This is a genomic window from Jiangella asiatica (genome assembly GCF_004349065.1).
Taxonomy (GTDB): domain Bacteria; phylum Actinomycetota; class Actinomycetes; order Jiangellales; family Jiangellaceae; genus Jiangella; species Jiangella asiatica.
Window position 1 is genome coordinate 114,143 of the sequence record NZ_SMKZ01000005.1, and the last position, 57,273, is coordinate 171,415.

Consider the following 57,273-nt stretch of genomic DNA (forward strand, 5'->3'; position numbering starts at 1 on the left):
CGCGACCGACGCGGAGTTCCTGTTGCGCTGGTCGTTCTACGGGAGCCTCCCGCGCGAGTTCCTGTACTGGAACACTCCCGAGCGCGACCGTGTCGAGCAGTTGCTGGATCTGGCGCTGACCACGGCCGACGCCGCCGAGCGGTCAACGGCACTGGCGGAGGCGCAGAACATCCTGCAGACGCAGGCGCCACTGGGCCGGCTGCACCGCGCCGACTACCTCACCGGCTGGTCCAGCACGCTGCAGGGCTTCCGGCCCCTGCCGACCTCCGGCGTCGAGCTGGACGGGGTCACCGGATGACCCGCAACCACCAGGTGAGGGAGCGCATCGAGCAAGGACCGGTCCGCGATGGTCACTAGCACCGCGACCGATCTCGGACTGCCCGCGCCCTCGAGCCCTCGGTCCCGGCCAGGCGGGCGCCGCCGCTACGCCCGCCTGGTGGGCCGTCGCCTGCTCCTGGCACCGCTCATCCTGCTCGGGGTCTCTTTCACGGTCTTCGTGGTCATCGACCTGTCGCCGAACGACCCGGCCCGCGCCGCGCTGGGCGTGTTCGCCGACGCCGAGCAGCGTGAGCGGTTCGCCGCGGAGAACGGCCTGGACGACCCACTGCCGGTCCGGTACGCGCGGTTCCTCGCCGACCTGGTCCAGCTGCGGCTCGGCGAGTCCGTCATCCGTCCGGAGTCGGTGAACGACCTGATCGGCATGGCGCTGCCGATCACGGTGCAGCTGATGGTGATGGCCACCGTCATCGCCGTGGCGAGCTCGCTGGTCCTCGGGATCGTGGCAGCCTGGTTCGAAGGCCGCCCGGTGGACCGCGTCGTCAGCGTGGTCGCGGCGTTCTTCCAGGCCGCACCGCAGTTCTGGATCGGGCTGATGTTCGTGCAGCTGTTCGCCGTCGGTCTCGGCGTCCTGCCCGCCGGCGGGTACTCCCCGCTGTCGACCGGGTTCAGCTACTGGTTCTCCTCGCTCATCGGGCCGGCGATCGTGCTGGCGCTGCCGTTCGCCGCCGCGATGACCCGCGTCATCCGCGCGTCCGTCGCCGACGAGCTGGCCAAGGACTACGTGCGCACCGCCATCGGCGCCGGGCTGTCCACAGGCACCGTGCTCGTCGGCAGCGTGCTGCGCAACGCCCTGATCACGCCGATCACCGTCGTCGGCGTCTACATCGGGGCGATGATGTCCGGCGCCATCCTGGTCGAAACCGTGTTCAACATCCCCGGCATGGGGACGCTGCTGGTCACCGGCGTGCGCCAGGGCGACCTGGGCATCGTGCGCGGGGTGGCCATCGTCGGCGCGGTCTCGTTCGTCGTCGTGAACGTGATCGTCGACCTGCTCTACCTGGTGCTCAACCCGCGTGGGGCGGAGGTGACGCGGTCATGAGCCGGTACACGACGTCGCTGCGCACCGATTCGCTGACCCGGTGGCTGACCGGAACGGGCGTCGTCCTCGTGGTCGTTCTCGTCGTACTACCGCTGGTCGTCACCGCCTCGCCGACCGGCATCGACGCGTCCAGGGCGCTGGAGGGTCCCTCCGCCGACCACCTGTTCGGAACCGATCAGCTCGGCCGTGACGTGCTGAGCCGCGTGGTGCACGGCGCCCGGCTGAGTGTGCTGGTCGCCGTCTGCGCCGCGGGGGCCGCACTCGTCGGTGGCGGCATCCTCGGCGCGGTCGCCGCCAGCAGCCGCGGCTGGGTCGGCGAGCTCATCATGCGGGTCATGGACGTCGGGCTGGCCTTCCCCGGCATCCTGCTGGCCATCGTGCTGGCCGCCGCCATCGGCCCGAGCCTGTGGACCACCGTCATCGTGCTGGGCATCGTGTACACGCCGCCGATGGCCCGAGTGGTCCGGGCGGCCGTGTTCGCCGAGAACGGCGAGGACTACGTCACCGCCGCCACCCTGTTCGGCACCCGCAAGATCCGGCTGGTCGGTTACCACATCGGGCTCAACGCCGCGCTGCCGGTCATGGTCTACACGACCCTGGTGATGGCCGATGCCGTGGTCACCGAGGCCGCCCTCTCCTTCCTCGGCGCCGGCATCAAGCCGCCCGCGCCGTCGTGGGGCAACATCATCAGCGACGGCCAGGTCGTCATCGGCGCCGGCGCCTGGTGGGTCTCGCTCTTCCCCGGCCTGGCCATCGTGGTCGCCGTCCTCGCGCTGAACCGGTTCGCCGAAGCCCTCGGAACACGATTGAGGTCCCGATGACGCCGACGACGACAACGACCGTACCCGCCGGCTCGCCAGGGCCCGGCGCCGCGGAGGCACCGCTCCTGGAGGTCCGCGACCTGCGGGTGGGTTTCCCCAAGCGCTACGGCGACGTGGCCGTGCTCGACGGCGTCGACCTCACCATCGGCGTCGGCGAGGCCGTCGCCGTCGTCGGGGAGTCCGGCTGTGGGAAGTCGCTGCTCGGCATGGCCGCGGCCCACCTGCTGCCGCCGACGGCGCACGTGTCCGGCACCGTCGCCTTTCGCGGCCGCGACGTGCGCGCCATGTCCCGCCGCGAGCTGCGCCGAATCCGCGGCGCCGGCATCGCCGTCATCTTCCAGGACGCTATGACCAGCCTGAACCCGGGAATGACCGTCGGCGCCCAGCTGCGGCAGGTCTGCCGCCTCGGCTCCTCGACGTCGCCGGAGGAGCTGCTGGCAGCGGTGGGCCTGGAGCAGTCCGAGCGGATCCTGCGGGCCAAGCCGTACCAGCTCTCCGGTGGCCAGCGGCAGCGCGTGCTGATCTCGATCGCGCTGGCCCGCGACCCCGCCCTGGTGATCGCGGACGAGCCCACGACGGCGTTGGACGTCACCGTCCAGCGCCAAGTGGTGGAGCTGCTCCAGGGCCTGCAGGCCAGCCGCGGCTTCGCGCTGATGTTCGTCAGTCACGACCTGGGGCTGGTCTCGGAGGTCGCGTCCCACACCACCGTGATGTATGCCGGCCAGGTCGTCGAGTCCGGACCCACCGCTGAGATCCTGGGCCGGCCCCGCCATCCCTACACCGCCGGGCTGCTGAACGCCAGCCTCAGCCTCGAGGAGCGATGGCCGCTGCTGGCGCCCATCTCCGGGCACGTGCGCCCGCCGACGGGGTTCGTCTCCGGCTGCCGGTTCCGCGACCGGTGCGCCCGGGCCGACGACACGTGCGCCACCCGTCCGGACCTGGTGCATGCCGACGGGCGGCGGCTGGCCTGCTTCCACCCGTTGGCGGCGACGGACGCCCTGGCGACGCGGCCGGTGGTCGTCGCCGAGCCCGATCCGCCGAGCGCCGGTGTGCAGGTCGACGACGCCGGGCGCAACGTCGTCGTCGAGGCCCGCGACGTCGTCGTCGACTACCACGGCCACGGGACCACCACACGAGCGCTGGCCGGGGTGACGCTGGCCGTCCATGCCGGTGAGTCCGTCGGTCTGATCGGCGAGTCCGGGTCCGGTAAGACGACGCTGGCCCGGTCGCTGCTCGGCCTGGTGGAGCCGAGCTCGGGCGAGGTCCGCCACCGCGACACCGACATCTACCGGCTCCCCCGGATGGCCCGGTTCCGCACCCTTGCCCGCGACGCCGCCATGGTGTTCCAGGACCCGCGCAGCTCGCTCAACTCCCGGCTGTCGGTCGGCGCCGTCGTCCGCGACCCGCTCGTCGTGCTGGGCATCGGCGACCGCCGCTCCCGCGACGCCACGGTCCGCGAGGTGCTGGAGAGTGTGGGGCTGCCCGCGACCATGGCCGAACGGCCGGTCCGGGCGCTGTCCGGCGGCCAGCTCCAGCGAGTCGCCCTCGCCCGCGCGCTCGCCGTCGAGCCCAGCCTCATCGTCGCCGACGAGCCCACGTCCGCGCTCGACGTGTCGGTGCAGGCGCAGATCCTCAACCTGCTGCAAGGGATCCGCGCGCAGCGGCACCTCGCCCTGCTGGTCGTGTCGCACGACATGCGCGTGATCCGGTTCGCCACGGACCACACCGTGGTGATGCTGAACGGCGAGATCGTCGAGCAGGGACCGACCGAGCGGATCTACGAGGACCCCCAGCACCCGTACACCCAGGCTCTGCTGGCCGCCGCGCCGTCGCTGCACGCGGCCGGCGATGACCAATGACCGCTGTGCCAGAGAGGGGAACCACCATGCGCCACCTCGACCCCGACCGGCCGTTCAGTGCGGTCTGGTCCGATCCGCTGTCCCGGCGCGAGCTCCTGCGCACGGCCGGTGCCGGCGTCGGCCTGCTCGCGATCGCCGGCGTCGCGGGAGCGTGCACCTCCTCCGCTCCACCGTCGGAGTCGGGGGACGGCTCGTCCCAGGGCGGCGCGGGCGGCGGCGAGTTCGCCGGCGCGCTGAGCCACGTGTTCGGCGCCCTGGACCCGATCACCCAGACCTGGTTCGGAACCGTCGTCGTGACCGACTTCATCCATGAGGTCCTGTACCGGATCGATCCCTTCCCGCCGCGCGAGAACGTCACCCCGGAGCTGGCCACCGAACTGCCCAGGCAGCTGGACGAGACGACGTACCGGGTTCCGCTGCGCCAAGGCGTCACCTTCCACGACGGCACGCCGCTCACCGCGGACGATGTCGTCTTCACGATCGGGCGGATCAAGGACCCCGCGACGGCCTCGTTGTTCATGGGCTTCTTCGAGATCGTCGCGGAGGCGCGCTCGGTCGGGGACCATGAGGTCGAGCTCAGCCTCACGTCGCCGACGACGCTGCTCGCGCCCCTCCTGTCCCTGGCGAAGATCCAGTCCCGCTCCGCTGTCGAGGCGTCCGCCGAAGCGTTGGAGCTCAAGCCCATCGGGACCGGCCCCTACCGGGTCGACACGGCGGTCTCGGGCAACGCGGTGACACTTCGCCGGTTCGACCAGTACTCCGGCCCGCGCTCATTCGCCTTCGACGAGGTCGCGTTGGACGTCGTCGCCGATGCCAACGCACGCACCGCCGGCTTGCGCAGCAGCCAGTGGCAGGCCATCGAGCAGGTGCAGGCGGGCTCGTTGGACAGTCTCGCCGGCACCGACGGCCTGGAAGCCGAGAGCGTCACCAGCTATCACCAGGTGGACCTGCTGTTCAACTGCGGGAAGCCGCCGTTCGACGACCCACGGGTACGGCGAGCCGCGCTGTACGCGATCGACCGTGACACGATCACGGCGACGAGCTACTTCGGGCAGGCAACGCCGGCTTGGGGCGGGCACCTCTCCCCGGACCATCCCAGCTATACCGAACCGCGGACGGTCTACCGCTTCGATTCGGCCTACGCCCGTTCCCTGCTGGCCGAGGCGGGCTACGGAAACGAGCCCCTCGACATCGTCATGCTCGCTGCCACGAATATCGAGGAGATCAACTCACAGACGCCGCTCGTGGAGCAGAACCTCATCGACGCCGGCTTCCGGCCGGACATCGTCTCCGGCGAGCAGGAGTCGTTGTACTCACGTGTCAGCGAAGGGAGCTTCGATGTCTACCTGGCCTCGCGCGACGCGTCCGCCTTGGGCGTCACCGACGCCGTGCTGCTGCTGCGGCTGATGTACACCGGTTCGTTCCCGCGGACGCTGTTGTTCTGGGACGGCGAGCCGCTGCAGCGGTTGGAGGAGCTGAGCGGGCGGGCGTTGGCGGCGCCGGACCCCGCCAGCCGCGACTCGCTCGTCGCCGAGATGACCGACCTGCTGGCCGAGGAGGTGCCGTTGGCTCCGTTGCACTTCAAGAAGCAGATCACCGCGTGGTCATCCCAACTGAGCGACTTCCGGCCACTGCCGACGGTCGGTCTGGCACTCGACGGGGTGAATGCCTGACATGACCAGCGACTCCGGCGCCGAGCTGCGGATCGGGATCATCGGCACCGACAACACCCACGCCTATCCGTTCACGGCCTTCCTCAACGGATGGGCGCTCGATGCGCCGATCCCTGCCGTGCTCCCTGACGGCACGCCCGTGGCGGACATGTACCTGTGGGGCACCTATCTGCGGCAGCAGACCGAGGCCGGTGCCACGGACGTGCCCATCAGCGGCGCCCGGGTGACCTCGTTGTGGAGTGCGGACCCGCGCGAGGCGGCCCTGCTCGGCCGCGCCTGCGGGATCGAGAACCTGTGTGAGACGGCGGAGTCGGTCTGCGCCGCCGTCGACGCGGTCATGGTCCTCAGCGAACGGCCCGAGACGCACGCTGCTTACGCGGCGATGGCGCTGGAGCGTGGATTGCCGACGTTCGTGGACAAGCCGCTGGCCGACTCGCTCGACGCCGGCCGGGAGATCTTCGAGCTGGCCGAACGCCATGGGGTGCCCTGTTACACCGGGTCCGCGCTGCGGTGGGCGCCCGACCTGATCGCGGCTCGCGAGTACGTGCGGACCCGGCTGGGGGCGGTGCGCGCCGTTCACGTGCCCTGCCCCCTGGAGCTGGAGCTGTACGGCATCCACGCCGTAGAGATGGTGAATCTCTTCATGGGCTGCGACGTGGCGACGGTGCGTGCCATCGGCGGGACCGAACGGCAGGTGGTCCTCCTGGAGTACGCCGATGGGCGCACCGCCGTCTTCGAGCATCTCGGTTTCGTCACCTGGCCGGCCTACAGCGCCTGCGTGTACGGCGACCGCTGGGAGCACCGCGTCGTCCTCGACGGCGTCGGCCCGGCGATGGCGGCCACCGTGCGCGCGTTCGTCGAAGTCGCCCGCGGGGCGACGGTACCGGTCTGCCCCCCGGAGTCGCTGCGGCTCAACGAGATCGTGTTCGCTGCACGGGAGTCCCTGCGGTCCGGGAAGGTCGTGTCCCTTGCCTGAACGCACCGCCATCGTCACCGGCGCCGGCACCGGCCTGGGCCGGGCGATCGCCGCGCGGCTCCTACGCGACGGCTTCCGGGTCACGCTGACCGGCCCGGACGGCGTCCAGCTGACGGAGACGGCTCGTCTCGCGCCCGACCACGGAGAGCTCGCCACCATCGTCGTCGGCGACCTCCGGCAGCCCGACGTCCGCCGGGAAGTGATCGCTCGCGCCACGGCCGGACCAGGCATTCTCTTCGGGCTGGTCAACAACGCCGGTCTCAGCGCGGTGGAACCGCTGCTGGACGAGTCGGTGGCGACCTGGCGCGCGATCTTCGAGGTCAACCTCGACGCGGCGTTCTTCCTCAGCCAGGCGGCGATCGAGCACATGCGCCCGCACGGCACCGGCCGCATCGTCAACATCGGCTCCATCTACGGCGTGGTCGGCTTCAACAACCACGGCTACGGCGCCCGCGCACCGATGAGCACGCCAGGTGATCGCGGCCCGGTGCGACAGTCGGCGTACGACGCGAGCAAAGGCGCCCTGATCCAGCTCACCAGAACTCTCGCCACGGCCGTCGGGCCGTGGGGCATCACCGTCAACACGGTGAGCCCCGGCCACATCCCGTGGGCCAACGAAGCAGCCGGCACCACGCCCGTCGCGTCCGCCGCGTCCGGCGGCGCGAAACCCGCCGCCCTCGGTCAGCGGGTCGATCCAGCGATCCTCACCGCGCTCGCCGAGCAGGTCCCGCTGCGGCGGACCGGCCGGGCCGCCGAGGTGGCCGGACCGGTCAGCTTCCTGCTCTCCGAGGACGCCGCGTACATCACTGGACAGAACATCATCGTCGACGGCGGAGCCACGGTCTGGTGAGCGCCGCGAATCCCATGGAGGAGGCAGCCATGCCCGCCAGCCTGGCCGGCGAACATGTGATCGTCGTCGGGCTGGGCGGCATGGGCCTGCCGCTGGCGCGGTCGCTCGTGGCCGAGGGCGCGGTCGTGTCGGTCTGCGACCTGGACAGCGGGCGCATCGAGGCCTCCGGCCTGACCGGCGCCGTCCTCGATGTCACCGACGAGGACGCGGCCGAGCGAGTGATCGGAGCGCTGGTGGAGGCCTCCGGGCCGCCGTGGGCGCTCTGCGTCACCGCGGCGCTGGTCGGCCGGCCCGCCGACGCGCTGACCACCAGCAGCGCCGACCTGCGTGTGCTGATGGAGGTGAACTACCTCGGCACGGTCAACGTCGACCGCGCCGCGGCCCGCCACATGGTCGCTGCCGGCCGCGGCGGCCGGATCGTCAACTGGTCCTCGGTGAACGCCGTCGGCGGTACCCGTGGCGGTTGCGCCTACGCACCCAGCAAGGCAGCGGTCGAGAGCTTCAGCCAGTGCCTGGCTCTGGAGCTCGCCGAGTACGCCGTCACGGTCAACGTCGTCCGTCCTGGCAGTGTCGACACCCCGATGATCAATGATCTGCCGGAGGAGGCGAAGGCGCGCGACCGCGCCCGAATCCCGCTGGGCCGATGGGGACGCGGACCCGAGATCGCGCACGTGGTCCGGATGCTGCTCGACCCGGCCGCGGCCTGGGTCACCGGCTCGATCGTCACCGTGGACGGGGGGATGCTCGCGGCGGCCGGCCGGCCGTCAGGGACCTCCGCGCGAGACCTTCCGAACCTGCCGACCGAGCCACGCTCGGTCTCGACGAGGGGAGAACGTTCGTGAACAGCACACGGAAGTCAGCGCTGCGAGACCGGCTCGCGTGGCGCGGCCGCCGTGCCCGGCACGGCGCGGGGGCCGTCGCGCTCACGACGGCGCTGGTGTTGGCCGGCTGCGGCGACGACGGCGGCCAGCTGGCCGGCTCCGGCGGAGGCGATGGCGGCGGCGGATCGGGCGAGCAGTCCACGTCGCTGCGCGTGGCGTTCCCTCAGGAGCCGCCGGACTGGAACTACCTGCAGAACGCCGCGACGGCCATCAAGGCGCTCGTCGTGCACAACGTCGTCGAGCCGCTGCTCGAGAAGACCGAGGACGGGAGCTTCGAGCCACTACTGGCGGAGTCCTACGAGGTCAGCCCGGACGGGCTCCAGTACACGTTCACCATCCGCGAGGCCACGTTCCACGACGGAAGCGAGCTGACCGCCGACGACGTCGTGTACTCCCTCACGACGAGCCAGGCCTCGCCGCAGGGCGAGATCTCCGGCCCGTTCGCGGCGGTGTCGGCCATCGACAAGACCGCCGAGAACGTCGTCACCGTCAGCCTCGACCGGCCCAGCCAGAACTTCCTGCAGGGCATGTCCGGCATAGCGGGCCTGATCATCCCCGAGGGCTCCGCTGAAGGGCTCGCCCAGCAGCCGCTCGGCACCGGGCCGTACAGCTTCGAGGAGTGGCGGAACGGCGTGTCGGTGTCGCTGGCGCGGTTCGACGACTACTGGACGGACCTGCCGTTCTTCGAGGACGTCACGTGGCAGTTCTTCGCCGACGAGACCGCCTCGCTCAATGCGCTGCTGGCTGGCGACGTCGATCTGGTCAGTAACCTGATCGGCGAGGGCCTGGAGCGGTTCGACAGCATCAACGAGACCGACGGCTTCACGGGCGTCACCACCGCTGGCTCGGAGTTCATCTACCTGGTCCTCCACGCCACCGACCCTGCCTTCCAGGACGAGCGCGTCCGTCAGGCGATCGCACACGCCGTCGACCGGCAGCCCATCATCGACGGCGCCAGCGGTGGTTTGGGCCAGCCTTCGTGCGTGTTCGTCAACCCCCCGAACGTGGCGTGGAACAGTGACTACTGCCCGTATCCGTACGACCCCGACCGCGCCGAGTCGCTGCTGGCCGAGGCGGGCGTGCCAGACCTCGCCATCGACTTCACCTACATCACCAGCGGCTTCTTCCCCGCGACGATGGAGGTGGTGCGTTCCCAGCTGACCGAAGTCGGTATCTCCGTCGAGCCGGTCGGGCTGGACCTCACCACCTACCTGGAGCAGATCCTCGGCGAGAGCCCTGACTACCAGATGACGGTGCTCAGCGGTCCGCAGCAGGCCGACTCGTGGCAGTGCCCGGGCTGGTTCGCCGGCGACTGCTCCGAGGAGTTCGGGCAGCTGCTGGCCGCCGCCGACCAGGCCATAGACACCGCGGAGTGGGCGGACCTGCGCCGCCAGGCGGTCGAGCATTTCGCCGACCGAGCCTTCGTCATCCCGATCGCCAACCAGGACGAGGTGTCGGCGATGCGCGACGACCTCGTCGGGATGAAGCCATACCGCTCGGCGAGCGAGCTGGACCTGCGACCGCTCGCCTGGGGCTGAGGCGATGGCGCCGCACCCCGTCCTGATCCCCCAGCCGCGCCGCCTGGAGTGGGGCGACTCCCCACTCCAGGTCGGCCGGCTGGTACTCGCCGACGTGCCCGACGCCCTCGCGGCGTTCCGGACCCACCTCGAACGGCTGCTCGAGCAGGTGGGCACAGGCGGCGAGCCCGAGGTGCCTGTCACGCTGCACCGGACCACCACCGAGCCCGAGGGCTACGAGCTGGACGTGGACGCCGACGGTGTGCACGTGCGCGCCGGAGACCCGCACGGCGCGCTGCACGCCGCCCGCACGCTGGTCGACCTCTGGGACGGGGGCGGCACCGACGGCCTGCCGCGGGTGCGGATCGCCGACCATCCCACGTACCGGCGACGGGGACTGTTCGCCGAGTCGTTCGCCGGCACCGACCTGATGGACGCGGCGGACTGGCGGGCGTTCATCGACCGGGCCGGCCAGCTCAAGCTCAACACCGTCGGCATCTCGGTTTACGGCTGCTGGGACATCCGGCACGACGACACCCGCAGCGAATACCTGTTCGTGCCCCTGGACGACTTTCCGCGGCTGAGGACGCCGCAGCGGGTGGTGACGTGGAACCCGGCGACCGGCGGTGAGGTCGCGCTCGACTACCTGCCCACGTTCTTCGCCGACGACCTGCTGGCCGAGGTGGTGCGGTACGCGGCGGGCCAGGGCATCGACGTGATCCCGCATCTCGGCGGCCCGGGCCACTCGACGCTGCTGCCCCGGCTGGTGCCCGAGCTGTCCGCGCTGGACGACGACGGCGAGCCGACCGGGTACGGGTACTGCGTCAGCCGGCCGGCGGCGCGCTCGGCACTGCTCGCCGTCATCGAGAACCTCGTTCGCCAGCACCTCGAGCCGGCCGGCGTGCGGCTGCTGCACGTCGCCGGCGACGAGTACTACCCGATCCGCAACGTCGACCCGGCCGACCGCCTGCGCACCGTCAGCCCGTACTGCCGCTGTGCGGGCTGCCGCGAGCTGACTCCAGGCGAGCAGCTGGTCGAGTACCTCGTCGCGGTCGGCACGCTGCTGGCCGAGCACGGCATCGGCATGGTCCACTGGCACGACACCCTGGTGCGCGAGAGGGTCCTCGACGCCTATCTGGACCGGGCGGCCGCGGCCGGGTTGCCCACGCCGGTCATCGCCTGGTGGAAGTACAACGACCCGGTGCCGGTGCCCGACGCCGGCCGGGCACCGACCTGGGTGACGCCCACCACCGGCCTGTTCGCGACACTGTTCGCCCAGGACTTCGGCCCCAACATCGAGACTGTGCTGCGGCGCGGGCACAGTGCGGGAGCCGTCGGCGCGTTCGCGTACACGATGCCCAACCCGGCCGACCACGCCAACGTCGCGTGCCTGGCCGATCTGGCGTGGAACCTCGAGGAATCGGGCGGCTCGACCGGCTTCCGCGCACGGTGGGCGCGGTGGCTGTGCCCGGACGACGCCGCTGCGGCCACCCACGCGCTCTCCCTCGCCAGCACCGTGACCGCCAGCTATCCGCTGATGATGTACGTGCTCCATCACGTCCTGCCGTACTTCTCGACGTCCGCGGCAGGCGTCACCACCTATCCCGACGACATCGTGGCGGCGACGGCCATCACTCAGCCGCCCTTGGCCGATGTCTACCGCCAGGCGCGCGAGACCCTGCTGGACGCCGTCGAGCTCATGCCGGCCGGCCGGCCGGTCCGGTTCTGGGGCGACCCGGCCGAGTCCTGGGCCCGGCAGGCGGTCCGGACGGCCGACTCGTTGGCGCTGCTGCTCGACCTGCTGAGTGCCGCCCGCTCCCCCGCCACCACCGGTGACGACGCCGCGGCCGAGCTCACCCGCCGTGGAGTCGAGCTGATGCGTGCCACAGCCCGCATCACGCCCGCCTACCTGCGTCCGGCCACGCTCCGTGAGCACTGGGGCTTCGTCCGCGAGATCGGTACCGCGCTCGAGCGCCTCCGCGCCTCCAGGGCGGTGTCCGCCGAGGAGAACTGGCATGCCTGGATCATCTGAGCCGCCCAGCCGCGGGCAGGCGGCCCGCCCGGTACATCCACACCGACCCTGGAACTGGAGCGACATGACCGACCGAGCATCGACGAACACCGACGGCAATACGGCCAACTTCTCCCCCGCTGTCGTAGCCGGCGGGCTGGTCTTCGTCTCCGGGCAGGCATCGGTGGACGAGTCCGGGGCGATCGTGCCGGGCACGTTCGCCGAGGAGATGGACCGGTCGATCCGGAACGTCGAACGCGTCCTCGCCGGCTTCGGCCTGGACCTCGGCGACGTCGTCAAGGTGGGTGCCTACGTGCACGACCCGGCCGATCTGCCCGAGTTCAACGCCCGGTACCGCGACTACTTCAGCCCGCCGTTGCCGGCGCGCACGACGATCGCCAACTGCCTCACCGAACGGATCAAGTTCGAGATCGACGTGGTCGCGGCGGTGCGTGCGTGAAGGGTGCGCTTCGGATGGGTGGGTCGCGCTCAGCCGACCGACGCCGACAGTTCCGCGGCGACCTCGGCCAGAGCCTCGGCGACCTTGGGGATGTCGTCGAGTTGCAGCCTCGAGGCGGGCGCGGAGACGCTGATGGAGGCTGGCAAGTTCAGGCCGGAGAGCGGGACCGCCACGCACCGTCCGTCGCGCTCGTTCTCGGCGTCGTCGACGGCATACCCTCGGGCGCGGGTGAGCTCCAGCTCGTCGACGTAGGCGTCGAGGCTGGTGATGGTCGAATCCGTGTGCCGGGGCATGCCCTCGGCGGCGAGGATGGCCTTGACACGGTCGAGGTCCAGAGTGGAGGCGATGGCCTTGCCCAGCGCCGTGCAGTGGAGCTGGTCGCGGTCGCCGGGGCGGGCCGCCAGCCGGACGGAGTACGGGCTCTCGACGATCTCGACGTAGGAGACCCGGTAGCCGTCCAGGATCCCGAGGTTGGCCGTCTCGTCGAACCCGTCGCGCAGCCGGACGAGGTACGGCCGGACGCGGTCGCCCAGCAGAGCGAGCTGCTGCGACTGCAACGGCAGGAATGCCGCCCCCATCCGGAACAGGCCACTGGCGGGGTCCCGCATGACGTAGCGGCGCTCCTCGAGGGTGATGAGATAGCGGTAGGCCGAGCTCTTGGGCAGCTGCGTGACGGCGGCGACCTGGTTGAGGGAGAAGCCCTTCGGGTGGGCCTGGACCAGGTCGAGGACGTCGCACACCCGGTTCACGGCGCGAATGCCGGATCGGTTCTCGGCCGGCTCTGCCTCGCCCATCGTGAACTCCCTGCCTTCGACGGTTGCACGATCATAATGATCCGGCACGGTCGGGGCATCCGTCCGTCCGCGCGGTCTCACCCGCGCCCCGAATCCTACCAGGCGAATCAGCTGTTGCAACCAGTGAAACTCCGGGATCGACCGTGAACGGCACCAGACTGGCCGGGCGGGTCGCCGTCGTCACCGGCGCCTCCCGCGGCATCGGCGCGGCGGTCGCCCGGGCGTACGCCGTGGAGGGAGCCGCCGTCGCCGTGGGCCACGAGCCGACGCTCGAGGCGGCCGAGGACGCCGAGAAGCTCGTCGCGGAGATCGTCACGGCCGGCGGACGCGCGGTCGCCGTCGGCGCCGACCTGGCCCGGCCGGCCGACATCGAGCGCCTCGTGGCCGCGACACGAGACGCGCTCGGCCCCATCGACGTCGTCGTCAACAACGCCGCGGCCTCGGCTCGGGCGGGGTGGCTGGACCTGACCGTCGAGCAGTGGGACCACGTCCAGCAGGTCAACGTCCGCGCGTCGTGGCTGCTCACCAGGGCCGCCTACCCGGACCTGCGCGCCCACGGGCGAGGCTGCGTCATCAACGTCACGAGCATCATGGTCCGCACCGGCCAACCCGGTGCCCTGCACTACACCGCCAGCAAGGCCGCGATCATCGGGCTGACCAGGGCGCTGGCGCGCGAGACGGGCGCGGACGGCGTGCGGGTCAACGCCGTGATGCCCGGCGCCATCCGGACCGAGCACGAGGTCGCGACGTTCCCCGACGGCGACGCCGTCTTCGACGAGGTCACCCGCCACCAGGCGCTGCGGCGGCGCGGGTTCGCCGACGACCTCACGGGCGCCTTCGTCTTCCTGGCCAGCGACGACAGTTCGTTCGTCACGGGTCAGGTGGTCACCGTCGACGGCGGGTGGGTGCACTCCTGAGCCACGAGAAGGCCGCACGGACGATGGGAGGCCGGATGGATCGTCTGGTGATCCGCGGCGCGGCCGTGCTGGACGGTACCGGCACGCCCGCGGTACGCGGGGACGTGTTGGTCGACGACGGTCGCATCGAGGCCCTGCTCCCGCCTGGGGCGCCAGTCGCCGCGGCACGCGTCGTCGACGCCGGCGGCCTGGTCGTGGCTCCGGGATTCATCGACATCCACACCCATTCCGACGTGAGCGTGCTGCTCGATGGCCGAGCGCAGAGCAAGGTCCATCAGGGTGTCACCACCGAGGTCGTCGGCAACTGCGGTTTCTCGGCCTTCCCGCTGGTGTCGCGGCACCTTGGCGACCACGTGGAGCTGCTGGCGGGCATCGGCGACGACCCGGTGTCGCCGGACTGGCGGGATTTCGCGGGCTACGCGGCCGCCCTGGAAGGAGGCGGCACGGCCGTCAACGTGGCCGCACTGGTCGGCCACGGCCAACTACGCATTGCCGCGAACGGCATGGACGCGCGGTTGCCACCGCAGCGGCTCGCCGCCATGTGCGCACTGTTGTCCGAGCAACTGGAGCAGGGCGCGTTCGGGCTGTCCACGGGGCTGACCTACGTCCCGTCCCGCTACGCCGACACCGCGGAGCTCACGGCTCTGTGCCGGATGCTCGCCCGGCACGACCGGCTGTACGCCACGCATGCCCGCGGCAGCAGCGTCGACGCGATCGACGAGGCCGGTCGCCTGGGTCGTGACACCGGGGCGAGGATCCAGTTCTCCCATCTGGCCATCAACGAGCCGGACCGGTGGGGCCGGGCCGGCGAGCTGCTGACGGTGATCGACCGCCACCGCGACGACGGTGTGGACCTCGCGGCAGACGTCTACCCGTACGACGCGTCGGCCTCCGCGCTCACCCAGTACCTTCCGGCCTGGGTGCACGAGGGCGGCGTCGATGCGATGCGCACGCGGCTGGCCGACCCGTCCGTCCTGCGCCGCGCCGAGGCCGAGCTGGCCGCGGGCTGGGGCGATGGCGGGCGCATTCCCTGGTTCTGGGACCGCGTGATCCTGGCGCGGACCGACGGGGTCCTCGACGCCCCGGAAGGGGCAACGGTGCTGCGGGCCGCCGAAGCCGCGGGGGTGTCGGAGGCCAGGTACGTGCTGGAGCTGTGCCGTGCCGGCGGCAACCGGGTACAGGTCGTGCTCTTCTACCGGACCGAGGACGACATGCGCGAGTTCCTGCGCCACCCACAGACGCTGGTTGGCTCCGACGGCTCGGCACTGCCATACGAGCAGGACGGCCGCCGACCGCATCCCCGGGCGTTCGGGGCCCACGCCCGCGTGCTCGGCCGGTACGTCCGCGAGCTGGGCGACCTCGAGCTCGCCACCGCCATCCACTCGATGACCAGCGCCGTCGCCGACCGGCTGCGCATCACCGACCGTGGCGTCCTCCGGCCGGGCCTGGCCGCTGACGCCGTCGTCTTCGACCCCGCCACCATCGCCGACCGGGCGACCTACCTCGACCCGGGCCGGCCACCGATCGGCGTCACGCACGTCCTCGTCAACGGCCGGCTGGTGATCGACGACGGCGCCCAGACCGCCGAGCGGCCCGGACGGGTACTGCGCGCCCGACGGTGAGGTTCTCGTCAGTAGTAGCCCTTCTCTCCGTCGGTCAGCTCGCGGCCCGTCGCGCGCCACTTCCCGCCGACCCGGAGGGGCCGCCCGCGGGGTCAGCCGTCAGCTGCCGGGCGCGCCTCGGCCTCGGTCAGGTCGGCACCGCCGCGCCGGCGCCGCCAGCGCTCGACCTGCCGGACCCGCTCGACGGCCGCCACGGACGACCGTGCGCGCTGCGTCGCCGCGCACAGGGGCCCGATCAGGCCCGCGGAGACTTGGTCGGCCCACAGCATCAACGTGACGTCGGCCGAGCCCGGGCGGTCGCCTGGTTCCAAGGACTCCTCGAACCACCGGGCGACGACCGGCATCAGCCCCCGCAGCATCGCGCGACGCCCAGCTGGACTGGTCGTCCGCAGCGTCTGCTCCATCTGGACGACGAAGTCGGTCATGATCTCCCCGTTCCGGTGCTCCGTCCGGACCCGCAGGCCCGGGTGCCACCTCTGGAGACGCTACCCCGAAAGGGGCATTTCAGACATATGTGAGCCCGTTTCAGGACGGACGATCGCGCACATCACCAGGATTCCTTGCGCCTCACCACGATTGCAGGCGTGGTAGAGCACGAGAAACCCTTGTGACGACCGCCAGCGAAAATCTCGCGTATCGGTGTCGCGGCCTCCCGAGGCCCACCGGCCGCACCGGCGGCGCGGTCACGTCCGAGCAGTCCGCACCGTGGCGACCCGCCCCAGAAGGCGCCGTTCCTCGTCGCCGGTGAGCGGCACCTCGAGGACCCGCAGCCACTCGGTGAGCTCGCCCTCCCCCAACGGCCGGTGCTCGGTGGGTGCGTCGGCACGCCGCACCGTGACCGTCTCGTGGGTGACGGTGACGTGCCGGCCGGGCAGGTGGCGGGCGATCACCAGCGTGCGGGTGAAGTGCGACGCCGGATGGGTGCTCGTGTAGTGGTGCCCGATCGCGACATCGACCGGCAGCACGGTCAGCTCGTCGGTGGTGTGCATCATCAGCCAGCCCTCGTCGCGCCAGCGGCGCATCTCCCACGTCCCACTGTTGCGGTCGATGCGGTAGCGCCAGCCGCGGTGGTCGTCCTCCGCGCCGTCGGCCAGCGGGATCGGCCGCAGCACGCTCATCCCGAACCCGGTGTCGCACAGCAGCCGCTGCCCGTCCAGCACCACCTCGACGACCATGTGGGTCCGCCCCTGCTGGCTGCCGTCGGCCGGGTCACCGACGCGCCCGAGATGGCGGCGTACGTCGTAACCCAGCCGCTCCAGCGCCGCGGCGAAGATGGTCGCGTGCTCGAAGCAGTAGCCGCCCCTGCCCCGGCCCACGAACTTGCCCTGGATCGCGTCGAGACCGGCTCCCGGGTGCTGCTGGAGCAGCACGTCGATGTTGTCGAAGGTGAAGGTCCGGACGTGCGCCTCGTGGAGCTCGTCGAGAGCGGCGCGGCTCGGCTCTCGGACGGCGGCGCCGACCCGCTTCAGGTAGCCGGCGAGGTCCAGTCGGTCGACGTACCACTGGTCAGCGCTCATGGGCCAAGTAAACCCGGTCGCCGGATCGTGCCCGACTCCGGCGGTGCGGGCGCGTTCAAGCGTCCGAATCGTGCGGGAGCAGCGGTCTCATGAAGCTCCGCTCGTAGCGCACGACGCACCCGGTCTCGTCGCGGAGCTTGTCGGCCGCGACGAAGTCAGGGTGCTGCCCGAAGAGCCGCCGATACTGCTCATAGGCGGCGAGGCTGGGGAAGCTGAACAGCGCGAGGGCCTTGTCGCTGGCCCCCTCCGCGGGCAGGAAATAGCCGTGATGCGTTCCGCCGTGCTCGTTGACCAGTTCGAGCCAGCGACGGGCGAACCGCTCGAACTCGACGATCTTCGTTGCGTCGATCGTGTAGTCGACCACGCAGGTGATCATCACGATCCTCCCTTGGTGTGTTGGCGCGTGCTGGGGTCTTCGACCGGTTCCGCAGTCTGCACCCGGCCTACGGCGAGCAGACCCATCACCACGCGGTTCAATACCTGGTCCCGGACGCTCAGTGCTGCGTGGTCGGGGTGGTGTCGCTGGCCGGCCTCGTCCTGGATGGTGCTTCACCGAGGCTGCTCTCGCGGGCCACGAGTTCGGGCTGGAACAGGATGTGGCGGCGGTTCTCGTCGGGCGCCTCGGCCTCGCGGGCCAGCAGTTCCACTGCGGTGCGTCCGATCAGGGCGGCGGGTTGCCGGATGGAGGACAGCGGCACCACCGCGGCCTGGGCGAAGTCGATGTCGTCGTAGCCGATCATGGCCACGTCGCCGGGCACGTCGACGTGCCGGATGAGCAGGAACGCCTGCAATGCACCGGTGGCGAGTAGGTCGTTGGCGAAGAAGATGCCGTCGGGCAGCGGCCGGTCGGTGCGGTCGAGGAGTGCCAGGGCGGCGGCGCGGCCGGCGGCGACGCCGAGGTCGGTGGTCTCGAGCACCTCGAGGGTCGCGTCGGGCTGCTCGGCCACGGCCCGCAGGGCGCCGGCCAGCCGGTCGCCGATGCCGGGCGTCGACGCCGGTCCGCCGATGAACGCCAGCCGTCGCCGGCCGACCTCGAGCAGGTGCCGGGTCGCGAGGTAGCCACCGGCGACGTTGTCGATCGAGACCGAGCTGGACTCAGGTTGCGCTGTCCGACCGATGACGACAGCTGGCAGGCCGCGTCTACGCAGGGCCTCGACCCGTTGGTCTGGGTCGCCGACCGGCGCGATCAGGACCCCTTGGACGCGTTGCTCCTCGAACAGCGCGATGTAGTGAGCCTCGCGCTCAGGGCTGTGATTGCTGTTGCCGACCAGCACCGCCCCGCCGTACTCGACGGCGGCGTCCTCGGCGCCGCGCGCGATGGCGGAGTAGAACGGATTGGCGCCGTCGGGGACGATCAGCCCGATGGTGCGGCTGCGCCCAGCGCGCAGCTGCCACGCGGCGGCGTTGCGGACATAACCGAGTTGATCGATGGCGGCGAGTACGCGCTCACGGGTGTCTGACGACACTCGGTCGCGCGAGTTGAGCACGTTGGACACTGTGGTGACGGACACGCCGGCGCGTTTGGCCACGTCCTTGATGCTCACCGAGCGCTGTGCTGCCGGAAAGCCCGGCGGGTCCGCCGTCATGCTGTCCTTCAAGGGTCGCCGGGTGCGGTCAGGCATGGAGGTGGTACCTGTCCCGGGTCACTTCATACCGGAGCGGCTCACCGCGCGCCAGCCTTCCGACTTCGTCGACCACTCGCTCGCCGATGCGCCGCAGCTCCAGGCCGCGCGAGCCCGCGACGTGCGGGGTGAGGACGAGGTTGGGCAGGTCCCACAGCGGCGACCCAGGTCCCGGGATCTCCGGCTCGGTGACGTCGACGACGGCGCGCAGCCGGCCGGTGCACAGTTCGGCGATCAGTGCGTCCTGGTCGACCAGTCCGCCACGGGCGGTGTTGACCAGCGTGGCGCCGTCACGCAGCGCGGCCAGTTCGGCGGCGCCGATCATGCCGCGGGTCGCGGGCAGCAGCGGCGCGTGCAGCGACACCAGGTCGCACGTGCTCAGCAGGGTGCCCAGGTCGACGACGTCGACGCTGAGCGCGGCCGCGTCGTCCGCGGTCAGGTACGGGTCGTGCACCGAAACGTGCAAGTCGAACGGGCGAAGCAGCTCGATGACCCGCCGGCCGATATGCGAGGCGCTGACGATGCCGATTCGGCGCCGGAACGCCCCATTGCCGGCCAAGATCGCGTCGACGTCGATCTCGGCCCGGGCGGTGCGGTAGGTGCGCTCGATGGCCCGCACGCCCTTCAGTTCGAGCAGGATCATCGCGACGGTGTACTCGGCGACCGGCAGCGCGTTGGCGGCCGCCTGCGAGGACACCGCGATGCCGCGGTCGTACACCTCGTCGGTGACGACGGGGCGCACCGACCCCGCGGCGTGCAGGACGGCACGCAGTCGGGTCGCACGGTCCAGCACGACGATGTCCAACAGCGCCGTTCCGGTGCCGGTGAGGACGACGTCTGCCTCGGTCAACAGGCCCAGCGCGGGCGGGGCGTGGTGGTCGGCGGGAGACGGAGAGAAACGGACCCGGCCGTGCGTCGCGAGCCGTTCCCGGGCCGCGGCGTCGAGCGTCCGCTCGGCGTGCTCCGGCGTCATCGCCACGACGATCTCGAGCCCGCTCATCGTTCTCCCTGCGCCGTCGTCATGGGTTCCGGCCGGTGCACGCCGCGCGGCCGGTATCCCAGCGCGTCCGCAATGCCCAGGTGGTCGGCCACAAACCAGATGATGGCCAGCCACATCTCGGTGCCGAGCAGGCCGGGGGTACGCTGCCAGCCGCTGCCGGGCTCCAGCGCGAATGCGAAGCCGGCACCATCGCGCCACGAGTTCAGCACACGCTCCAGTTGCCTGCGCGCCCAGGCCTCGCCGTCGGCCCGCCGATGCGCGCTCTGCCGGGCGGCGAGCCAGAGCGGGTGTACGACGTCGAGCACATTGCATGCGGTGCCTCGGTGCGGGCCGAACCAGGTTGCGTCTCCGGCGTGCGCCAAAACGGTGTCGACGGTCCGCTCCGGGTACGGCAGCGGGACGCCATACTGCGCGAACGTGCCGCGGATCAGCCGGTAGCTGCCATTCACCGGCTCGAGCCAGCCGCTGTCCGGAGCCGGCCGGCCCCACAGTCCGCTGGCCGGGTCGCACCGGGTGACCAGCCAGCCGATCAGCGCCTCCAGCTCGGTGTCGAGGCCGAAGTCGGCGCGGTTCCACAGCATGGCTGTGCCAACGGTGTCGATCCACGCACCTGATCGCCAGGCGTCGCGGCGCCACGGCAGCGTGTCGAGCCGGTGCCGCAGCTCGTTCGACGTGAGCGCGGCCACACTCGCGACCGGATGTTCGAACCCGGACCCGAGCAGCCGCAGCGCATTCCCCGCGGCCAGCACGTGGTAGTTCGCCGGCGCGTGCCCGTCCGCCGTCGGCTCGGCGTCGTCGGAGCCGAGCTCGGCGGCCAGTCCAGTGGCAGCGCTCTGCCGCGAGCGCAGCAGCTCAACGACCCGCTCGGCCGGCACATGCGGCGGCGGTCCGCCGAGCAGCAGGTCGGACAACTCGACGGCGTCGCACCACGCCCGCAACGTCGGCGCGACACCGGGGCGGTCGACATACCCGTCGACGGTCCAGCACCGGTCCAGCAGGTCGCGAGCTTGCTCCCGAGCGGTGTCGGCGAGCCTGACCAGGCGGTCGCCCAGGTCGGCGCCGGACCGGCGCGTGCTCGACGGCACCGAGTTCCGGTCGCGCACCACCCGCGCCGGATTGCCCACGACCACCGACCACGCCGGCACGTCCTTGGTGACGACTGCGCCCGCGCCGACGATGCAATGGTCACCGACCGTGACGCCGTCGAGCACGACCGCATGCGAACCGATCCAGACGTCGGCGCCGATGGCGATGCCCTGCCGGGTGAGCGGCTGCCGGTGGATCGACTCGTCCGGCGAGGTGCCGTGGTTGAAGCCGAGGATCGACGCGTGCGCGCCGACCCGGACACCGTCGCCGAGCCGGACCAGCCCGCGCGCCTCGGCGTACGGGTTCACCGTGCAGTCCTCTCCCATCTCGACGTCGCCGTAGAGGACGGCGTAGCCGCAGACGTAGGAGCGGGCGCCGACACGCAGCCGGTCGGTGTAGACGGCGGCCAGGCGCGAGATGAAAACGTCGTCGGCCAGCTCGGTGTCGCCGGCGGCCGTCAGGGCGCGCAGCCACTCTCGCTGGGCCCGCCGCTCCTTCGGCGCGGCCTGCGCCCAGAACGGCGTGATGCCCAGGTCGTGCCTGGCCAACGCGCCGGGTGCCGGGTTGGTCACGCATCCACTCCTCACCTGCTGAAACGATAAACTACCTTCTATCACGTAATTGACACACCTCGAACGCGGTTGTATCGTTCCGGCAACCTGAAACGATACACCAGCGTCGACCAGCCGAGGAGCAGCGTGGCGCACCGGATCGCGGCCTTCAGTGACGACCTCCACAGCGAGTTCGCGCCCGCGGCGAAACTCGCTGCCGAGGCCGGGCTGGACGGGCTGGCGGTGCGACATGTCGGCGGTCACAACGTCCAGGCCCTCGACGAAGCGGACGTGCGGGCAGTGCGCCGGACGGCCGACGAGCACGGCCTGGCGATCTCGGCGGTGGGTTCGCCGTACGGGCGCGACTTCCACCTCGGTGACGACGCCGCACAACGGCGCGCCGAGACGCTGCTGGCCCAGATGGTTCGGTTCGCCGACCTCCTCGGAACTCCGCTGATCCGGATCTTCGCGCTGTGGATCGAGGGCAAGGACCCGCTGCCGCTATGGGCCGACCGGCCCGGCACCGACCTGGCCCGAGTCGTCGAGGCGCTGGCGCCGTCGGTCGCGCTGGCCGAACGCGCCGGCGTGCGGCTGATGCTCGAACTGGAGGGCGCCAGCCACGCCGGCACGGCCGCCGAGGCGGCCGAGCTGATCCGGCTCGTCGACTCCCCCGCTCTGGTCCTGTGCTGGGACATCTGCAACGGCTGGTGGTCCGGTGAAGCGCCCCTGCCGCACGGCCTTGACGCCGTCCGCGTCCTCCCCGTCGTCGACGTCCAGACCAAGGACGTGAAAGCCGACCCGGCCGACCCGCGTCGGCCGCTGTTCGACCAGGTGATCCTGGGCGACGGCGACCTCCCCTACGACCGGCTGCTCCCGGAGCTGGTGGCCAGCGGCTACGACGGGTGGTTCACCGTTGAGCGCGTCTACCACCCCCGCAAGCCGGAAGAACACCCGCGGCTGCAGCGCGACGCGCTGGCCGACGTCGAACGACTCCGATCCCTCGTGTCCTTGCCTTGAAGGAGCGTGCACTATGAACGGTAGAAGCGCACTCGGTCCGACGATGTCCCGGCGGCGCTTCCTCGAGGTGGGCGGGCTGGGCCTGGCCACCGTCGCGGGCGGATCGCTGCTCAGCGGCTGCGGCGGCGATTCCGGCAGCGCCTCGGGTGACAAGACGCTGACGGTCATCGTGTCGCAGAGCCCCACGGCGCCGGAGGGCCAACAACGCATCCTCGACCTCATCACGCAGAAGTTCGAGGACGCCAACCCCGGCGCGACCGTCCGGTTCGACGTCGTTCAGCTCGGCTCCGCGGTGGCCACGGCCATCATGACCACAGCCGCCAGCCACGACGGGCCGGACATCTTCGAGGTCGGCCCGCAGCACCTGCCAACTGGGCAGGCAGCAGGCGTATTCGAGCCGATCACCGACGCCGAGTGGGACGGCCTGGGCGGCCGCGACCGCTACCTGCCGTCCGTCCTGGCGGCGATGGGTCAGTCCGACGACGCGCAGGTTGCCGTCCCCTACTACGCGTCGACCATGGCGATGTACTACAACACCGCCCACTTCGCCGAGGCCGGCCTCACCGCGCCGCCCACCACGTGGTCAGACTTCATCGCCGTCGCCCAGCAGCTCTCCGACCCCGCCGCCGAAAAGTACGCCGTCGGCGAGGCGGCCGCGGAACCCACCCACCCCTGGCACGTCATCTGGCTGCTCACCAAACAGCTCGGTGCCGACCTCATCAGCGCCGACGGCACGACGGCACAGCTGGACGCCGACGAGGTGCTCGAGGCCACCCGGTTCTGGATGGACTGGATCGCCGAGCACCGGATCGTCGCCCGGCGCGGCGCCACCCAGACGTCGGCCGAGCAGGTGCAGCAGTTCGTCAACGCCGAGATCTCGATGTTTCCCTGCGGCTTCACCCAAGCGATCAGCAGCATGCCCGGCACCGCCGTCGCAGACACCTGGGGGCTGGCCGGCAACCCGACCGTCCCGTTCGGCATGTCCGCGCTCCCGGCGGGCCAGCCGGCAGTGCAGACCTATCTGGGCGGCGCCACCTGGGCGATCTCGAAGCACAGCAAGAACCGCGACCTTGCGCTCGAGCTGACCAAGCTCATGGGCGACCCGGACGTCCAGCAGCTCACCTGGCAGGAGGTCGGCGGGCTGCCGGTCACCGAAGAGACGTTCGAGGCGCACCCGGAGACCCGCGAGGACCACTGGCAGGTCATCTACGACGCCGCCGTCGCGGCTGAGGCCACGCCGTGGTCGCCGTCGTTCGGTCAGGTGTCGCCGCTGATCGCGGAAGCCTTGAAGCCGAGCTTCGCGGAGCTGGCCGGCTCCGGCGGCTACGACTCCGACGCGCTGCGCACCCAGCTGCAGACTGCGAACGAGAAGCTGGCCGCCGCGCTGGCGACAGAGGCGCGCCAGTGACCCAGACGGCGGAGCGGGCGCGCACGGCGACACAGCCGCCCCCGCGCCCACGACGCCGGCGGACCGCGCGCCGGGTGCCATACTGGCTGCTCGCGCCGGGCGTCGCGGTCATGGTGGTGGTCAGCTTCGTCCCACTGGCGCTGGCTGGCCTCATCAGCCTGAGCAACCTCAGCCAGTACACCATCGGCGACGTCGGCTCGGCCGGCCTGGTGTGGCTGCGCAACTACATTGACGTCCTCGACCCCGGCAGCCCTCTCGAGGTGCTCGGGCCGCTACGTATCAGCGTGGTCTACAGCCTGCTGTCCACGGCCGTCGCGGTGCCGCTGGGAATCGCCGCGGCGCTGCTGGTCAACCAGCGCTTCGCCGGGCGGACAGTGCTCCGCACGCTGATGCTGCTGCCGTTCATCCTGCCGCATTTCGTAACAGCGCTGATCTGGCGGCTGATGTTCCAGACCGGCACCGGCGCCGTCGACCAGGTGCTCGGCGCGCTCGGCCTCGGCTCCGAGCACCTGTGGCTGATCGGGCCCGAGTCATTCGCCGCCCTGACCATCGCCGCTACCTGGAGCGCGTGGCCGTTCGTCTACATCATGGTCCTGGCGGCGCTGCAGGCGATCCCGCGCGAGCTGTACGACTCCGCCGAGGTCGACGGCGCCGGCCCCTTTCGGTCGTTCCGGTCCATCACACTCCCGTCGATCCGGGCAACTCTGGCCCTAGCCATCTGCCTCTCTCTGATCAATCAGTTCAACAGCTTCACGCTGCCGTTCGTGATGTTCGGGCATCCGCCGCCGGAGCAGGCGAACGTCATCCCGGTTTCCATCTACACGGCAACAGTGACGGCGTCCGACTACGGCCACGGCGCCGCGGTTGCCATCGTCAACCTGGTGATCCTGCTGGTCCCGGTCGTGTACTACCTGAGGAAGGCGCGCGCCGAATGAGCACCCTCGCCGCCACCCGACCGCGGCGACGCGGGGCGCCGCACTGGCTGCTCTACCCGCTGGCCGTCGCGTTCGCCGCGCTGGTGCTGCTGCCGGTCGGCTACCTGGTCCTGGTGTCCCTGCAACCGCGTGACGTCGCTGGCACCACGCTCGCGCCGGACGGCCTCTCGCTCCGGGCCTTCGCCGAGGTCTGGCAGGTGGTCGACCTCGCCGGATTCCTGCGCAACAGCCTCGTCGTGTCGGCGGCGACGGCCGTGGCGTCTTCGGTCATCGGGTTGGCGACGGCGTACGTGCTGGCCCGATTCCGGTTCCGCGGCCGCGAACTGTTCCGCACGTCGCTCCTGGCCGCCTACACCACCCCCGGCATCGTCGTGATGATCCCGCTGTACGTGGTCTACGTCCAGATCCAGAACCTGTTCTCGGTGCAGATCATCGGCTCATTGCCTCTCCTGGTCGTCACCTACCTGTCGTTCAGCCTGCCCTACTCGATCTGGATGCTCACCGGCTACCTAGCGGCCCTGCCCGAGAGCATCGAGGAGGCCGCCATCATCGACGGCGCCGGCCGGATCCGGATGCTCGCCTCAGTGGTACTGCCGCTCGCACTGCCCGCCGTCGTCGTCACCGCCGTGTTCTCGTTCGTGCTGGCCTGGAACGACGTGCTGTTCGCCAGCGTCCTGACGTCCAACGACACCCGCACCGTCGGCGTCGGCATGCAGATCTTCGTCACGACGGCCGCCGAGGGCGGACTGCCACAGTGGAACAACCTCATGGCCGCCGGCCTCGTCACGGCCCTTCCCGCCGTCGTGCTGTTCATCGTCATCCAGCGCTACCTGATCAGTGGCCTGACCGCCGGCTCCGTCAAGGGCTGACCCCGCTGTCCCCGACCCAGGAGAATCCATGCCCGACCGCCCCACCGTCACCCGGTACCGCGACCGCGTCCTGGCCTGCTGGCTCGGCAAGGCCATCGGCGGCGCGCTGGGGCAGTCGTTCGAGGGCCTCCACGGCCCCATCGAGGTCGACTACTACTACCCCAAACCCGACGGCATGGTTCCGAACGACGACCTCGACGTCCAGGTCGCCTACGCCGCGGCGCTCAGCGCACAGGACGTCCCGCGACTGGACCGGCACCTCGTCGCCGAGGTGTGGCGCCGGCACCTGCGCTTTCCATGGAACGAGTACGGCATCGCCAAACGCAACCTCGCCGAAGGCCTCGCGCCGCCATACACCGGCTCGGTCGACAACTTCTTCTCCTGCGGCGAAGGGGCCGTCATCCGCACCGAACTGTGGGCCTGCATCGCGCCCGGCGAACCGGAGCGGGCGGCCGCCTACGCCTACGAGGACGCCTGCTTCGACCACGCCGGCGACGGCATCTGGGCGGCGGTGTTCATGGCAGCGCTACAGTCCCAGGCGTTCGTCGACGCCGACCCGGACCGGCTGCTCGAGAAGGCGTGTTCACTGCTGCCGGTGAGCAGCCGGATCCGCCAGGTCGTGCACGACACCCGGGTCTGGGTGGCCGAGGGACACGACTGGCGGCATGTGATGCGCCTCATCATCGACAAGTACGACACCGGCGACTTCACCGACACCCGCATGAACACCGGCTTCGTCGTCCTCGGCTGGCTCGCGTCGGATGGCGACTTCGAGAAGGCCATCCTGGTGACCAACGGCTGCGGCGCCGACACCGACAGCACGACCGCGTCCCTGGGCGCGCTGATGGCCATCGCCGACCCGGACACACTGCCCGAGCGCTGGCTGGCACCGATAGGGCGCGACCTGATCCTGCACGCCGACGTCGTCGGCCTCGAGCCTCCGGACACCATCGACGCGTTCACCGACCAGGTCACCGAGCTGCGGTCCACGCTCGACGGTGTATGGCCCGAGGCCCGCGAGGCCCCTGCTCCGAATCCTGCCCGATATGCGATCCCGGTCACGGTCGGCTGGACCTCGCCGTACGGCACGGTGTGGGGACAGCGAGATCTCTCGGGGCTGCGGCCCGAGGGCTCCGACGAACCATCGATGCCGGCCGGTTCCCGCAACCTCACCGTGCCAGGCACCTGGGTGCGCTGGCCCCGCGACGAGTTCGACGACCTCATCATGGTAATCCGGTACACGCTGCACCTCGACCGGCCGGTCGACGGCAAGCTCATGATCAACTGTTCCGAGCACCTGCGTGTCTGGCTCGACGGCGACTACGCGTTCGGCAGCCAGCCATCGCAGGTGATGCCCACCCAGCACCGCCCGCCCGCCGGCCAGAGCATCGACGTGTCGCTCACCGCCGGTGTCCACACCCTCCTCGCAACGATCGGCAAACCACCGCCCAACCGCGCGCAGGCCGAATGGATCGTGGCACTTGCCGAGGCACCCGGCTACGAATGGATACCGCATGCTTTCCGACCCGTACCCACTCCGTGAACAGCGGCCTGCGGGTCAGGTCCCGTCCCCGCACCTGGGCAATCGCGTCCGAGACGTCTGAGGCTCGTAGGCTGCGACAGTCACGGGGGTGAGTGATGGTACGCACCTCTGCCACGTCACGAGGCCGAGCATGGCTGCCGCGGCAGCCGCGGTAGGACCGGCGCGGTCCACCCGGAGCGTGGTGGGCGCTCGCGCGCCGGTGTCGTCACGACAGCTCGCCCGTGGCCGTGCTGTCGCCGCGGCGACGCCGCAGGCGCAGCAGCCGGTAGATCAGCCCGGCGGCGAACACCCCGATCCCGGTGAGTACGGCCTCGACGGGCAGCGTAGCAATGAGGGTGAGGCACCCGATGGCACCGACGATCTGGAGTCCGCGGGGAAATCGCCGCTGGCCAGGCGGTTGGGTGAACGCGGACAGGTTCGCGATGAGGTAGTAGATCAGCACGCCGAACGAGGAGAACCCGATCGCGCCGCGCAGGTCAACGGCCAGCACCAGGACGCAGACCGCGAGGGCGAGGGCGATCTCGGCGTGATGCGGTACCTGGAACCGCGGATGCACCCTGGCCAGCCAGCCGGGCAGATCGCGCTCCCGAGCCATCGCCAGACTCGTCCGGCCCACCCCGGCGATCAACGCCAGCAACGCACCGAGCGCCGCCGCGGCCGCGCCGACCCGTACCAGCGGTCCCGCCCAGTCCCATCCGTCCGCGCGCACGGCCTCGGCCAGCGGCGCGATGGTGCCGGCCAGTCCATCCGGCCCGAGAACCAGGAGCGTGCTGCCGCCGACCAGGGCGTACACGAGGACCGTGATGGTCAGCGCGGTGACGATGGCTCGCGGGATGGTCCGCTGCGGATCGCGGACCTCCTCGCCCATGGTGGCGATGCGGGCGTACCCGGCGAAGGCGAAGAACAGCAGCCCCGCCGACTGCAGGATGCCGTACCAGCCCCCCTCCCGGTCGACCCAGCCGTCCAGGTTGCCGGCCTGGGCCGACCCGCCCGTGAGGTTGGCGGCCACGACGACGGCCAGCGCGGCCAGAACGATGACGATGAGGATGCGAGCCAGCCGCGCGGTGCGCGTGACACCGCGGTAGTTCACCGCGGCCAGTCCGGCCACCGCGGCGACCGCGACGGGTTTGCGCCACGCCTCGTCGGGCACGGCATACGCGGCGAACGTGATGGCCATCGCCGCGCACGATGCCGTCTTGCCGACCACGAATCCCCACCCGGCGACGAACCCCGACCACTCCCCGAGACGCTCCCGGCCGTAGACATACGTGCCGCCCGACATCGGATACTGCGCCGCCAGTTGAGCCGACGACGTGGCGTTGCAGTACGCCACGGCGGCTGCCACGGCGAGCCCCACCAACAGGCCGGCCCCGGCCGCCTCCGCCGCCGGCGCGAACGCGGCGAACACGCCGGCACCGATCATCGACCCCAGGCCGATCACGACCGCGTCGAACGTGCCCAGCCGCCGCGCCAGCCGCGACCGATCCGACCCACCGCCACGCGCCTCCGCTGGCTCGAGCACACCCGCCCCGTTCACTCGGCTGCCGATATCGACATCCGATACTATCCGTCGGCCGAGCACATCGCGGCCAGGCGCTGGCGCCGATCCGCGTAGCATCGGTACCCGATATCGGTCTCGTCACTGTTCCCGGCGGGGGGCGGAGGGTGCTTGCGGATGCGGGAGTTCCAGCGGGGCGCGGTGCGTGTGCACATCCTGCATCACGCCGCCGAGCATGAGATCCACGGTGCCTGGATGGCGAAAGAGCTGGAGAGCCACGGCTACAAGATCAGCCCTGGAACCCTGTACCCCACGTTGCACCGGCTGGAGGCCGACGGACTGCTCATCTCCGAGCCTCGCGTCGTGTACGGCAGGGTTCGGCGCGTGTACCGGGCCACCGACGCCGGCCGGGCGGCCCTGGCCGAGGACCGCAAGGCCCTGCTGGAGCTGGCGCAGGAAGTGCTCGGTCACGGAGATGACCGATAGTCACGACACGGCACGGTCGACGTGCTGGTCCGGATGGTTGCAGTGCCCGACCAGGACGACGTCCCACACCCCGTCCTGGATTCGGCGTCGTCTCGTGGTCTCGTCGCTTCGAACGCCACAACCGCACCGTGGTCGCTGCTTCGATCTGCCCGGCTGCACGCGCGGCCGGACCGCCGGCCCGCTCCAAGCTCCGATCACCCGGCTGGCGCGGCCCGCGCCCACCAGGCCCCATCCCGCTGCTGCGGGTCATCGCCCGCCGCCCGGTGGCAGGATCGTGACATGGCGACCCGTCCGCTTGTCATCGCATTCGACGTCATCGAGACACTGTTCCCGCTCGAGCCGATCCGCCAACGACTGATCGACGCCGGACAGCCCGGCCACGTCCTCGACCTGTGGTTCGCCCGCCTGCTGCGCGACGGATTCGCCCTCACTGCGACGGGCAGCTACCGCCCGTTCGGCGACATCGCCGCCAGCGCGCTGCGCTCGACCACCGGCTCCGCGCTGGACGACGACGCGATCCGGAACGTCATCGCCGGATTCGCCCAGCTGGACCCGCACCCCGACGTGCGCCCCGCCGTCCGGCTCGCCCGCGACGAAGGCCTCCGCCTGGTGACCCTCACCAACGGGTCGGCACAGAACACTGCGGGACTGCTCCAGCGCGCGGGCATCGGCGCCGATATCGAGCAGGTGCTCTCCGTCGACGACGTGCGCCGATGGAAGCCCGCCGAACCGGTCTACCGCCACGCCGCCGACCGCACCCAGGTGCCACCCCAGCGGGTGTCCCTGGTGGCCGCGCACGCCTGGGACACCCACGGCGCCCACCACGCCGGACTCACCACCGGATGGGTCGCACGCCTGGAGGACCAGGTCCCGGACATCTTCGCCGCCCCGGATGTCACCGGCCGCGACCTCGTCGAAGTCGTCCAGGGACTGCTTGCCCTCCCGGCGACCTGGCACGACGGGTGAGCTCAGGCGAGCACCGCGCAGCCGATCGTCCAGGCTCTGCCGGTGCGGGCACCCGGACCACGTCAGATCTTGATCACCTCGAGATCGGGCATGGCGTCGTAGTCGGAGTCCTGCGTGACCACCGGGACGCCGCGGGCGATGGCAGTGGCGGCGATCCAGGTGTCATTGATCGGCGCCTTCCGACCTGCGGCACGCAGCCGCGAGACGAGCAAGGCCCACGCCTCGGAGGTGGCCTCGTCCACCGGCAGTGGCTCGAAGCGCTGGACGAGCTGATAGGTCGACAGCCGACGTGCGACAGCTTCCGGGTCGCGGGCCTGAAGAACGCCGAGGCGGAGTTCCCCGACCGTCACGGCGGAGACCGCCCACTCGTGATCGTCGAACCGGCTCACGTCGAATCGGGTTGTTTCGACCCCGATGAACACCGAAGTGTCGGCCAGCGCGCGGCGGCGCGTTCTCACCATGGCAGGTCGTCCGTGGTGTCGGTCAGGCTTTCACGGAGCTCGTCCGCCAACCCGGTGGTGTCTGGCCCGAGCCGGACAAGATCGGATGCGAGCTCGGCGACTGGCAGCCACTCGTGCCGCCGTCGCATCGGGATGATCCGAGCCACGGGGCGGTTGTCCTTGAGCACGTCGATCTCTTCGCCGGCCTCGACCCGGCGAAGAACCTCAGCGGTGTGGTTGCGCAGCTCACGCGCCGGAATGGTGCCCATGGCTACAACCGTAGTCTCGATACTACGCATGTAGCAAGCGTCGGCCTCCACCGATGGCCACGCCGAATGCGGGCAGCGCGGTTCAGGCGCACAACTCGACTTCGGCCTGCGAAGGAAAGACGGGCCGCTCCCCCTCGGACACGCCCACGTAGCCTCACCCCTGGCACCAGCTCCGCTCGGAGCTGGTGCCAGGGGCGTAGGTGAGGTACAGGCTCGGCACCTGCGTTGGCCCACCCCGATGAGACACCAGACCGCGGGTCGACGTGGTGTACCCGCGGTCTGCGTACCAGACCTTCTGGTCTTACGGGTGCGCCTGGGTGAGGGTGCGCTCGCCCGGCGGCGGCCCTGTCTCGTCCACGGCCTCGGCTTTCGCAAGCTGGCTCGGCCACCACATGTGCCGGCCGATGTCGAGGTTGAGTGCCGTGACCAGCACCGCCCGCACGATCAGCGTATCGAGCAGGACGCCGAACGCGACCACGAACCCGATCTCTGCCAGGAACACCAAAGGCATCGCCAGGAACACCGCGAACGTCCCGGCCAATACCGCTCCCGCTGACGTGATCACGCCACCGGTCGCGGCCAGGCCGATCAGAGCGCCGCGGCGGGTGCCGACCTTGATGGCCTCCTCACGCACCCGGGTCATCAGGAAGATGTTGTAGTCGATGCCCAACGCGACGAGGAACACGAACGCGAACAGCGGGAACGACGAGTCGGCACCCGCGAAGTCGAACACGTTCTTGAACATGAATCCGCTCACCCCGAGCGCGGCGGCGAACGACAGGATCACCGTGCCGATCAGCACCAGCGGCGCGGTCAGCGAGCGGAGCAGGAGAACCAGGATCAGCAGCACCACCGCGAGCACCAACGGGATGACGACAAGGTTGTCGCGGGCCGACGCATCCTGCATGTCGACATTGATGGCGGCCGAACCACCGACGATCGCGTCGCCGCCCTCGATGCCGTGCACCGCGGAACGGATGTCCCCGATAGCGTCACCCGCCTCGTCACTGTAGGGCTGAAGCGAGAGTGTTCCCTCGACATATGCCCGGTCATCGACGACGACGGGCTCGCTGACGGCCCCAATGGCTGGATGGTCGTCGAGGACGGTTGAGACGACATCGATCTGGTCCGCGTTCGCGATCACGGTCACCGGGTCGCCGGCGCCGACGTCGAAGTGCTCACCGAGAACCTGCTCGGCCTGCGCGAAGTCAGGTTCGTTGGTGAAGCCCTCCTCCAGGCTCAGTCCGTTGGCATTGAGCTGGGTGATGCCCAGCGTCAGCGCACCAAGGATGACAGTGGTGGTCACCCACACCAGCCGAGGCCGCGGCCGGATCCAGTTGCCCACCTTCGACCACAGGCCGCGAGTCGTGGGTTCGTCGCTACCGAACTGCGGTCGCTTGGGCCAGAAGATCCAGCGCCCGAAGATCACCAGGACGGCCGGGAACAGCGTCAGCATCGCAGCCATGCCGACCGCGACACCGGCAGCAAGCACCGGGCCCATGCCGGCCGTCGAGTTCATCTCGGCGACCATCAGGCACAGCATGCCGAGCACGACCGTGCCGGCACTCGCCATCACGGCAGGGCCCGCCCGGTGCAAGGCGAAGTCCATCGCCTCGTGCCGGTCCTCGTGCCGGCGCAGCTCCTCGCGGTAGCGTGCGACCAGCAGCAGCGCGTAGTCGATGCTGGCCGCGAGGACCAGGATCGCCAGGATGCTCGCGCTCTGCGCGTTGACCGTCAGATCGGCGTACCTGGCGAGCAGGTAGACCACGCCCTGCGCGCACGTCACTGCAACTCCGGCACAGAGCAACGGCAAGAGCCACAGGATCGGACTGCGGTAGGTCAGCAGCAAGATCACGATCACCACGGCGACCGCAGCCAGCAGGAGATTGCTGTCCAGATCGCCGAACGACTCGGCCTGGTCGGCCACCATCGCGAGCGGGCCAGCGACCTCCACCTGCAGGCCACCGGCTTCGCCCGTTGCCTGATCGCGCACCGAGTCCAGAAGGTCCGGTGCCGCCTCCCAGTCGTCGCCCATGTCAAGCGGGACGATCAGTTCGAGGGCCTCGCCGTCCTCGGACGGAATCGGGCCCTGGACCTCGCCGTCGAGCTCCTCGAGGTTCCCGAAGGCCGCGGCGTCGGCCGTCGCCTTGGCCATGTCGGCCTCGGTGACTCCGCCGTCACGGACATAGACGATGACCGCGGGGACGGCATCGGTCGAGGCGAAGTCGGCTTGCTCCGTGAACGCGGCGGTCGACTCGGCGCTGCCCGGCAGCCATTCGACGGTGTCGTTCTCCTCGACGTCGGTCAGCTGACCGGCGAGGCTTCCACCGACGGCGGCGAGCACGAGCCAGACGACCAGCACGAGCCACTTGCCACGGCGCCCGGTCAGCCGTCCGGTGAGTGAGCGTGTCATGATCTTCCCCCCTGAAGGTACGAGAGTGTCGGTCGATGAAGTCTGACCGGCGGCACTGCGCAAACTCATCGCGGTGGCCACGCCTTTCGCCAGCGTCTCCTCGGTCGGGCGTCTGACATCGAGCGTGGTTCGTGCGATCGGTAGGACGATATCGCTCGCGACCGACAATCTCCTCCGGGATTTCCCTGAGAGCGTGCCGACGAAGGCCGAGATCGAGTCACTGGTCAACACCTGGCGCATCGAACGCCGGGTGCCCCGATGGATGACGCGCTCGGCCGGTTCTCCGGACGATTCGATGAACCGCCTCGAGGGGCACTGAGACGTGCCGCAGAGAATCTCACCCTCCGCCGGTGCACTCGACCGACGTCTTCACCGCAGGAGGCGGCCGCGGATTGCGGTCGACCGCCGAGTTGCGTATGAGCTGCAGTTATGTGTGGTGGGCGCAGTAGGGTTCGAACCTACGACCCCTGGTTTGTAAGACCAGTGCTCTACCGCTGAGCTATGCGCCCTGAAGCACCTCGCGATGGCTCAGGCTACCGGAGAGACGCTCCGCACCCGGCTCCGCCCGCTCGCGGTCAGGCGGCGCCTTCGGGTGGGACGCGCTCCTGCTCCTGGGTGGTGATGGCCGGTGACTCGGGCCCGTCGGTGTCGATGGGCGTGGTCACCCGGGCCGGCGCACGGCCCAGGACCCGGTCGATGGCGCTGGCGACGTCGGCGGAGAGGTCCCGGCTGTCGGTGCGACGGTGCCGGCCCGGGCCGGGCATCCGGATGGCGAACCCGCGGTCCATGGTGGTCTCGACCGCGAGGAACTCCGCCGTCGCCGACGCCTCGCAGGACCGGCAGACCGTCTGGCCGAGCCGACGCACCAGGGTGGTGGCGTTGCACACCGGGCAGTGGTCGAGATCGTTGGACCAGCCCTTGGTCTGCTGACAGTCAGGGCACACGAGAACCTGCTCGCTGGCGCGCACCCCGCGCACCCACAGGTTGGTCCCCCGGGCAGGGTCGGACTGCCGGGCGCCACAGCGATAGCACGGCACGGGTCGGGCTCCTTCCTGCCGCTCGCGGCGTTATGGGCTCGATGGTCGGACGGGTCAGGTGGTCACGGTCGGCCGCCCAGCTCGGCCAGTACGCGCACGTACTGATCGACGTCCCGGGCGTCGGGTAGGGCGTTGACGACGCTCCAGCGGACGATCCCCTCGGCGTCGACTACGAAGGTACCTCGTATGGCGCAGCCGCGGACGTGATCAAAGACACCGTACGACGACGCCGTCCCGCCATGTGGCCAGAAATCGGACAACAGCGGGAAGTCAAGCCCGGTGGTTTCGGCGAAAACGCGCAGCGCGAACATCGAGTCGCACGAGATCGCCAGGACCGCCGCGGACCCGCCCACCGCCGGGACGACGGAGTCGCGGATCGCGGTCAGCTCACCGGTGCAGACACCGGTGAACGCGAACGGGAAGAACACCACGATGACGGGGCGCCCGCGCAGCCCGGACAGCCGGACCGCCGAACCGTGCTGGTCCGGCAGCTCGAATTCCGGTGCCGGCGCTCCGAGGAGACCCGGTGCGCCGGCACCGAACGAGCTCACTTGCGGGTCGAGCCCTTCGGGGCCACCAGTTTGGTGCCCGACCACTCCTCCGCGACCGACACGGTGGACGTCGTCGACAGGCCCGCGGTGAGCGCGGCGTCGGCGATGTCGCTGGCCTCGACGTGCCCGTCGCGGCCCACCTTCGGCGTGAGCAGCCAGACCACGCCACCGGGAGCGAGATCGGTGGTGGCACCGATGAGAGCGTCGGTGAGGTCTCCGTCGTCGTCGCGCCACCACTGCAGCACCACGTCGGCCACCTCACCGGACTCGCCATCGATCAGCTCGTTGCCGGTGACCTCCTCGATGTCGATACGCAGATCGTCATCGCAGTCCTCGTCCCAGCCCAGCTCCTGGACCACCTGATTGGGACGGAAGCCGAGCCGGGCGGCTGGTCCGTCGTGCTGGTCCGAGTGGCCCGCGATCTGGCCCACCGATCGTCCTCCTCGCAGTCGTCCGGCACGCTACCTGCGTGCCGCATTGCTGTAGTCCACCCAAGGACGCGCGCTTGCGCAAGTGAACCCGCCAGACCAAGCCTGACACGACCCACCTCGCCGAACCTATGGTGCCCTGGCCACGCGGCGCTGCAAAGACATCCTGGGCCCGAATGTGACGTACGGCTCCGGAGCGAGCAGGATAGGGATTGAAAGCCGACAACCCGACGCTCACATCGGCGTCCTCTAGACCACGAAGGGATCGTCGTGGCTGCAGACCGCTCGCCGATCATCATCAACGGCCTCCCGAGTCAGCTCCCCGACATCGACGCGGAGGAGACCAGGGAATGGCTGGAGTCGTTCGACGCGGCCATCGACCAGCGCGGCCGCCACCGGGCGCGATATCTCATGCTGGCGCTGTTGCAGCGCGCCCAGGAGCGACAGGTCGGCGTGCCGAGCCTGCGCAACACCGACTACATCAACACGATCCCGCCCGAGTCCGAGCCGTGGTTCCCCGGTGACGAGTACGTCGAGCGTCGCATCCGCGCCTACATCCGGTGGAACGCCGCGATGATGGTGCAGCGGGCGCAGCGCCCGGGGGTCGGCGTCGGCGGGCACATCTCCACCTACGCCTCGTCGGCCAGTCTCTATGAGGTCGGGTTCAACCACTTCTTCCGCGGCAAGGACCACGCCGGCGGCGGCGACCAGATCTTCTTCCAGGGCCACGCCTCCCCCGGCATGTACGCGCGGGCCTACCTCGAGGGCCGGCTGACCGAGGGGCAGCTCGACGGGTTCCGCCAGGAGCGGTCGCACGCGGGCGTGGGCGGCGGGCTGCCGTCGTACCCGCACCCTCGGTTGATGCCCGACTTCTGGGAGTTCCCGACGGTGTCCATGGGCCTGGGCCCGCTCAACGCCATCTACCAGGCGCGTTTCAACCGCTACCTGCACCACCGCGACATCAAGGACACCAGCCAGCAGCACGTGTGGGCGTTCCTCGGCGACGGTGAGGTGGACGAGCCGGAGACCCTCGGCGCGCTGACCCTCGCCGCCCGCGAGGAGCTCGACAACCTCACGTTCGTCGTCAACTGCAACCTGCAGCGGCTCGACGGCCCGGTACGCGGCAACGGCAAGATCATCCAGGAGATGGAGTCGCTGTTCCGCGGCGCCGGCTGGAACGTCGTCAAGGTCATCTGGGGCCGTGAGTGGGACCCGCTGCTGGCCGCCGACACCGACGGCGCGCTGGTCAACCTCATGAACGTCACACCGGACGGTGACTACCAGACGTACAAGGCCGAGTCCGGCGCGTACGTCCGCGAGCACTTCTTCGGCCGCGACCCGCGCACCCGCAAGATGGTCGAGCACATGACCGACGACGAGATCTGGGGTCTCAAGCGCGGCGGCCACGACTACCGCAAGCTCTTCGCGGCGTACAAGGCCGCCAGCGAGCACACCGGCCAGCCCACCGTCATCCTCGCCAAGACCATCAAGGGCTGGACGCTCGGCTCGCACTTCGAGGCGCGCAACGCCACTCACCAGATGAAGAAGCTGACCGGCGACGACCTCAAGCTCTTCCGCGACCGGCTGTTCATGGAGATCCCCGACTCCGCGCTCGAGGACGTCTACAACCCGCCGTACTTCCACCCGGGCAAGGACTCCGACGAGCACGCCTACATGATGGAGCGCCGGCAGAAGCTCGGCGGCTTCCTGCCCGACCGCCGGGTCACGGCCAAGCCGCTGGTGCTGCCGGGCGACAAGGTGTACGAGGTGGCCAAGCGCGGCTCCGGCAAGCAGCCCGTCGCCACTACCATGGCGCTGGTACGGCTGCTGAAGGACCTTCTCAAGGACCCCGAGATCGGCAAGCGGCTGGTGCCGATCATCCCGGACGAGGCGCGCACCTTCGGCATGGACTCCCTGTTCCCGACGCTGAAGATCTACTCCCCGCACGGCCAGAACTACACCCCGGTCGACCGCGAGCTGTTCCTGTCCTACAAGGAGGCCAAGGACGGGCAGATCCTGCACGAGGGCATCAACGAGGCCGGCTCGGTGGCCTCGTGGACCGCGGCCGCGAGCTCGTACGCCACCCACGGCGAGCCGATGATCCCGCTTTACATCTTCTACTCGATGTTCGGGTTCCAGCGCACCGGCGACGGCTTCTGGGCCGCGGCCGACCAGCTCGGGCGCGGCTTCGTCCTCGGCGCCACCGCCGGTCGCACCACCCTCAACGGCGAGGGGCTGCAGCACCAGGACGGTCACTCCCCGCTGCTGTCGTCGTCCAACCCGGCCGTCGTGCACTACGACCCGGCCTGGGCGTTCGAGATCGGCCACATCGTCCGCGACGGCCTGCGGCGCATGTACGGCGAGGACGCCGAGAACGTCTACTACTACCTGACCATCTACAACGAGCCCTACCCGCAGCCGGCGGAGCCTGCGAACCTCGACGTCGAGGGGCTGCTGAAGGGCATGTACCTCTACCAGCCCATGGAGACCGCGCCGGGCGACAACGTCCCGCACGCGCAGATCCTCGCCTCCGGCGTCGGCGTCAACTGGGCGCTGGAGGCGCAGCGTAGGCTCGCCGACGAGTGGGAGGTCGCCGCCGACGTGTGGTCGGTGACCTCCTGGAACGAGCTGCGGCGCGAAGCCCTTGACGTCGACCAGTGGAACCTCATGCACGCCGACGAGGAAGCCCGCGTCCCGTACGTGACGCAGCGGCTGCGCGAGACTCGCGGCCCGGTGGTCGGGGTCAGCGACTACATGCGCGCCGTCCAGGACCAGATAGCGCCGTACGTTCCGACCGACTGGGCCTCGCTGGGCACCGACGGGTTCGGCCTGTCCGACACCCGGGCAGCACTGCGCCGACACTTCAAGGTCGACGCGCAGTCGATCGTGGTCAACGTGCTGACTTTGCTGGCCCGCCGCGGCGAGATCGGCTGGGAGACGGTCAAGCAGGCGCACGACCGCTACAAGCTCGACGACGTCACCGCCACGACCGCCGAGGAGGCCGGCGGCGAGTCCTGACCACCTCAGCCCGAATCATCATGGGGCGGCGGCGGTGTGCATCTCCCAGACGACGAGCTCGGCGGCGGCCACGGGGCGCACCAGGCGGCCGCCCTCGTCGGTGAGGCGGACGGCGTCGCCATCGTCCAGCCGGCCGGCGGACTCCATCTCGACGCTGCCGCGGGCCACGTAGACGTGCACGAACGGCGCTGCCGGCAGCGTCACCGTCGCCCCCGCCGCCAGCCGCCCGACGTGCATGGCGGCGGCGCGCTGCCCCAGGCTCACCGGCACATCGTTCGCGTGTCGCCGCAGGCCGCTCACGACCGGCACCAACCCGCCACCGGCGAGGCCGGCCGTCACGTCGGCCTGACCGTAGGACGGCTCGCGCCCGGCCGCGTCCGGCGGCACCCACATCTGGACGAACCGCAGCGGACCTTCGGCGGCGACCTCGGAATGTCGCACGCCGCGGCCTGCGCTCATGCGCTGCACGACGCCGGGGACCACCAGGCCGCTGTGTCCGGCGGTGTCGCGATGCGACAGGGCGCCGGACAGCACCCAGGTGACGACCTCGACGTCGCGGTGCGGATGCTCCGGGTACCCGTCGCCGGCGGCCGGCACGACGTCGTCGTTGGCCACGACCAGCAGCCCGAACCCGACGTTGCCCGGGTCGTAGTGCTGGCCGAAGGAGAAGGAGTGCCGCGACACGACGCCGTCGCCATGGGTGACGAAGCGCGAACCCGCCCGCAGCACCTGAACCGTCACACCGCCAACGTACCCATGATCATCAACGGTTTCGGGTGCTATCACACCCGCAACCGTTGATGATCATGGGCGGAGTCCGGTTCGGGCACCCTGGGACTCCAGGTGCGCCAGCCACTGCCGCAGCCGCTGCCCCGACGGTGCCGTCGCCAGCAGGCCGAACACGCTGAGGATCGCGCCGATCACCACCGGCAGCCAGGCGTTGCGTGCCACCGAGTTGACCATGCCGACCAGCGCTGGGAGCTCGGAGAAAACCAGCGACAGGAACGCCGCCGTACGCAGCTGGCCGGCGGCCTTCACCGGGTCCGGTGCCGTCGACGCCGGCCACGGGCGGATGAGCCGGCGCGGCATTAACCACGCCGCGGCCAGGAACACGCCGCTGACGACGAGCGCGGTAGCGGCATCCAGCGCCGTGCCCGGCTCGTCGGTGAGCGCGACCAGCGTCAGCACGGCGATCATGACGACGCCGCCGAGCATGGCGAAGGACACGACAAGCAGCGCGCGGCCCAGTTCGTCGGTCGGCGCGCCGCCCTCGGGCGAGGTCGGTGTGGCCATGGGGCGAAAGCCTAGTGCCCGGCCTGCGCTCGGCGAGCGGGCTGCCCGCCCCGGCCCGCTCGCAGAGCCGCCGATTGTGCGTTCACCACAACAACGCCCGACCTGGTCCCACGCCACGAGGGCCGAGCCGCGTACGCTGCCGAACATGCGGCAATCCTCCGAGGCCGAGCGGCCGGACGCGTTCGACGCGAGCCGTCACGAACGCACGGTGCACCTGCTGGAGCGGGCCACCGGCAAGCTCGCGACCGCGGCGATCGCCCGCATGGAGGAGCAACTGAGCTGGTACCGCGCGATGCCCGCGGAGCAGCGGTCCTGGGTCGGGCTGGTGATCCAGGCCGGCATCGCCGCGTTCGTCGACTGGTACCGCAACGCCGACGAGTCACGGCCCACCCCCACCGCCGACGTGTTCGGCACCGCACCGCGTGACTTGATCCGCTCCATCAGCCTGCAACAAACGGTCGAGATCGTCCGCGTCGCCATCGAGGTGGTCGAGGACGGGGTCGAGGACGTCGTCGGGCCCGACGACGCGCGGGCGGTCCGCGAGGGCGTGCTGCGCTACTCCCGCGAGGTCGCGTTCTCCGCCGCACACGTCTACGCCCGCTACGCCGAGGCCCGCGGCTCGTGGGACGCCCGGCTGGAGGCCACCGTCGTCGACTCCCTGCTGCGCGGCGAGGTCGACGAGGACGTCCGCTCCCGCGCGTCGGCACTGGGCTGGACGGCGGCCAGCGGGGTCGTGGTCATCATCGGCCGCCCGCGGTCCGACGGCGCCTCGGCAGACGAGATCCGGCGAACGGCCAGGCACGCCGGATACGACGTGCTCACCGGCGGTCAGGGCGACCGGCTGGTCGCGGTGCTCGGCCGGGTCGAGGACCCAGTGGTGGCGGCTTCGGCCATCGTCACCCACTTCGGGCCGGGACCGGTCGTCGTCGGACCGCTGGTGCCGGACCTGGTGTCCGCGGCGACGTCTGCCCGCGCCGCCGTGTCCGGGCTGCTCGCGGCCCCCGGGTGGCCGGACGCCCCACGCCCGGTCCCCGCCAGCGCGCTGCTGCCGGAGCGGGCGCTCTCCGGCGAGCAGGAGGCGCTGCACGACCTCGTCGCCGAGCTGTACGTGCCCATCGCCGAGGCGGGGCCGGTGGTCCTGGAGACGCTTGCGGCGTACCTCGAGACCGGCGCCTCGGTGGAGGCGGCCGCCCGGCTGCTGTTCGTCCACCCGAACACCGTGCGGTACCGGCTGCGGCGAGTCACCGACGTCGTCGGTCTGACACCCACCGACCCGCGCGATTCCTACACTTTGCGGCTGGCGCTCTCGCTCGGCCGGATCCACCCGCCCGCGGTGGAGTGATCACGCCCCGGCCGCGGTGCCGAGCCCCGCTCGCCGTGGACCGACCACAGGCCCGGGCGAGCTGATCCCGTCGGCGGCGGAAACCGTCGCCACCAGCCCGTCACCCGCCCTTCACCAGGGATTTGCTCGCGCCACCAGGCATGCGTCGGCGGTGCGGCGACGTTACCCAGTATTGACGTGGTCATTCAGTGGGTAACGCTCGTTGTAGGAAACCCCCAAAGTTAGTGGGACGACCTTGTGACTGGAGCCGACCCCTTCTACGACCTGGTAACGGCCAGGCTTGAAGGGTGCTCGTCATTGTCGCCCCCGGCCAGGGCTCCCAGACGCCCGGCTTCCTCGCCCCGTGGCTCGAGGAGGCGTCCTTCGCCGCCCGCATCGACTGGTTGTCCGCCGTCGCCGGCCTCGATCTGGCGCACTACGGCACCGAGGCCGACGCCGACACGATCCGCGACACCGCGGTGGCGCAGCCGCTGCTGGTCGCCTCCGGCCTGGTCGCCGCGCTCGCCCTGTTCCCACACCCGGCCGACGCGTTCACGACCGTCGGCGCGGTGGCCGGGCACAGCGTCGGCGAGATCACCGCGGCCGCCGGCGCGCGCGCCATCACCGCCGAGCAGGCCATGGTCTTCGTCCGGGAGCGCGGCCGCCGCATGGCCGACGCCGCCGCCAAGGCTCCCACCGGGATGACCGCCGTCCTGGGCGGCGACGCCGACGACGTCCTGGCCACGCTGACCAAGCACGGGCTCACCCCCGCCAACGTCAATGGTGCCGGTCAGGTTGTCGCCGCCGGCACGATCGCCCAGCTGGAGGCGCTCGCCGCCGGCCCGCCGGCCGGCGCCCGGCTGCGCTCGCTGTCGGTGGCAGGCGCATTCCACACGACGCACATGGCGTCGGCCGTGAAGAGGCTGCGCCACCTCGCGCAGTCCATCAGCACGCACGACCCGCGCACACTGCTGCTGTCCAACCGCGACGGCCGCGTGGTGCACGACGGGCGCGACGTGCTCGACCGCATGGTCGACCAGGTGTCCAATCCGGTCCGCTGGGACCTGTGCATGCAGACGATGGCCGACCTGGGCGTCACCGGGGTCCTCGAGGTCCCGCCGGCCGGCACGCTCGTCGGCCTGGCCATGCGTGCGTTGCCGGGGGTGGAGACGTTCGCGCTCAAGACCCCGGACCAGCTCGACGACGCCCGTGCGTTCGTCGAGCGGCACGGCCAGCCCAGCCAGCTCACCACCAGCCCGACCTGGCGGCTCGTCGTCGCGCCCATGAAGGGGACGTTCACCGGCACCGGCGCCAAGGTCGGCGACCAGCTGGCCGCCGGCGACGCCGTCGGCACGGTGACCTCGCTGCGCGACGCGCTGGAGGTCACGGCCGGGCACGGGGGCACGGTCATCGAGTGGCTGGTCGAGGACGGCGACCCGGTCGCCCCGGGCCAGCCCTTGGTCCGGCTGCACCCAGAGGCGGTGGCGTGATCATGAGTGGAATCACCATCCAGCCGGTGGCGGAGCCCCGGGCCAGCCGCATCCTCGGCATCGGCGGGTACCGCCCCAGCCGGGTCATCACCAACGCCGAGGTCATCGAGCAGATCGACTCGTCCGACGAGTGGATTCGCACCCGCTCGGGCATCGAGAGCCGGCGCTGGGCCACCGACGAGGAGACCGTGGTCTCCATGAGCCTGGCCGCCGCGGGCAAGGCGCTGGCCGACGCCGGCGTGCAGCCGGCCCAGCTCGACTGCGTCATCGTCTCGACGGTCACGCACCTGTACCAGACGCCGTCCGCGGCGGCGGAGATCGCCCACAAGCTCGGCACCAACCAGGCCGCCGCGTTCGACATCTCCGCAGCCTGCGCCGGCTTCTGCTACGGCCTGTCGCTGGCCTCGGACATGGTCCGCGCCGGCACCGCCGGGCACGTGCTGGTCATCGGCGTCGAGCGGCTCTCCGACCTGACCGACCAGACCGACCGGTCCACGGCGTTCCTGTTCGCCGACGGCGCCGGCGCGGCCGTGGTGGGCCCGGCGGCCAGTCCCGACGACGGCGGCATCGGCCCGGTCGTCTGGGGCTCCGACGGCGAGCACCTCGACCTCATCCGGCAGCGGGAGGACTGGCGCGACGCGCTGCACAACGAGGCCGGTCCGGCCATGCCGCATTTGGTCATGCAGGGCAACCAGGTCTTCCGGTGGGCGTCCTACGAGATGGCCAAGGCCGCTCAGCAGGCGCTGGACGCCGCCGGGGTCACCGTCGACGACCTCGATGTGTTCGTGCCGCACCAGGCCAACATGCGCATCACCGACGCCATGGCACGCCAGCTGAAGCTGCCCGAGCGGGTCGCCATCGCGCGCGACATCGCCACCCAGGGCAACACCTCGGCCGCCTCCATCCCGCTGGCCATCGAGCGGATGCTCGAGACCGGCGAGGCACAGAGCGGCGACTTCGCGCTGATCATCGGATTCGGGGCCGGGTTGGTGTACGCCGCCCAGGTGATCCGGATCCCGTGATCGTCGCCGCCCGACGACGTGCGGCGACCTACGATCGTCACCGACCACCGAGTCGGTCACGACCTGCACTGCCAACCAGAACCGAGGGGAACCGAAACGACATGGCCAGCACCGAGGAGATCCGCGAGGGTCTTGCCGAGATCGTCAACGAGATCACCGGCGTACCCGCCGAGGACGTCCAGCTCGACAAGTCCTTCACCGACGACCTGGACATCGACTCGCTGTCGATGGTCGAGGTGGTCGTCGCGGCCGAAGAGAAGTTCGGCGTGAAGATCCCCGACGAGGAGGTCAAGAACCTGGCCACCGTCGGCGACGCCGTCACGTTCATCGAGAAGGCAGGTTCGTAGCATCATGTCGCGTTCCCAGGCACGAGTTGTCGTCACCGGGCTCGGCGCCACCACGCCCGTCGGGGGCGATGTTGCGTCGACCTGGGAGTCGTTGCTCGCCGGCCGCTCCGGCGTGCGCAAGCTGACCCAGGAGTGGGTCGCCGACATGCCGGTGCAGATCGGTGCGCCGGCCGCCGTCGACCCCTCCGAGGTCCTACCGCGAGTCGAGGCGCGCCGGCTGGACCGGGCCGCCCAGTTCGCCATCATCTGTGCCCGGCAAGCCTGGGCCGACGCGGGCTACTCCGGCAAAACGTCCGAGGCCGGGCTCGACCCGGAGCGGGTGGGCGTCGTGTGCGCCTCCGGCATCGGTGGCCTCACCACCCTGCTGTCCAACTACGACCAACTGCGTGACTCCGGGCCGCGGCGCGTCTCACCGCTGGCCATCCCGATGCTGATGCCCAACAGCCCGGCCGCCAACGTCTCCATCGAGCTGCAGGCGAGGGCCGGCGCACACACTCCGGTCAGCGCGTGCTCGTCCGGAGCCGAGGCGATCGCGAACGGGCTGGACATGATCCGCGCCGGGCGAGCCGACGTCGTCGTCGCCGGTGGCGCGGAGGCCGTCATCCACCCGCTGCCGATCGCCGCGTTCGCCAACATGATGGCGCTGTCCAAGCGCGACGACGACCCCGCCGTCGTGAGCCGGCCGTTCGACAAGAACCGCGACGGCTTCGTCCTCGGTGAGGGTGGCGCGCTGATGGTGCTGGAGTCCGCCGAGCACGCCGAGGCCCGCGGGGCGAGGGTGTACGCGGAGCTCTCCGGCGCCGGCATGAGCGCCGACGCGCACCACATCGCACAGCCAGAGCCGACGGGCGCCGGCGTCATCGCGGCGATCCGCAAGGCGCTGGCCGACGGCGAGCTGACGCCGGACGAGATCGGCCACGTCAACTGCCACGCCACCTCCACGCCGGTCGGCGACGTGGCTGAGTCGGTGGCGCTCAACGCGGTGTTCGGCGACCGCACTCCGTCCATCCCGGTCACCGCCCCAAAGTCGATGATCGGCCACCTGCTCGGCGGCGCCGGCGCCGTCGAGTCCCTGGCCACGGTGCTCACCCTGCACCACGGCCTCGTACCACCCACGGCGAACGTTGATGACGTGGACGACGACATCAACCTCGACATCGTCCGCAGCACCCCGCGGAAACTCGACGACGGTCCGCTGGCCGCCCTGAACGACTCGTTCGGGTTCGGCGGGCACAACGTCGTTCTCGCCTTCAGGAGGGCCTGATGACCGCTCTGGCCGACCGCCCCAAGGACGTCGCGACAGCACCCGGCAAGCCGGCGAAGCCACCGCGCGAAGAGGACCCGCGCAACCCGAACCACCGGCTCGCCGCTCTGCTCGACCCGGGTTCGCTCGAGCTGATCAGCCCGGACGACCGCAGCGGCATGCTGGCCGCTGTCGGCACCGTGCACGGTGCCCGCGTCGTGGCGTTCAGCTCCGACGCAACGGTCATGGGCGGCGCCATGGGCATCGACGGCTGCCGCGTCGTGGTCGAGGCGTACGAGCGAGCACTAACCGAGGGTGTCCCGATCATCGGCCTGTGGCACTCCGGCGGCGCCCGGCTCGCCGAGGGCGTGCTGTCACTGCACGCCGTCGGGCAGATCTTCGAGGTCATGACCCGTGCGTCCGGCCGCGTCCCGCAGCTGTCCGTGGTGCTCGGCCCGGCCGCCGGCGGCGGCGCGTACGGTCCGGCGCTCACCGACATCGTGATCATGGGACCGGAAGGCCGGGTCTTCGTCACCGGCCCGGAGGTCGTCCGCTCGGTCACCGGCGAGGACGTCGACATGCTGCGGCTGGGCGGCCCGGAGCCGCACGGCCGGCGTTCCGGCGTCGTGCACGTCGTCACGAGCACCGAGCGCGAGGCGCTGGACCAGGCCCGGATCCTGGGGTCGCTGCTGGCGGACCAGGGCGAGCTGGGCCCGGTCGAGGACGTCGACCTCGGCGCGCACCTGCCCGAGTCGCCGAAGCGCGCCTACGACGTGCACCCGATCGTCACCGACCTGCTCGATGCCGGCGACCGCGTCGAGCTGCACCCACGCTGGGCTCCGAACATCACGACGACGCTCGGCCGCTTCGGCGGGCGCACTGTCGGCGTCATCGCGAACAACCCGCTGCGTCTGGGCGGCTGCCTGGACTCCGTGTCGGCGGAGAAGGCCGCGCGCTTCGTGCGCATGTGCGACGCGTTCGGCGTCCCGCTGCTCGTCATCGTCGACGTGCCCGGCTACCTGCCCGGCGTCGGCCAGGAGTGGGACGGCGTCGTCCGCCGCGGCGCGAAGCTGCTGCACGCGTTCGCCGAGGCCACCGTGCCGCGGGTGACCGTCGTGACGCGCAAGGTCTACGGCGGCGCGTACATCGCGATGAACTCGCGCGCGCTCGGCGCCACCCGGGTCTTCGCCTGGCCGACCGCCGAGGTCGCGGTCATGGGCGCGGTGGCCGCCGTGCGCATCCTGCACCGGCGCAAGCTCGCCGAGGTCTCCCCCGACCTGCGGCCGCAGGTCGAGGCGGAACTGGCCGAGGAACACCAGCGCATCACCGGCAGCCTCGACCGCGCCATCGAGATCGGCGTCGTCGACGAGATCATCTCGCCGGCGCGGACCCGCTCGGCGCTGGCCCGGGCGATCGCGGAGGCGCCCGCACGCCGCGGCTCGCACGGCAACATCCCGCTGTAGACACGGGTTCAACCCCGTCCGCCGAACCATCACGCGCCGCCGCCGCGGGTGGGTCGGTGCGCTTCGCACTGGCCGCATATGCGCACCACCCAGCCCGCCGGCACCAGAGCCCGGCCGCCCGTCGCGCGCCGCTGGCGCGGATGCGGGAGGTTCGCGTGCCAGATCGCGCTCTGAGCGTCGATCGACGGCTCACGCGCGGTTCTGGCCTGCGATGCGGGCGGTGCGTAGAGTGCGGCCAGCGCAAAGGCGGTCGAACGCCAACGGCGAGGATCTCCGGGACGGGCAACATTCGGGATCTTTCGATGCATCCGTGGGCCGGTGCCGTTCGGATCGCGATGCCGGTGCAGACGGCGCCATGATCCGGCCGGCCACGTCAGAAGCCGCGACGACCCGGCTTCTGGCCCGGGAAGCGCTGGGCCCGTGGACCCGGCGACCACAAGGCGGCCCGCGGAGGGTTGCCGCAACGGCTGGAACGGCGCGGGATCGCTGCGGCACCGAGTGTGGCCTCGCTGTCCCCCGTCGTCCGGTCAACCGCAGCAGTCTCACACCCTGGCCTCGAAATGATCACGTTCAGCAGGATCCCCCGAGCCTCACCATGATTGCGAGCATGGTGTGACACGAGATCTCGTGCTGAACGTGATCATTCCGGGGTCCGCGCACCCACGGATGCAGCAGAAAGGCAACATTTGGGCTATTCGTGAGAACAACGAGGAGCGCCCCGAACCAAAACGGTTCGGGGCGCTCGCACGTGGTGAGGCCGCTGTATTTCCCGGTCACCGGGCCGGGGACAACCACCGATGCCGGAGCGGCCACGTCTGTGGGTGCGTTACTAGTCCGTGACCATACCGGCGACTTCGCCGATTGTGAAGGCCCTGTCGACGAGAAATTCTTTGCATCCCTCCCACCCGCGCCGCGACCCGGTCAGACGACTTGGTGAAGCCAGCGGACGGGGGCTCCGTCGCCGGCGTAGCGGAACGGTTCGAGCTCCTCGTCCCATGGCGCGCCGAGCAGCCGGCGCATCTCCTCCTCGAGGTCGACCTCGCCCGTCGAGGCCTTCAGAACGGCGGTCTTGATGCGGTCCTCGGGGATCATGATGTCGCCGTGGACGCCGGTGACGGCATGGAAGACGCCGAGGCTCGGCGTGTAGGAGTAGCGGGCGCCTTCGCAGCCGGCGCTGGGCTCCTCGGTGACCTCGAAGCGAAGGTGGAGCCACCCGCGCAGCGCGGAGGCCAGCTTGGCGCCGGTTCCCGCGGCACCCTGCCACGAGAACTCCGCCCGGTACGTTCCGGGCGAGGCGGGCTGCGGGCTCCAATCGAGCTTCACACGCACGCCAAGAGCGCCGGCCACTGCCCACTCGATGTGTGGGCACAGCGCCGACGTAGCGGCGTGGACGTACAGGACGCCACGAGTCGTCACCGGATCCTCCTGCGGTTCGAGGGACGCCTTCCCCTGCGACCTCGTTCCGACCAGTCGGATCTGATCGACGCTCCCATTGTGCACGACCGATCGTTCGTCCGCTACGTCCGGGCCCGCCCCGGCCCGGCGTGTCCTGGTCAGGAGGCGAGCTCGAGGCGGACGTCGGACGCGCCGAAGAAGCGCGCGATCGTCCCGGCATCCGCACCCACGGCGTCGACCCAGTCCGACGGCAGGCCGGCGAACGGAGCCACGGTGATGTCCAGGCGACCCTTGGTGCTGCGCCGCCGCCAGGTGCCGGCGAGCCCGCCGTCGCGCAGGACGATGCCCGGGTTGCCGGCCGGCGCCCACACCCGGCGACGGTGACCGGGGTCGGGCGCCAGCAGCTCACGATCGGCGACCTCGGTCAGCGGGTCGTACGGCCCGAGCAACCGCAGCCACGGCGGCTCCGGCGGGTCGTCCAGGAGCTCGGCGTCGGCGGCCAGCGCCCAGCCCGTGTGGCCGGCGACCGTCACCGGCCGCAGCTCGTCCTCGACCAGCGACCACCAGCTTTTCGCCGCCGACGGCGCCAGGCTCAGCCAGACGGCCAGATCGGCCGGACGCACCGGCCCGGCCGCGTGGACGAACCGCCGGACCAGCTCGGCCCGCGCCGCGTCGACGGGCATCCCGCCGGGGCCGGGCCCCATCGGCGGCAGGAACCGGAACAGCCGCGACGACTCGACCTCGATGGTCAGTCCGGCCTGCAGGGTCGCGTGGCGGAACAGCGCGTCCTGGACGTGGTGGACGCCGCAGCCGGCGCACCAGGGCACGAACTCGCGAGCGACGCGGGGCGAGACCGCGCCGGACAGCTCGCCCTTGGTGCGCGGGTGCCCGTCGGACATCACGTCGACCATGGCGGCCGCCACCTCGTCCGTGCCGGCACCGAAACGATCGCCGACGTCCCGCCCGAACGGGCCGATCGCCTGCTTGGCGAAGTCGGTGGCGTCGTCGACACGCAGCGCCGCCGCCAGCAGGCCGAGATCCGCGGGCCGGTGCAGGTGCGTCGCCGCCCGGACGGAGTGCACCAGGACGGTGTCGTCGCCACCGGCGCCACGCAGCTCGATCGCGAGCTGCGCCGTGGTCCCCGTCGGGTGGTCCTGCGCCCCGACGTCGAGGACGGCGTCCGCCCCGCGTGCCGGCGTCAGGCCGTGCGCGGCGGCGCGGTACGCGAGCACCTGTGCGCGACTCACCATGACGCCAGTCTCCTCGCCGGGCGTCGGATGCGACAGCTCCGTCGCGAGGATGGCACGTATAGTCGGTCGCCTCATCGTGTTCAAACCATGATCGTGGAGAGGGTGCCCCCGAGTCGCGCGTACCGGCGGAGCCTGCGCAGAGCCTTCGGCAGCCACCTGGAGGCGTTGCGTTGCGACCCTGGCCGGTTCGTGAGCCAGGAGGAGCTCGCGCTCCAGGCGAGGCTCGACCGCACCTACGTCGGCCAGCTCGAGAACGCCGAGAAGACGCCGTCGCTGTTCACCCTGCACCTCATCGCGACCGCGCTGGGCCGCCCCCTCGCCGATCTGCTGCCCGACCACGAGCCGCCCGAACTGTCCCAACCGCCGGAGAGTCGGCTGGACGGGCGCTGAACAACAGTCCGGATGCTACTCATCGTCTGTAGATCATCTCGCCGGCGGCCTACAGCGTAGATGGGTGCCCACGGCCCCGGATGACGAGCGCGTCGCACTCAGCGCATTCGGTCGCCGCGTCCGCGAGCTCCGCAAGGAGCTGGGGCTGAGCCAGGAGGAGTTGGCCGACCGGGCCGACCTGCACCGCACGTACGTGGGCTCCATCGAGCGCGGCGAGCGCAACGTCGCGCTCATCAACATCCACCGCCTGGCCAAGGCCTTGGGCGTGCCGCCGGGGGACCTGCTCTGAGCCAACCGGCGCCATGTCGGGATGTTCACACTTTGTCGACTTTTCGCCGTCGCACCCAGACCGTGATGGGATGCCGACGCCCCAGAACGCGGCCGAGCGCGATGAGCTCGACGACCGCAGAGAGCAGTTCCTCGCCGGCTTCGGCGCGGCCGTCCTCGCCCGCCGCACCCACCTCGACCTCACGCAGCGCCAGGTCGACGCGCGGATGGGCTACCGCGGCAGGTTCGTCGGCGGCGTGGAACGCGGCCGACGCAACATCACCCTCACCACGCTCTACGCGCTCGCCGCCGCCCTGGAGACGGACCCACGCGCACTACTGGCCGGCCCGGACGTCGCATGGCGTGCCGAGTTGACTTCGAGCGCACTCCAGTTCGTAGCGTCGCCGCCATGACAACGCTTCAGCACTCCATCGGCTCCGGTTTCAGGGCCGACACCACCGCCGCGCAGGTCCTGGACGGCATCGATCTGTCCGGCAAGCTGGCGGTGGTCACCGGCGGGTACTCGGGTCTCGGACTCGAGACCACCCGGGCACTCAGCGGAGCCGGCGCGCACGTCGTCGTGCCGGCCCGGCGACCCGACATCGCCCGCGAGGCCCTGGCCGGCATGGACGACGTCGAGGTGGATCAGCTGGACCTCGGCGACCTCGACAGCGTGCGCGGCTTCGTCGACCGGTTCCTCGCCTCCGGTCGCGGCATCGACATCGCGATCAACAACGCCGGCATCATGGCGTGCCCGGAGACCCGCCTCGGCCCCGGCTGGGAGGCCCAGTTCGCCACCAACCACCTCGGCCACTTCGCGCTGATCAACCGGCTCTGGCCGGCCCTGGTCGCCGGCGACGGCGCCCGCGTCGTGTCGGTATCCTCCCGCGGCCACCACCGCTCCCCCATCCGCTGGGACGACGTCCAGTTCGAGAACGGTTACGACAAGTGGACGGCCTACGGCCAGGCCAAGACCGCGAACGTGCTGTTCGCGGTCCGGCTGGACCAGCTCGGCCGCGACGCGCGCGTGCGCGCGTTCTCGCTGCATCCCGGCGGCATCCTGACACCGTTGCAGCGGCACCTGCCCAAGGAGGAGATGGTCGCGGCCGGTTGGATCGACGAGGACGGCAACCCGCTGAACCCGACGTTCAAGACCCCGGAGCAGGGCGCCGCCACGCAGGTCTGGGCCGCCACGTCGCCGCGGCTGGCCGGCCTGGGCGGGCTGTACCTGGAGGACTGCGACATCGCCGAGCCAGCCTCCGGTTCAGGTGACACCGCCCGAGGCGTCCGCCACTACGCGCTCGACCCGGACGAGGCCGCGCGGCTCTGGACGCTGTCGGCCCAGCTCACCGAGGTGAACGCGGTCCCGGACGCCGGCTGAGGTAGAGGAAGGGCAACCGGGCGCGCCGTCACCGCTCACGGTGTCGCGGCGCTTCTTCCCGGGCGGCGACCAGGTCCGCGCCGCGCAGGTCGGCGACGTAGATGTCGTCCGTCCACGGCCGGAAACCGACGTCGTCCAGCAGTGCCGTCAGCCGAGCCCGGTCGGTGGCCGCAGACGCCTCCCGCGTAGGGCCCGGGCCGGGCTGCCCGACGTGGCAGACCGCCAGCCGTGCCATGAGGGCGAAGAAGCCCAGTGCGTTGGCCAGAAGCGGCCGCGCGAGACCGTGTCCGCGCCAGGCATCGACCAGCGCCCCGTGCCGGACGATCACGATGCGCGGTGGCCCGGCGCCGATCCGATCGTCTAGATCGGGCCGGAGCCGGCCGTCCCGCGGATCGGCGACGACCGACTCGATGAAGTCCGACGCCCAGGCACCCAGGACGGCGGCATCGAGAAGCACCGGTTCCCGCCGCAGGTCGGCGACCACCACTGCGAGGTCACCGACGTGCCGAAGCCCTGGTGGACAGACGTCGAGGTCGGACACGTCGGCGGAGACGTCCCATTCTTCGGGCAGTTGATCGTCGCCGGTCTGCCACCACCGCCGACGATGCAACGTGGCCACATCGATCGACATCGGATTGGCCGGAGGCCTTGGCCGCGCGCTCATGAGTTCTCGTCGCTGTACGGCCCCCAGCGCTCGAGTGGTCCCAGACTCGCGTCTATCAGGTCCTGGTTCTTCAGGTCTACGACGTAGACGCCGTTCCAATAGAAGAAGCCGATCCGTTCCAGCAGCGTTCCCAGCCGCAGACAGGTGAGCTCTGCCGACATTCGATCAGGATTGCGACTGAGTAGGTCGGCCGGCGAGATCCGGCACACGGCGAGCCGGGCATTGTTGGAGAAACGTTCCAGCGCCGACGCGAGCAGCGGGCCGGCCAGGCCGTGACCACGCCATGGCCTCGCCAACTCGAACGAGCACACGATCACCATCCGCGGCGGGCCGTCGCTGATCCGCTCGTCCAAGTCGGGCACGAGCGTTCCATCGGCGAGATCGACGACCGTCTCGCCGATGAATTCCAGTGCCCATTCGCCCGGCTCCAGGGAATCGAGCAGGTTGCGATCGCAGTTGAGGTCCGCCACCGCCAGCTGGACGTCCGCGACGTGGCGATGCTCCTCCGCACAGACGTCGAGGTCCCAGACGTCGGCCGAGACCCGCCAATGCTCGGGCATGTCGTCGTCGGTGACGGTCTGCCACCACAGCATTCGATGTGTCACGGTCAGCTCGACCGACATGGGGTTCGCGGGTAGGTCAGTCATCACAGCCACCTCGCCAGCTCGAAGGGCCTTTGCGATAGTTGGTCAGCGCCCTCGACGCCAGAATCTCGCCATCACGACATTCACGCCAAGCGCCTCGGCGGGAAGTCCGGCTGGGCTACCGCACACAAGGCGCTGCGTCTGGGACGCGATTCACTCGCCTTCATCGAAAGCGCGGGCCGGCACCTTCATCGGGGTAGTACCCGTGATTGTCCTCCGGCTCGGCTCAAATGCAAGTCGAACAATGAACTTGTTGTCAGCGGGCATTGTTGCGATGTGCCAGACCCGTCCGCCCGATGGCAACGTATCCATCCCGACGGTTACTACCTCCCCGCTCAATCGGAAGGGGAACGCTACTCATAGTCTTCAACATTTATAGCATGATCCGGCCCGTCGCGATGTGATCATGACGCGTTGAGTTGAGGCGCACCACGGGTGGCGTCCAGGCCGAGTCTGTGGCGCAGCGACTTGACCTCCGCCTCGAGCGTCTCCAGAGCAGCCAGCACGGCCACGTCGGAATGCTGATAGGCGCGCATCGCCCCTTGCAGCCGTTCGACCTCGGCGCGAAGGTGCTCGTTCTCCTCGAGCAGTTCGACCAGCCGGCGATGCTGTCCGCGCCGAGAAAGGATGCTCGCCGGCTGACCGGCCCCGTCGCGTCCGCGGGCAGGGACGGGTTCCGCGGCGGCGACATGACCGAAGGACGCTCCGTCCGGCACCAGCTTCGATGCGTCCCGCGCGACGCCGTTCGGCGCGACACCGTTCGGCGAGACACCGTTCGGCGCGACACCGTTGGGCGTGACACCATTTTGCGCGACGCCGTTCGAGGAGGCGCCGTTCAGGGGGGCACCGTTCGGCACGATCCGCAGGTCCGGCGCGGTGCCGTAGTACTCTGCGGCCTCGCCGGCCAACAGCATACGTTCGACCTCCCACGCCTCGGCCGGGAGCAGCGCGAGGATGCCGCGGTCTCGCTGCGAGAGTCCGAAGATGTAGGCCAGCCGGCGGGGACCGCTCCGGTCGATCCGGACCGACCCGAGGATCTGGTGGCGGCGCGGGTCACGTGGGTCGTCGAGGTCCACGCCCGGCAGATAGGTCCGGATGGCGCCCTCGGGAATGGAGTGGAGCTCGCCGACCATGTCGTTGAACTCCTGCTCCACCGACGCCCCGAGGAGGAAGGCGTTGCCCAGCCCGACGACCTCCCACATCACGTCGGTCGCCCAGGCGTGGAACCCGTCGGCGTCGCGAGCACCCTGCCGGGCGACGTAGACCGGGCCCAGCCTGGTGTCGTCGGCCAGGTAGTCCATCAGGTCGGGCAGGTCGTCGGGACCGACCCACGTCGGCTTGGTCGACGTGGGCACCAGCCCGTCGCGACACGGAAGCTCCGCCAGCAACTCGCGGAGCACGGAGGGGACCGACATGAACGGAACCCGCGCCGGACGGTCGCTTTCGTCGTCGGCGACCTCGATCTCCGTCCAGAGCCACCCGGGCGCGTCCTGGACCTCGACCGCGGTGATGGTGGTGCGCCAAATCTCGTTCATGCCTCGCGCGAACGGATGCAGCCGGCGCCACCGATACACCGAGCGTCCGCTCTCATGGTGCCGGGCGATCGTGATGATGTCGTCCGGGTCGAGCACGTACCGACCCGGCGCTCCCGCGGGGATGTCGATCTCCTTGAACCGTGACCAGCGATCCAGGTGCTCGATCACCGTGCCCAGGTACGACCCCGCCTCGATTGTCAGGAACGACCGGAAGCCCACGGACATGTCTCGGCCCTCCTGCCTCCCGGGCTAGAACCCGGCTTGGTTTCGGTGGACAATACAAGTGTTTTGATACGCGACAACGCTTCAAACGTCAAGTGACGTTTGGTCCGCCGTTGCCGCGCGGCAACGAAACCGGCGCATCAGACCCGGACGACCTCGCGGATTGCGGCGGCGATCGCGTGCCGATCGGGCAGCCAGGCCCGCTCCAGCGACGGCGCGTATGGTGCCGGTGTCGGCGGGGGCGCCACCCGCACCACCGGGGCGTCCAGGTGCCAGAACCCATCGCTGACGGCGAGCGCCGCCAGCTCCGCGCCGACGCCGAAGTCCTGCACCGCCTCATGCGCGATGACCAGCCGGTTCGTCCGCGCGAGCGACCCGAGCACGGTCGCGCGGTCCAGCGGCACGATGGTCCGCAGGTCGACGACCTCGACGCTGACGTCCTCCTCCGCCAGCTGCTCGGCAGCGGCCAGCGCCTCGTGCACCATCCGCGACCACGACACCAACGTCACGTCGGTCCCCTCGCGCCGGATCGCGGCGCGGCCGAGCGGCACGAGGTGGTCCGGCGGCGGTTTCGCTCCGCGCAATCCGTACAGCAGCCGGTTCTCCACGACGACGACGGGGTTCGGGTCGCGGATTGCGGCGCGCAGCAGACCGTAGGTGTCCGCTGGGGTGGACGGCATCACGACGGTCAGGCCCGGGATGTGCGCCAGCAGCGCCTCGAGGCTCTGCGAATGCTGGCTGCCCGACGACCTGCCCGCGCCGAACTGCGTCCGCACCACCAGCGACATGGGCGCGCGGCCGCCGGTCATGAACCGCAGCTTCGCGGCCTGGTTGAGCAGCTGGTCGAAGCAGGCGCCGACGAAGTCGAGGTACATGATCTCGACGACCGGCCGCAGGCCGGCCATCGCGGCACCGACGGCCACACCGACGATCGCCGTCTCGCTGATCGGGGTGTCGCGGACCCGGCCCGGGTAGGCCTCGGCCAGCCCGCGGGTGAGCCCGAACACGTTGCCGCCCGCGGCGACGTCGATGCCGGCGACGAAGACCGACGGGTCCAGCGCGAGCTCCTGGTCCAGGGCATCCCGCACGGCATCCATGACGCGGTACCGGTTCGCTCCACGCCCGCCCGCCACGAGCGATTCCTCCGGTCCGGTGTCCGGGCGCGGCGCCGTCACGAAGTCAGCCAGGGTGGACGCGGCCGGTTCCGGTGCCGCGCGAGCGAAGGCCACCGCGTCGGCGAGCTCGTCCTCGATCTCCCGGTCGATGTCGTCCACGTCCTCCGCGGCCACGCCGGCCGCCGCCAGCCGGTTCCGGGCCAGCTCGAGCGGGTCGCGCGACCGCCAGCGCGACAGCTCGGCGGCGTCCCGGTACCGTTCCGGGTCGCCCTCGTAGTGGCCGTGCCAGCGGTACGTGTCGGCCTCGACGAGCACCGGGCCGCGGCCGTGCCGCACGCCGTCGACGACCGTCGTCATCAGCGCGGCGACCGCGGCGACGTCGTTGCCGTCGACGTACTCGTAGCCCAGGCCGTAGCCGGCGGCGCGGGCGGCGAGCGTGGCGCGATGCTGGTCCTCGACCCGGGAGAACTCCGCGTAGTGGTTGTTCTCGCACAGGAAGACGATCGGCAGGTCCCAGACGGCCGCCAGGTTGACCGCCTCGTGGAACGCGCCGGCGGCGACCGCTCCGTCGCCGAAGAAGGCCACGACGACCCCGTCGCGCCCGGTCAGCCGGAACGCGGTGGCCACTCCCCCGGCGATCGGCAGGCCGGCGCCGACGATGCCGTTCGCGCCATAGACGCCACGGCCTGGGTCGGCGATGTGCATGGAACCGCCGCGGCCGCGGCAGGTCCCGCTCTCGCGCCCCATGAGCTCGGCGAACATGGACGCCGCGTCGAGGCCCTTGGCGAGGCAGTGGCCGTGGCCGCGGTGCGTGGACGTGATGGCGTCGCTGTCGCGCAGCGGCCAGCAGGCTCCGACGGCGCTGGCCTCCTGGCCGATGGACAGGTGCAGGAAGCCGGGCACCTCGGTGGCGCGGTACAGCTCGCTTGCGCGCTCTTCGAAGCGCCTGATCCGGCGCATCCGGCGGTACATCTCGGGCAGGTCGGCGGCGGCCCGGTCCGCGGTGCCCGCACCTGGAGACGCCGGTCCGGTCACCGTCATGCGCGCGCCCGCCCGGCCAGCAAGCCCACCGCGTGGGTGCGCAGCTCCGCCTTGCGGACCTTGCCGATGGACGTGCGCGGCAGCTCACCGACGGGTATCACCTCCGACGGCACCTTGAACGCGGCCAACCTCCCGGCGCAGTGAGCCCGCAGGTCCTCGGCGTCGGCAGTCGCACCCGTCACCGGCACGACGAACACCACCAGCCGTTCGCCGAGGATCGGGTCGGGAACGCCGATCGCGGCGCACTCGTCGACCAGCGGGTGGTCGAGCAGGACCCGCTCCACCTCGCCGGCGCCGACGTTCTCGCCCTTCACCTTGATGACGTCCTTCTTGCGGTCGTGGAAGAACACGTAGCCGTGGTCCAGCCGGCCGAGGTCGCCGGTGCGCAGCCAGCCGTCATCGTCGAGCACCTCGCTCGTCGCGGCCGGGTCCTTGAAGTAGCCGCTCATGGTCGACGGTCCGCGGATGACCAGCTCGCCCACCGCGCCGGGCCGTACGTCGTCGCCGTCGTCGGACACCACCCGCAGCTGCCAGCCAGGGCTGACCGTGCCGATGGACTGCCAGTCGTGCCGCGGGTCCAGATAGGGCGGTGTGCGGGTGCCGCACGCCGCGGACTCCGTCAGGCCCCAGCCCATCGAGACGTCGACGCCGAACCGGAACGACACCGCGTGGATCTCGTCGCGGTCCAGCGGCAAGGCGTACATCATGAGCCGCATCGGTGTCGCGGCCTCCGCCGCCGACGGCCGGGCGCCGAGCAGGATGCGCAGCGGCCCGGCG

At 70.8% G+C, this 57,273-nt stretch carries 55 protein-coding genes and 1 tRNA gene (2 of these 56 only partly in view); 32 read left to right on the plus strand and 24 right to left on the minus strand.

What is annotated here, in order from left to right; genetic code table 11:
* From E1269_RS05700 to E1269_RS05750, 11 genes are all read left to right on the plus strand, one after another.
* On the plus strand, positions 1-298 hold the final stretch of the coding sequence (locus tag E1269_RS05700; RefSeq protein ID WP_162606241.1) for an ABC transporter substrate-binding protein. It extends 1,349 nt beyond the left edge of the window; 298 of the gene's 1,647 nt are visible here — the last part of the coding sequence; its start codon lies off the left edge, out of view; its stop codon occupies positions 296-298.
* Between the two features lie 48 nt (positions 299-346).
* Positions 347-1,378, plus strand: a complete 1,032-nt coding sequence (locus tag E1269_RS05705; protein ID WP_131892273.1) for an ABC transporter permease — start codon at positions 347-349, stop codon at positions 1,376-1,378.
* Positions 1,375-2,199, plus strand: a complete 825-nt coding sequence (locus E1269_RS05710) for an ABC transporter permease (RefSeq protein ID WP_131892275.1) — start codon at positions 1,375-1,377, stop codon at positions 2,197-2,199. Before E1269_RS05705 ends, E1269_RS05710 begins: the two co-directional genes overlap by 4 nt.
* A complete protein-coding gene (locus tag E1269_RS05715; protein WP_131892277.1) occupies positions 2,196-4,058 on the plus strand; it encodes a dipeptide ABC transporter ATP-binding protein in 1,863 nt (620 codons plus the stop codon). Before E1269_RS05710 ends, E1269_RS05715 begins: the two co-directional genes overlap by 4 nt.
* A gap of 26 nt (positions 4,059-4,084) precedes the next feature.
* Complete coding sequence (locus E1269_RS05720; RefSeq protein WP_131892279.1) at positions 4,085-5,731, plus strand: ABC transporter substrate-binding protein; 1,647 nt, start codon at positions 4,085-4,087, stop codon at positions 5,729-5,731.
* A gap of 1 nt (position 5,732) precedes the next feature.
* Positions 5,733-6,707: a Gfo/Idh/MocA family protein gene (locus E1269_RS05725; protein WP_162606242.1), complete on the plus strand. Its 975-nt coding sequence runs from the start codon at positions 5,733-5,735 to the stop codon at positions 6,705-6,707.
* The gene (locus E1269_RS05730; protein WP_162606243.1) at positions 6,700-7,557 is read left to right on the plus strand and encodes an SDR family NAD(P)-dependent oxidoreductase; all 858 of its coding nucleotides are present in this window, start codon (positions 6,700-6,702) and stop codon (positions 7,555-7,557) included. Before E1269_RS05725 ends, E1269_RS05730 begins: the two co-directional genes overlap by 8 nt.
* Before the next feature lie 29 nt (positions 7,558-7,586).
* The gene (locus tag E1269_RS05735) at positions 7,587-8,399 is read left to right on the plus strand and encodes an SDR family NAD(P)-dependent oxidoreductase (RefSeq protein WP_162606244.1); all 813 of its coding nucleotides are present in this window, start codon (positions 7,587-7,589) and stop codon (positions 8,397-8,399) included.
* The gene (locus E1269_RS05740) at positions 8,396-9,976 is read left to right on the plus strand and encodes an ABC transporter substrate-binding protein (protein WP_162606245.1); all 1,581 of its coding nucleotides are present in this window, start codon (positions 8,396-8,398) and stop codon (positions 9,974-9,976) included. The genes E1269_RS05735 and E1269_RS05740 overlap by 4 nt, the downstream gene beginning before the upstream one ends.
* 4 nt (positions 9,977-9,980) lie before the next feature.
* On the plus strand, positions 9,981-11,987 hold the full coding sequence (locus tag E1269_RS05745; RefSeq protein WP_131892289.1) for a glycoside hydrolase family 20 zincin-like fold domain-containing protein: 2,007 nt from the start codon (positions 9,981-9,983) through the stop codon (positions 11,985-11,987).
* Positions 11,988-12,051: 64 nt separating this feature from the next.
* The gene (locus E1269_RS05750) at positions 12,052-12,426 is read left to right on the plus strand and encodes a RidA family protein (RefSeq protein WP_131892291.1); all 375 of its coding nucleotides are present in this window, start codon (positions 12,052-12,054) and stop codon (positions 12,424-12,426) included.
* A 29-nt stretch (positions 12,427-12,455) separates the two neighbouring features.
* Here the strand turns inward: E1269_RS05750 and E1269_RS05755 are convergent, their stop codons facing one another.
* Positions 12,456-13,220: an IclR family transcriptional regulator gene (locus tag E1269_RS05755; RefSeq protein WP_203432978.1), complete on the minus strand. Its 765-nt coding sequence runs from the start codon at positions 13,218-13,220 to the stop codon at positions 12,456-12,458.
* Positions 13,221-13,363: 143 nt separating this feature from the next.
* Between E1269_RS05755 and E1269_RS05760 the strand changes: the two genes are divergently transcribed.
* Positions 13,364-14,137 carry an SDR family NAD(P)-dependent oxidoreductase gene (locus E1269_RS05760; protein WP_162606246.1) on the plus strand — a complete coding sequence of 258 codons (774 nt, stop codon included), beginning with the start codon at positions 13,364-13,366 and terminating at the stop codon, positions 14,135-14,137.
* Positions 14,138-14,172: 35 nt separating this feature from the next.
* Positions 14,173-15,759 (plus strand): N-acyl-D-amino-acid deacylase family protein, encoded by a 1,587-nt coding sequence (locus E1269_RS05765; RefSeq protein ID WP_162606247.1) that lies wholly within the window; start codon positions 14,173-14,175, stop codon positions 15,757-15,759.
* Between the two features lie 92 nt (positions 15,760-15,851).
* On the opposite strand, the gene E1269_RS05770 is transcribed toward E1269_RS05765, so the two are convergent.
* The 6 genes from E1269_RS05770 to E1269_RS33740 all read right to left on the minus strand — a co-directional run bounded on the left by E1269_RS05770 (position 15,852) and on the right by E1269_RS33740 (position 21,556).
* Complete coding sequence (locus E1269_RS05770) at positions 15,852-16,184, minus strand: hypothetical protein (RefSeq protein ID WP_131892297.1); 333 nt, start codon at positions 16,182-16,184, stop codon at positions 15,852-15,854.
* A gap of 258 nt (positions 16,185-16,442) precedes the next feature.
* Positions 16,443-17,276, minus strand: a complete 834-nt coding sequence (locus E1269_RS05775) for an arylamine N-acetyltransferase family protein (RefSeq protein ID WP_131892299.1) — start codon at positions 17,274-17,276, stop codon at positions 16,443-16,445.
* Between the two features lie 55 nt (positions 17,277-17,331).
* On the minus strand, positions 17,332-17,652 hold the full coding sequence (locus E1269_RS05780; protein ID WP_131892301.1) for an NIPSNAP family protein: 321 nt from the start codon (positions 17,650-17,652) through the stop codon (positions 17,332-17,334).
* Between the two features lie 118 nt (positions 17,653-17,770).
* A complete protein-coding gene (locus E1269_RS05785; RefSeq protein WP_131892414.1) occupies positions 17,771-18,862 on the minus strand; it encodes a LacI family DNA-binding transcriptional regulator in 1,092 nt (363 codons plus the stop codon).
* A gap of 28 nt (positions 18,863-18,890) precedes the next feature.
* The gene (locus tag E1269_RS05790) at positions 18,891-19,898 is read right to left on the minus strand and encodes a hydroxyacid dehydrogenase (RefSeq protein ID WP_131892303.1); all 1,008 of its coding nucleotides are present in this window, start codon (positions 19,896-19,898) and stop codon (positions 18,891-18,893) included.
* Positions 19,895-21,556, minus strand: a complete 1,662-nt coding sequence (locus E1269_RS33740; RefSeq protein ID WP_275264002.1) for an acyltransferase — start codon at positions 21,554-21,556, stop codon at positions 19,895-19,897. Before E1269_RS33740 ends, E1269_RS05790 begins: the two co-directional genes overlap by 4 nt.
* Before the next feature lie 126 nt (positions 21,557-21,682).
* Between E1269_RS33740 and E1269_RS05800 the strand changes: the two genes are divergently transcribed.
* From E1269_RS05800 to E1269_RS05820, 5 genes are all read left to right on the plus strand, one after another.
* The gene (locus E1269_RS05800; RefSeq protein WP_203432979.1) at positions 21,683-22,552 is read left to right on the plus strand and encodes a sugar phosphate isomerase/epimerase family protein; all 870 of its coding nucleotides are present in this window, start codon (positions 21,683-21,685) and stop codon (positions 22,550-22,552) included.
* 13 nt (positions 22,553-22,565) lie between these two features.
* Positions 22,566-23,960, plus strand: coding sequence for an ABC transporter substrate-binding protein (locus E1269_RS05805; RefSeq protein ID WP_131892308.1), 1,395 nt, complete (start codon positions 22,566-22,568; stop codon positions 23,958-23,960).
* A gap of 74 nt (positions 23,961-24,034) precedes the next feature.
* Positions 24,035-24,895, plus strand: a complete 861-nt coding sequence (locus E1269_RS05810; RefSeq protein ID WP_131892310.1) for a carbohydrate ABC transporter permease — start codon at positions 24,035-24,037, stop codon at positions 24,893-24,895.
* Positions 24,892-25,764, plus strand: a complete 873-nt coding sequence (locus E1269_RS05815; RefSeq protein WP_131892312.1) for a carbohydrate ABC transporter permease — start codon at positions 24,892-24,894, stop codon at positions 25,762-25,764. The genes E1269_RS05810 and E1269_RS05815 overlap by 4 nt, the downstream gene beginning before the upstream one ends.
* Positions 25,765-25,792: 28 nt before the next feature.
* Entirely contained in the window at positions 25,793-27,307 is a 1,515-nt protein-coding gene (locus E1269_RS05820) for an ADP-ribosylglycohydrolase family protein (protein WP_131892314.1), read from the plus strand.
* Positions 27,308-27,512: 205 nt separating this feature from the next.
* Here E1269_RS05820 and E1269_RS05825 read toward each other — a convergent pair whose 3' ends face one another.
* Positions 27,513-28,829 (minus strand): APC family permease, encoded by a 1,317-nt coding sequence (locus tag E1269_RS05825; protein WP_239000794.1) that lies wholly within the window; start codon positions 28,827-28,829, stop codon positions 27,513-27,515.
* A 153-nt stretch (positions 28,830-28,982) separates the two neighbouring features.
* Here E1269_RS05825 and E1269_RS05830 point away from each other — a divergent pair, with 153 nt between their 5' ends.
* Together E1269_RS05830 and E1269_RS05835 are read left to right on the plus strand one after the other, a co-directional pair.
* A complete protein-coding gene (locus E1269_RS05830; protein ID WP_131892318.1) occupies positions 28,983-29,291 on the plus strand; it encodes an Rv3488 family transcriptional regulator in 309 nt (102 codons plus the stop codon).
* Positions 29,292-29,570: 279 nt separating this feature from the next.
* On the plus strand, positions 29,571-30,257 hold the full coding sequence (locus E1269_RS05835; RefSeq protein WP_338033555.1) for a haloacid dehalogenase type II: 687 nt from the start codon (positions 29,571-29,573) through the stop codon (positions 30,255-30,257).
* A 62-nt stretch (positions 30,258-30,319) separates the two neighbouring features.
* On the opposite strand, the gene E1269_RS05840 is transcribed toward E1269_RS05835, so the two are convergent.
* The 3 genes from E1269_RS05840 to E1269_RS05850 all read right to left on the minus strand — a co-directional run bounded on the left by E1269_RS05840 (position 30,320) and on the right by E1269_RS05850 (position 33,379).
* On the minus strand, positions 30,320-30,718 hold the full coding sequence (locus E1269_RS05840) for a type II toxin-antitoxin system VapC family toxin (RefSeq protein WP_131892322.1): 399 nt from the start codon (positions 30,716-30,718) through the stop codon (positions 30,320-30,322).
* Complete coding sequence (locus tag E1269_RS05845; protein ID WP_131892324.1) at positions 30,712-30,966, minus strand: type II toxin-antitoxin system Phd/YefM family antitoxin; 255 nt, start codon at positions 30,964-30,966, stop codon at positions 30,712-30,714. The genes E1269_RS05840 and E1269_RS05845 overlap by 7 nt, the downstream gene beginning before the upstream one ends.
* Positions 30,967-31,267: 301 nt before the next feature.
* Positions 31,268-33,379: an MMPL family transporter gene (locus E1269_RS05850; protein ID WP_131892326.1), complete on the minus strand. Its 2,112-nt coding sequence runs from the start codon at positions 33,377-33,379 to the stop codon at positions 31,268-31,270.
* A gap of 73 nt (positions 33,380-33,452) precedes the next feature.
* On the opposite strand from E1269_RS05850, the gene E1269_RS05855 reads away from it, so the two are divergent.
* Complete coding sequence (locus tag E1269_RS05855) at positions 33,453-33,698, plus strand: hypothetical protein (protein ID WP_131892328.1); 246 nt, start codon at positions 33,453-33,455, stop codon at positions 33,696-33,698.
* 115 nt (positions 33,699-33,813) lie between these two features.
* Here the strand turns inward: E1269_RS05855 and E1269_RS05860 are convergent.
* The 4 genes from E1269_RS05860 to E1269_RS05875 all read right to left on the minus strand — a co-directional run bounded on the left by E1269_RS05860 (position 33,814) and on the right by E1269_RS05875 (position 35,398).
* A tRNA-Val gene (locus E1269_RS05860) sits at positions 33,814-33,888 on the minus strand.
* A 66-nt stretch (positions 33,889-33,954) separates the two neighbouring features.
* On the minus strand, positions 33,955-34,416 hold the full coding sequence (locus E1269_RS05865; protein WP_203432980.1) for a hypothetical protein: 462 nt from the start codon (positions 34,414-34,416) through the stop codon (positions 33,955-33,957).
* A 62-nt stretch (positions 34,417-34,478) separates the two neighbouring features.
* Entirely contained in the window at positions 34,479-34,967 is a 489-nt protein-coding gene (locus E1269_RS05870; RefSeq protein ID WP_131892330.1) for a peroxiredoxin, read from the minus strand.
* Entirely contained in the window at positions 34,964-35,398 is a 435-nt protein-coding gene (locus E1269_RS05875; RefSeq protein ID WP_131892332.1) for a DUF3052 domain-containing protein, read from the minus strand. Before E1269_RS05875 ends, E1269_RS05870 begins: the two co-directional genes overlap by 4 nt.
* A 267-nt stretch (positions 35,399-35,665) precedes the next feature.
* On the opposite strand from E1269_RS05875, the gene aceE reads away from it, so the two are divergent.
* Positions 35,666-38,413 carry a pyruvate dehydrogenase (acetyl-transferring), homodimeric type gene (gene aceE, locus E1269_RS05880; RefSeq protein ID WP_131892334.1) on the plus strand — a complete coding sequence of 916 codons (2,748 nt, stop codon included), beginning with the start codon at positions 35,666-35,668 and terminating at the stop codon, positions 38,411-38,413.
* 18 nt (positions 38,414-38,431) lie between these two features.
* On the opposite strand, the gene E1269_RS05885 is transcribed toward aceE, so the two are convergent.
* Positions 38,432-39,154: a pirin family protein gene (locus E1269_RS05885; RefSeq protein WP_131892336.1), complete on the minus strand. Its 723-nt coding sequence runs from the start codon at positions 39,152-39,154 to the stop codon at positions 38,432-38,434.
* Positions 39,155-39,217: 63 nt separating this feature from the next.
* Positions 39,218-39,706: a hypothetical protein gene (locus E1269_RS05890; protein ID WP_131892338.1), complete on the minus strand. Its 489-nt coding sequence runs from the start codon at positions 39,704-39,706 to the stop codon at positions 39,218-39,220.
* Between the two features lie 145 nt (positions 39,707-39,851).
* On the opposite strand from E1269_RS05890, the gene E1269_RS05895 reads away from it, so the two are divergent.
* The 6 genes from E1269_RS05895 to E1269_RS05920 all read left to right on the plus strand — a co-directional run bounded on the left by E1269_RS05895 (position 39,852) and on the right by E1269_RS05920 (position 46,592).
* Positions 39,852-41,048, plus strand: a complete 1,197-nt coding sequence (locus tag E1269_RS05895; RefSeq protein WP_131892340.1) for a PucR family transcriptional regulator — start codon at positions 39,852-39,854, stop codon at positions 41,046-41,048.
* 287 nt (positions 41,049-41,335) lie between these two features.
* Positions 41,336-42,517, plus strand: a complete 1,182-nt coding sequence (locus E1269_RS05900; RefSeq protein WP_131892342.1) for an acyltransferase domain-containing protein — start codon at positions 41,336-41,338, stop codon at positions 42,515-42,517.
* Positions 42,518-42,519: 2 nt separating this feature from the next.
* Entirely contained in the window at positions 42,520-43,539 is a 1,020-nt protein-coding gene (locus E1269_RS05905) for a beta-ketoacyl-ACP synthase III (protein WP_131892344.1), read from the plus strand.
* Between the two features lie 101 nt (positions 43,540-43,640).
* Positions 43,641-43,886, plus strand: a complete 246-nt coding sequence (locus E1269_RS05910) for an acyl carrier protein (protein ID WP_111255345.1) — start codon at positions 43,641-43,643, stop codon at positions 43,884-43,886.
* Between the two features lie 4 nt (positions 43,887-43,890).
* Positions 43,891-45,150, plus strand: coding sequence for a beta-ketoacyl-ACP synthase II (gene fabF, locus E1269_RS05915; protein ID WP_131892346.1), 1,260 nt, complete (start codon positions 43,891-43,893; stop codon positions 45,148-45,150).
* A complete protein-coding gene (locus E1269_RS05920) occupies positions 45,150-46,592 on the plus strand; it encodes an acyl-CoA carboxylase subunit beta (protein WP_131892348.1) in 1,443 nt (480 codons plus the stop codon). The genes fabF and E1269_RS05920 overlap by 1 nt, the downstream gene beginning before the upstream one ends.
* 921 nt (positions 46,593-47,513) lie before the next feature.
* Here the strand turns inward: E1269_RS05920 and E1269_RS05925 are convergent.
* Both E1269_RS05925 and E1269_RS05930 read right to left on the minus strand, forming a co-directional pair.
* A complete protein-coding gene (locus E1269_RS05925; protein ID WP_131892350.1) occupies positions 47,514-48,008 on the minus strand; it encodes a DUF3145 domain-containing protein in 495 nt (164 codons plus the stop codon).
* Positions 48,009-48,145: 137 nt separating this feature from the next.
* Positions 48,146-49,237: a DNA glycosylase AlkZ-like family protein gene (locus tag E1269_RS05930; RefSeq protein WP_162606249.1), complete on the minus strand. Its 1,092-nt coding sequence runs from the start codon at positions 49,235-49,237 to the stop codon at positions 48,146-48,148.
* Positions 49,238-49,339: 102 nt separating this feature from the next.
* Between E1269_RS05930 and E1269_RS05935 the strand changes: the two genes are divergently transcribed.
* From E1269_RS05935 to E1269_RS05950, 4 genes are all read left to right on the plus strand, one after another.
* Complete coding sequence (locus tag E1269_RS05935; RefSeq protein WP_203432981.1) at positions 49,340-49,627, plus strand: helix-turn-helix domain-containing protein; 288 nt, start codon at positions 49,340-49,342, stop codon at positions 49,625-49,627.
* Positions 49,628-49,691: 64 nt separating this feature from the next.
* Complete coding sequence (locus E1269_RS05940; RefSeq protein WP_131892356.1) at positions 49,692-49,916, plus strand: helix-turn-helix domain-containing protein; 225 nt, start codon at positions 49,692-49,694, stop codon at positions 49,914-49,916.
* Positions 49,917-49,986: 70 nt separating this feature from the next.
* Positions 49,987-50,307 (plus strand): helix-turn-helix domain-containing protein, encoded by a 321-nt coding sequence (locus E1269_RS05945; protein ID WP_131892358.1) that lies wholly within the window; start codon positions 49,987-49,989, stop codon positions 50,305-50,307.
* Positions 50,304-51,275 (plus strand): SDR family NAD(P)-dependent oxidoreductase, encoded by a 972-nt coding sequence (locus E1269_RS05950; RefSeq protein ID WP_131892360.1) that lies wholly within the window; start codon positions 50,304-50,306, stop codon positions 51,273-51,275. The genes E1269_RS05945 and E1269_RS05950 overlap by 4 nt, the downstream gene beginning before the upstream one ends.
* 28 nt (positions 51,276-51,303) lie before the next feature.
* Here the strand turns inward: E1269_RS05950 and E1269_RS05955 are convergent, their stop codons facing one another.
* The 5 genes from E1269_RS05955 to E1269_RS05975 all read right to left on the minus strand — a co-directional run.
* Positions 51,304-51,906 (minus strand): hypothetical protein, encoded by a 603-nt coding sequence (locus tag E1269_RS05955; RefSeq protein WP_131892362.1) that lies wholly within the window; start codon positions 51,904-51,906, stop codon positions 51,304-51,306.
* A 29-nt stretch (positions 51,907-51,935) separates the two neighbouring features.
* Positions 51,936-52,562, minus strand: coding sequence for a hypothetical protein (locus E1269_RS05960; RefSeq protein ID WP_131892364.1), 627 nt, complete (start codon positions 52,560-52,562; stop codon positions 51,936-51,938).
* Positions 52,563-52,987: 425 nt separating this feature from the next.
* On the minus strand, positions 52,988-54,343 hold the full coding sequence (locus E1269_RS05965; RefSeq protein WP_131892366.1) for a hypothetical protein: 1,356 nt from the start codon (positions 54,341-54,343) through the stop codon (positions 52,988-52,990).
* Positions 54,344-54,480: 137 nt separating this feature from the next.
* Positions 54,481-56,496, minus strand: a complete 2,016-nt coding sequence (locus E1269_RS05970) for an alpha-ketoacid dehydrogenase subunit alpha/beta (protein ID WP_131892368.1) — start codon at positions 56,494-56,496, stop codon at positions 54,481-54,483.
* A protein-coding gene (locus tag E1269_RS05975; RefSeq protein WP_239000798.1) for a class I adenylate-forming enzyme family protein crosses the window boundary here: on the minus strand, positions 56,493-57,273 show its 3' portion. Its footprint extends 791 nt past the window's final position; 781 of the gene's 1,572 nt are visible here — the last part of the coding sequence; its start codon lies off the right edge, out of view; it ends in the stop codon at positions 56,493-56,495. The genes E1269_RS05970 and E1269_RS05975 overlap by 4 nt, the downstream gene beginning before the upstream one ends.

Coding starts and splice junctions, on each gene's coding strand:
- E1269_RS05705 (WP_131892273.1), top strand. CDS start 347: ATGGTCACTAGCACCGCGACCGATCTCGGACTGCCCGCGCCCTCGAGC.
- E1269_RS05710 (WP_131892275.1), top strand. CDS start 1,375: ATGAGCCGGTACACGACGTCGCTGCGCACCGATTCGCTGACCCGGTGG.
- E1269_RS05715 (WP_131892277.1), top strand. CDS start 2,196: ATGACGCCGACGACGACAACGACCGTACCCGCCGGCTCGCCAGGGCCC.
- E1269_RS05720 (WP_131892279.1), top strand. CDS start 4,085: ATGCGCCACCTCGACCCCGACCGGCCGTTCAGTGCGGTCTGGTCCGAT.
- E1269_RS05725 (WP_162606242.1), top strand. CDS start 5,733: ATGACCAGCGACTCCGGCGCCGAGCTGCGGATCGGGATCATCGGCACC.
- E1269_RS05735 (WP_162606244.1), top strand. CDS start 7,587: ATGCCCGCCAGCCTGGCCGGCGAACATGTGATCGTCGTCGGGCTGGGC.
- E1269_RS05745 (WP_131892289.1), top strand. CDS start 9,981: ATGGCGCCGCACCCCGTCCTGATCCCCCAGCCGCGCCGCCTGGAGTGG.
- E1269_RS05750 (WP_131892291.1), top strand. CDS start 12,052: ATGACCGACCGAGCATCGACGAACACCGACGGCAATACGGCCAACTTC.
- E1269_RS05755 (WP_203432978.1), bottom strand. CDS start 13,220: ATGGGCGAGGCAGAGCCGGCCGAGAACCGATCCGGCATTCGCGCCGTG.
- E1269_RS05765 (WP_162606247.1), top strand. CDS start 14,173: ATGGATCGTCTGGTGATCCGCGGCGCGGCCGTGCTGGACGGTACCGGC.
- E1269_RS05770 (WP_131892297.1), bottom strand. CDS start 16,184: ATGACCGACTTCGTCGTCCAGATGGAGCAGACGCTGCGGACGACCAGT.
- E1269_RS05775 (WP_131892299.1), bottom strand. CDS start 17,276: ATGAGCGCTGACCAGTGGTACGTCGACCGACTGGACCTCGCCGGCTAC.
- E1269_RS05780 (WP_131892301.1), bottom strand. CDS start 17,652: ATGATCACCTGCGTGGTCGACTACACGATCGACGCAACGAAGATCGTC.
- E1269_RS05785 (WP_131892414.1), bottom strand. CDS start 18,862: ATGACGGCGGACCCGCCGGGCTTTCCGGCAGCACAGCGCTCGGTGAGC.
- E1269_RS05790 (WP_131892303.1), bottom strand. CDS start 19,898: ATGAGCGGGCTCGAGATCGTCGTGGCGATGACGCCGGAGCACGCCGAG.
- E1269_RS05805 (WP_131892308.1), top strand. CDS start 22,566: ATGAACGGTAGAAGCGCACTCGGTCCGACGATGTCCCGGCGGCGCTTC.
- E1269_RS05815 (WP_131892312.1), top strand. CDS start 24,892: ATGAGCACCCTCGCCGCCACCCGACCGCGGCGACGCGGGGCGCCGCAC.
- E1269_RS05820 (WP_131892314.1), top strand. CDS start 25,793: ATGCCCGACCGCCCCACCGTCACCCGGTACCGCGACCGCGTCCTGGCC.
- E1269_RS05830 (WP_131892318.1), top strand. CDS start 28,983: ATGCGGGAGTTCCAGCGGGGCGCGGTGCGTGTGCACATCCTGCATCAC.
- E1269_RS05835 (WP_338033555.1), top strand. CDS start 29,571: ATGGCGACCCGTCCGCTTGTCATCGCATTCGACGTCATCGAGACACTG.
- E1269_RS05840 (WP_131892322.1), bottom strand. CDS start 30,718: ATGGTGAGAACGCGCCGCCGCGCGCTGGCCGACACTTCGGTGTTCATC.
- E1269_RS05845 (WP_131892324.1), bottom strand. CDS start 30,966: ATGGGCACCATTCCGGCGCGTGAGCTGCGCAACCACACCGCTGAGGTT.
- E1269_RS05850 (WP_131892326.1), bottom strand. CDS start 33,379: ATGACACGCTCACTCACCGGACGGCTGACCGGGCGCCGTGGCAAGTGG.
- E1269_RS05890 (WP_131892338.1), bottom strand. CDS start 39,706: ATGGCCACACCGACCTCGCCCGAGGGCGGCGCGCCGACCGACGAACTG.
- E1269_RS05895 (WP_131892340.1), top strand. CDS start 39,852: ATGCGGCAATCCTCCGAGGCCGAGCGGCCGGACGCGTTCGACGCGAGC.
- E1269_RS05905 (WP_131892344.1), top strand. CDS start 42,520: ATGAGTGGAATCACCATCCAGCCGGTGGCGGAGCCCCGGGCCAGCCGC.
- E1269_RS05910 (WP_111255345.1), top strand. CDS start 43,641: ATGGCCAGCACCGAGGAGATCCGCGAGGGTCTTGCCGAGATCGTCAAC.
- fabF (WP_131892346.1), top strand. CDS start 43,891: ATGTCGCGTTCCCAGGCACGAGTTGTCGTCACCGGGCTCGGCGCCACC.
- E1269_RS05920 (WP_131892348.1), top strand. CDS start 45,150: ATGACCGCTCTGGCCGACCGCCCCAAGGACGTCGCGACAGCACCCGGC.
- E1269_RS05930 (WP_162606249.1), bottom strand. CDS start 49,237: ATGGTGAGTCGCGCACAGGTGCTCGCGTACCGCGCCGCCGCGCACGGC.
- E1269_RS05945 (WP_131892358.1), top strand. CDS start 49,987: ATGCCGACGCCCCAGAACGCGGCCGAGCGCGATGAGCTCGACGACCGC.
- E1269_RS05950 (WP_131892360.1), top strand. CDS start 50,304: ATGACAACGCTTCAGCACTCCATCGGCTCCGGTTTCAGGGCCGACACC.
- E1269_RS05955 (WP_131892362.1), bottom strand. CDS start 51,906: ATGTCGATCGATGTGGCCACGTTGCATCGTCGGCGGTGGTGGCAGACC.
- E1269_RS05960 (WP_131892364.1), bottom strand. CDS start 52,562: ATGTCGGTCGAGCTGACCGTGACACATCGAATGCTGTGGTGGCAGACC.
- E1269_RS05965 (WP_131892366.1), bottom strand. CDS start 54,343: ATGTCCGTGGGCTTCCGGTCGTTCCTGACAATCGAGGCGGGGTCGTAC.
- E1269_RS05970 (WP_131892368.1), bottom strand. CDS start 56,496: ATGACGGTGACCGGACCGGCGTCTCCAGGTGCGGGCACCGCGGACCGG.